46 protein-coding genes, 1 tRNA gene and 1 pseudogene (1 of these 48 running past the window's edge) are annotated in these 57,671 nt (G+C 33.3%); 34 read left to right on the top strand and 14 right to left on the bottom strand.

Going from position 1 to position 57,671, the window contains the following annotated elements; genetic code table 11:
• From B5X55_RS08845 to B5X55_RS08860, 4 genes are all read left to right on the top strand, one after another.
• Nucleotides 1-5,151, top strand: a 5,151-nt coding sequence (locus B5X55_RS08845; protein WP_143814450.1) for a T9SS type B sorting domain-containing protein, incomplete at its 5' end; no start/stop codon positions are given.
• A 16-nt stretch (nt 5,152-5,167) separates the two neighbouring features.
• Nucleotides 5,168-6,115, top strand: a complete 948-nt coding sequence (locus B5X55_RS08850) for a PorP/SprF family type IX secretion system membrane protein (protein ID WP_449405329.1) — start codon at nt 5,168-5,170, stop codon at nt 6,113-6,115.
• 44 nt (nt 6,116-6,159) lie between these two features.
• On the top strand, nt 6,160-6,519 hold the full coding sequence (gene folB / locus B5X55_RS08855) for a dihydroneopterin aldolase (protein WP_079512269.1): 360 nt from the start codon (nt 6,160-6,162) through the stop codon (nt 6,517-6,519).
• 101 nt (nt 6,520-6,620) lie between these two features.
• Nucleotides 6,621-6,691: transfer RNA gene (locus B5X55_RS08860), tRNA-Cys, on the top strand.
• 104 nt (nt 6,692-6,795) lie between these two features.
• Here B5X55_RS08860 and B5X55_RS08865 read toward each other — a convergent pair.
• Both B5X55_RS08865 and B5X55_RS08870 read right to left on the bottom strand, forming a co-directional pair.
• A complete protein-coding gene (locus B5X55_RS08865; RefSeq protein ID WP_079512270.1) occupies nt 6,796-7,194 on the bottom strand; it encodes a DoxX family membrane protein in 399 nt (132 codons plus the stop codon).
• Nucleotides 7,195-7,200: 6 nt separating this feature from the next.
• Nucleotides 7,201-8,361, bottom strand: coding sequence for a DNA polymerase III subunit (locus tag B5X55_RS08870; protein WP_079512271.1), 1,161 nt, complete (start codon nt 8,359-8,361; stop codon nt 7,201-7,203).
• Between the two features lie 125 nt (nt 8,362-8,486).
• On the opposite strand from B5X55_RS08870, the gene B5X55_RS08875 reads away from it, so the two are divergent.
• The 3 genes from B5X55_RS08875 to B5X55_RS08885 all read left to right on the top strand — a co-directional run bounded on the left by B5X55_RS08875 (nt 8,487) and on the right by B5X55_RS08885 (nt 12,450).
• On the top strand, nt 8,487-9,677 hold the full coding sequence (locus B5X55_RS08875) for a phosphoglycerate kinase (protein WP_079512272.1): 1,191 nt from the start codon (nt 8,487-8,489) through the stop codon (nt 9,675-9,677).
• 118 nt (nt 9,678-9,795) lie between these two features.
• Nucleotides 9,796-11,436 carry a LysM peptidoglycan-binding domain-containing protein gene (locus tag B5X55_RS08880; RefSeq protein ID WP_079512273.1) on the top strand — a complete coding sequence of 547 codons (1,641 nt, stop codon included), beginning with the start codon at nt 9,796-9,798 and terminating at the stop codon, nt 11,434-11,436.
• A gap of 12 nt (nt 11,437-11,448) precedes the next feature.
• Nucleotides 11,449-12,450 carry a DUF4837 family protein gene (locus tag B5X55_RS08885; RefSeq protein WP_079512274.1) on the top strand — a complete coding sequence of 334 codons (1,002 nt, stop codon included), beginning with the start codon at nt 11,449-11,451 and terminating at the stop codon, nt 12,448-12,450.
• A gap of 128 nt (nt 12,451-12,578) precedes the next feature.
• On the opposite strand, the gene B5X55_RS19210 is transcribed toward B5X55_RS08885, so the two are convergent.
• The 3 genes from B5X55_RS19210 to tatA form a co-directional block, all read right to left on the bottom strand.
• Nucleotides 12,579-12,755 carry a DUF6747 family protein gene (locus B5X55_RS19210; RefSeq protein ID WP_317042700.1) on the bottom strand — a complete coding sequence of 59 codons (177 nt, stop codon included), beginning with the start codon at nt 12,753-12,755 and terminating at the stop codon, nt 12,579-12,581.
• A 330-nt stretch (nt 12,756-13,085) separates the two neighbouring features.
• A complete protein-coding gene (locus B5X55_RS08890; RefSeq protein WP_079512275.1) occupies nt 13,086-16,004 on the bottom strand; it encodes an OmpA family protein in 2,919 nt (972 codons plus the stop codon).
• A 316-nt stretch (nt 16,005-16,320) separates the two neighbouring features.
• Nucleotides 16,321-16,506, bottom strand: a complete 186-nt coding sequence (tatA, locus tag B5X55_RS08895) for a twin-arginine translocase TatA/TatE family subunit (protein WP_079512276.1) — start codon at nt 16,504-16,506, stop codon at nt 16,321-16,323.
• Nucleotides 16,507-17,144: 638 nt separating this feature from the next.
• Between tatA and B5X55_RS08900 the strand changes: the two genes are divergently transcribed.
• The 24 genes from B5X55_RS08900 to purD all read left to right on the top strand — a co-directional run bounded on the left by B5X55_RS08900 (nt 17,145) and on the right by purD (nt 45,184).
• A complete protein-coding gene (locus B5X55_RS08900; RefSeq protein ID WP_079512277.1) occupies nt 17,145-18,014 on the top strand; it encodes a M23 family metallopeptidase in 870 nt (289 codons plus the stop codon).
• A 6-nt stretch (nt 18,015-18,020) separates the two neighbouring features.
• Entirely contained in the window at nt 18,021-19,526 is a 1,506-nt protein-coding gene (locus B5X55_RS08905) for a GH3 auxin-responsive promoter family protein (RefSeq protein WP_079512278.1), read from the top strand.
• 46 nt (nt 19,527-19,572) lie between these two features.
• Nucleotides 19,573-21,255, top strand: coding sequence for a DUF6909 family protein (locus B5X55_RS08910; protein ID WP_079512279.1), 1,683 nt, complete (start codon nt 19,573-19,575; stop codon nt 21,253-21,255).
• Nucleotide 21,256: 1 nt separating this feature from the next.
• On the top strand, nt 21,257-22,252 hold the full coding sequence (locus tag B5X55_RS08915) for a hypothetical protein (RefSeq protein WP_079512280.1): 996 nt from the start codon (nt 21,257-21,259) through the stop codon (nt 22,250-22,252).
• A gap of 8 nt (nt 22,253-22,260) precedes the next feature.
• Nucleotides 22,261-23,304 carry a dTDP-glucose 4,6-dehydratase gene (gene rfbB / locus B5X55_RS08920; protein ID WP_079512281.1) on the top strand — a complete coding sequence of 348 codons (1,044 nt, stop codon included), beginning with the start codon at nt 22,261-22,263 and terminating at the stop codon, nt 23,302-23,304.
• A 24-nt stretch (nt 23,305-23,328) separates the two neighbouring features.
• Nucleotides 23,329-24,198 (top strand): glucose-1-phosphate thymidylyltransferase RfbA, encoded by an 870-nt coding sequence (gene rfbA / locus B5X55_RS08925; RefSeq protein WP_079512282.1) that lies wholly within the window; start codon nt 23,329-23,331, stop codon nt 24,196-24,198.
• Nucleotides 24,195-24,743 (top strand): dTDP-4-dehydrorhamnose 3,5-epimerase, encoded by a 549-nt coding sequence (gene rfbC / locus B5X55_RS08930; protein ID WP_079512283.1) that lies wholly within the window; start codon nt 24,195-24,197, stop codon nt 24,741-24,743. The genes rfbA and rfbC overlap by 4 nt, the downstream gene beginning before the upstream one ends.
• The gene (rfbD, locus tag B5X55_RS08935; protein WP_079512284.1) at nt 24,737-25,594 is read left to right on the top strand and encodes a dTDP-4-dehydrorhamnose reductase; all 858 of its coding nucleotides are present in this window, start codon (nt 24,737-24,739) and stop codon (nt 25,592-25,594) included. Before rfbC ends, rfbD begins: the two co-directional genes overlap by 7 nt.
• Nucleotides 25,573-26,085 carry a hypothetical protein gene (locus B5X55_RS08940; RefSeq protein ID WP_079512285.1) on the top strand — a complete coding sequence of 171 codons (513 nt, stop codon included), beginning with the start codon at nt 25,573-25,575 and terminating at the stop codon, nt 26,083-26,085. The genes rfbD and B5X55_RS08940 overlap by 22 nt, the downstream gene beginning before the upstream one ends.
• A 45-nt stretch (nt 26,086-26,130) precedes the next feature.
• Entirely contained in the window at nt 26,131-27,282 is a 1,152-nt protein-coding gene (locus B5X55_RS08945; RefSeq protein ID WP_079512286.1) for a TDP-N-acetylfucosamine:lipid II N-acetylfucosaminyltransferase family protein, read from the top strand.
• A gap of 24 nt (nt 27,283-27,306) precedes the next feature.
• On the top strand, nt 27,307-28,542 hold the full coding sequence (locus B5X55_RS08950) for a hypothetical protein (protein WP_079512287.1): 1,236 nt from the start codon (nt 27,307-27,309) through the stop codon (nt 28,540-28,542).
• Nucleotides 28,543-28,726: 184 nt separating this feature from the next.
• Nucleotides 28,727-29,992, top strand: a complete 1,266-nt coding sequence (locus B5X55_RS08955; protein ID WP_234999700.1) for an MBOAT family O-acyltransferase — start codon at nt 28,727-28,729, stop codon at nt 29,990-29,992.
• Nucleotides 29,993-29,994: 2 nt separating this feature from the next.
• On the top strand, nt 29,995-31,677 hold the full coding sequence (locus B5X55_RS08960) for an alginate O-acetyltransferase AlgX-related protein (protein ID WP_079512289.1): 1,683 nt from the start codon (nt 29,995-29,997) through the stop codon (nt 31,675-31,677).
• 38 nt (nt 31,678-31,715) lie between these two features.
• Nucleotides 31,716-32,894, top strand: a complete 1,179-nt coding sequence (locus B5X55_RS08965; protein ID WP_079512290.1) for a glycosyltransferase family protein — start codon at nt 31,716-31,718, stop codon at nt 32,892-32,894.
• The gene (locus B5X55_RS08970) at nt 32,887-34,173 is read left to right on the top strand and encodes an O-antigen ligase family protein (protein ID WP_079512291.1); all 1,287 of its coding nucleotides are present in this window, start codon (nt 32,887-32,889) and stop codon (nt 34,171-34,173) included. The genes B5X55_RS08965 and B5X55_RS08970 overlap by 8 nt, the downstream gene beginning before the upstream one ends.
• Nucleotides 34,148-35,239, top strand: coding sequence for a DUF1972 domain-containing protein (locus tag B5X55_RS08975; RefSeq protein ID WP_079512292.1), 1,092 nt, complete (start codon nt 34,148-34,150; stop codon nt 35,237-35,239). The genes B5X55_RS08970 and B5X55_RS08975 overlap by 26 nt, the downstream gene beginning before the upstream one ends.
• A gap of 76 nt (nt 35,240-35,315) precedes the next feature.
• Nucleotides 35,316-37,202, top strand: a complete 1,887-nt coding sequence (locus tag B5X55_RS08980) for a DCC1-like thiol-disulfide oxidoreductase family protein (protein ID WP_079512293.1) — start codon at nt 35,316-35,318, stop codon at nt 37,200-37,202.
• On the top strand, nt 37,203-38,318 hold the full coding sequence (locus tag B5X55_RS08985) for an ATP-grasp domain-containing protein (RefSeq protein WP_079512294.1): 1,116 nt from the start codon (nt 37,203-37,205) through the stop codon (nt 38,316-38,318).
• Between the two features lie 28 nt (nt 38,319-38,346).
• Nucleotides 38,347-38,991: an acetyltransferase gene (locus B5X55_RS08990; protein WP_079512295.1), complete on the top strand. Its 645-nt coding sequence runs from the start codon at nt 38,347-38,349 to the stop codon at nt 38,989-38,991.
• Nucleotides 38,978-40,105: a dTDP-4-amino-4,6-dideoxygalactose transaminase gene (rffA, locus tag B5X55_RS08995; RefSeq protein WP_079512296.1), complete on the top strand. Its 1,128-nt coding sequence runs from the start codon at nt 38,978-38,980 to the stop codon at nt 40,103-40,105. The genes B5X55_RS08990 and rffA overlap by 14 nt, the downstream gene beginning before the upstream one ends.
• Before the next feature lie 62 nt (nt 40,106-40,167).
• Nucleotides 40,168-41,472, top strand: a complete 1,305-nt coding sequence (locus B5X55_RS09000) for an MOP flippase family protein (RefSeq protein WP_079512297.1) — start codon at nt 40,168-40,170, stop codon at nt 41,470-41,472.
• 62 nt (nt 41,473-41,534) lie between these two features.
• On the top strand, nt 41,535-42,887 hold the full coding sequence (locus tag B5X55_RS09005) for an exopolysaccharide biosynthesis polyprenyl glycosylphosphotransferase (RefSeq protein WP_079512298.1): 1,353 nt from the start codon (nt 41,535-41,537) through the stop codon (nt 42,885-42,887).
• Between the two features lie 5 nt (nt 42,888-42,892).
• A complete protein-coding gene (locus B5X55_RS09010) occupies nt 42,893-43,870 on the top strand; it encodes a UDP-glucuronic acid decarboxylase family protein (RefSeq protein ID WP_079512299.1) in 978 nt (325 codons plus the stop codon).
• A gap of 42 nt (nt 43,871-43,912) precedes the next feature.
• Nucleotides 43,913-45,184 (top strand): phosphoribosylamine--glycine ligase, encoded by a 1,272-nt coding sequence (gene purD / locus B5X55_RS09015; RefSeq protein WP_079512300.1) that lies wholly within the window; start codon nt 43,913-43,915, stop codon nt 45,182-45,184.
• Nucleotides 45,185-45,243: 59 nt separating this feature from the next.
• Here purD and B5X55_RS09020 read toward each other — a convergent pair whose 3' ends face one another.
• A complete protein-coding gene (locus tag B5X55_RS09020; protein WP_079512301.1) occupies nt 45,244-45,468 on the bottom strand; it encodes a DUF6341 family protein in 225 nt (74 codons plus the stop codon).
• 40 nt (nt 45,469-45,508) lie between these two features.
• Between B5X55_RS09020 and B5X55_RS09025 the strand changes: the two genes are divergently transcribed.
• Genes B5X55_RS09025 through B5X55_RS09035 form a run of 3 tightly spaced genes read left to right on the top strand, consistent with a single transcriptional unit; the run spans nt 45,509 to nt 48,118 of the window.
• Nucleotides 45,509-46,438 (top strand): DUF6427 family protein, encoded by a 930-nt coding sequence (locus B5X55_RS09025; RefSeq protein ID WP_079512302.1) that lies wholly within the window; start codon nt 45,509-45,511, stop codon nt 46,436-46,438.
• 38 nt (nt 46,439-46,476) lie between these two features.
• Nucleotides 46,477-47,076 (top strand): DUF4254 domain-containing protein, encoded by a 600-nt coding sequence (locus B5X55_RS09030; protein WP_079512303.1) that lies wholly within the window; start codon nt 46,477-46,479, stop codon nt 47,074-47,076.
• Nucleotides 47,066-48,118 (top strand): glycosyltransferase family 9 protein, encoded by a 1,053-nt coding sequence (locus B5X55_RS09035; protein WP_317042701.1) that lies wholly within the window; start codon nt 47,066-47,068, stop codon nt 48,116-48,118. The genes B5X55_RS09030 and B5X55_RS09035 overlap by 11 nt, the downstream gene beginning before the upstream one ends.
• A gap of 11 nt (nt 48,119-48,129) precedes the next feature.
• On the opposite strand, the gene B5X55_RS09040 is transcribed toward B5X55_RS09035, so the two are convergent.
• The 8 genes and pseudogenes from B5X55_RS09040 to B5X55_RS09075 form a co-directional block, all read right to left on the bottom strand.
• Nucleotides 48,130-48,747 carry a TetR/AcrR family transcriptional regulator gene (locus B5X55_RS09040; protein ID WP_079512305.1) on the bottom strand — a complete coding sequence of 206 codons (618 nt, stop codon included), beginning with the start codon at nt 48,745-48,747 and terminating at the stop codon, nt 48,130-48,132.
• A 282-nt stretch (nt 48,748-49,029) separates the two neighbouring features.
• Nucleotides 49,030-49,998: an arsenosugar biosynthesis arsenite methyltransferase ArsM gene (arsM, locus tag B5X55_RS09045; RefSeq protein WP_079512306.1), complete on the bottom strand. Its 969-nt coding sequence runs from the start codon at nt 49,996-49,998 to the stop codon at nt 49,030-49,032.
• 12 nt (nt 49,999-50,010) lie between these two features.
• Nucleotides 50,011-51,066: an arsenosugar biosynthesis radical SAM (seleno)protein ArsS gene (gene arsS / locus B5X55_RS09050; protein WP_079512307.1), complete on the bottom strand. Its 1,056-nt coding sequence runs from the start codon at nt 51,064-51,066 to the stop codon at nt 50,011-50,013.
• An 80-nt stretch (nt 51,067-51,146) separates the two neighbouring features.
• On the bottom strand, nt 51,147-51,482 hold the full coding sequence (locus B5X55_RS09055) for an arsenosugar biosynthesis-associated peroxidase-like protein (protein ID WP_079512516.1): 336 nt from the start codon (nt 51,480-51,482) through the stop codon (nt 51,147-51,149).
• Between the two features lie 237 nt (nt 51,483-51,719).
• Nucleotides 51,720-52,352, bottom strand: a pseudogene (locus B5X55_RS09060) (metallophosphoesterase family protein); the annotation flags it as partial.
• Nucleotides 52,337-53,677: an SLC5/6 family protein gene (locus B5X55_RS09065; RefSeq protein ID WP_079512308.1), complete on the bottom strand. Its 1,341-nt coding sequence runs from the start codon at nt 53,675-53,677 to the stop codon at nt 52,337-52,339. The gene B5X55_RS09065 and the pseudogene B5X55_RS09060, both read right to left, overlap by 16 nt.
• 44 nt (nt 53,678-53,721) lie before the next feature.
• Entirely contained in the window at nt 53,722-55,146 is a 1,425-nt protein-coding gene (locus B5X55_RS09070) for a SusD/RagB family nutrient-binding outer membrane lipoprotein (protein ID WP_079512309.1), read from the bottom strand.
• 10 nt (nt 55,147-55,156) lie between these two features.
• Nucleotides 55,157-57,671: the 3' portion of a SusC/RagA family TonB-linked outer membrane protein gene (locus B5X55_RS09075; RefSeq protein WP_079512310.1), read on the bottom strand. It continues 689 nt past the right edge of the window; 2,515 of the gene's 3,204 nt are visible here — the last part of the coding sequence; the start codon falls outside the window, past its right edge; it ends in the stop codon at nt 55,157-55,159.

Consider the following 57,671-nt stretch of genomic DNA (forward strand, 5'->3'; position numbering starts at 1 on the left):
ATAGTACCAGATTTTGATGAAACGCATATAGATATTACATGTTTTGGATCTAACGATGGTTCTATTACATTGACACAGACTGAAAATGGTGTTAATCCATTAACGTTTACGATATCTCCTGCAGCAGGAACGTTCAATGCTAGTAGCAATACGTTTGAGAATTTGCCACCTAACACATATAGTATTACTGCAACGGGAACGAATGGTTGTCCAACAACCATTACAGGTATAATCATCGTTGAGCCATTGGAGATATTGAACCTTACTGCTTCAGTTGTGGAGTTTGGTTGTAGTGTAGGCAACAATCCTAATAATGCGACGATAACTATTGACGGTTCTGCCATCACTGGCGGTAGTGGTAATTATGTAATCTATGAGTTTGTAGATGGCGGTGCTACGGTTGTTCAGTCAGGTGCGTCGAACGTACTTACTGTTTCCGACAGAACTGGCGATACGTATACAATTAACGTATATGATGATAAAGGCTGTTCAGGTAGCACCACGGCAACGGTACTTCCTTTTGATGAGATGACAGGTGCTACGGCAGCAGTGACCACTACGGTTACCTGTACACCAGGAAGTGATGGTGTAATTACGGTTACGGCGACATCTACGGCTAGCGACAATACTAAATATGAGTACAGTATCGATAATGGTACAACGTATGTACCAACCAATGTGTTTAGTGGCTTGTCTGCTGGAAATTATAATTTCTTGGTAAGACATACCGATACAGGTTGTATCGTTACGACTTCGGCGAGAATAGAAGAGCCGAACACCTTTACCATCGATGTTGTTAAGACGAGCGATGTGGTATGTTTCGGAACGGCTACGGGCGAAGTGACCTTCGAACTTGTAGACGCAACGTATACTACCGGTTTCGATTGGGAAGTTTTCTTAACAGATGGTACTTCGGTTACTAGTGGTTCAGAAGCTGCCAACGGTCCTACGCCAATTGTTAACTTGGGCGTAGGTGAATACTATGTTTCTATATCACAAGCAAATAATCCTTTCTGTACAAATGTTGAATATTTCAATATTGCAGGACCTGATGCTGACATTAGTGGAGCAACTGCGGTTACTGATATTACTTGTGTACCAGGCAATGATGGAAGCATAACAATCATCGATGTTGTTGGTGGATGGGGCGGATACACGTATTTTGTTGATACCGTAGCACCTACCTTACCAACGGATTATGTAGCGGGCGCTTCGTTCACGGGGCTTGTAGCAGGTACGTACCAAGCATGGGCACGTGATGCACAGGGTTGTGAAAGATTAATTCAGGACAACATTGTACTTGATGTACCAACTGCAATAGCGGCAACGATACAAGTGAACCAAGAAAACTGTACCAACCTACAGGGTGAAATAGAAGTGTCTTTACCAACTGGCGGACAGGGAAGCAACTATACCTACCAATTGATTATGGACGGAACCAATTTCCGCGCACCTCAGAACACAAGAGTATTCTCTGGACTAGGAGCTGGTAGTTATGAAGTACTTATTACAGATCAATGGGGTTGTAATTTCACAACGCTTACAGAAGTATTATACCAACAGATGGATGTATCTACTACAGTCGTAAAATCTATTGATTGTACAGTTACACCAGGTGGTGAGATTACCGTAAATGTAAATGGAGGTTCAACGAACCTAGAGTTTATAATGACTACTCCTTTAGGAAGTGTTATTACACAAATAACGGGTGTATTTACAAATTTAACAGAGGTAGGTACATATTCTATTCTTGTTAGAGATAATGATACGACAAATCCTGTTTGCGAAAGAACGGTAACACAAGTGCTAGACGCTCCTGTAGACCCAGTTTTATTAGATGCCACAATTGTAAACGTGAGTTGTTTTGGGGGTAACGATGGTAGTATTAGGGCGAATATTGACCCAGCTACGAATGTGAATCCTGCATACCAATATGAATTATATGAAATTGCTGATTTGGTTACTCCGATTGCTGGGCCACAGAACAATGCTTTGTTCACAGGTTTAAGTATTGGAGATTATCAAGTAAAAATAATTTCAAGTAGAGGTTGTGAGGGCATTAAGAATGAAACCATTACTCAACCAATCGAATTAACGGTTAGTGCGGTTGCAACAGAATTCAGTTGTTCACCAAGTAACAGTGTTAACACCGCAAGAGTTACGGCAACTGCTGGTGTAGGTACTGGAACAGCACCATATTTATATAGTATTGATAATGTAATTTTCCAAGCATCTAATACATTCAACATTACAGATAACGGTAGTGCGCAAACTATTGATGTATATGTGAAAGACGCTAAAGGATGTACAACGTTTGATACCGTAATAGTTCAGCCTTTAAATACATTCACAGCAACTGTAGCACAGGATGTTGAAATAACATGTGTTAATGATGAAACTGTAATTATTTCAGTGGTAGATAATGGCTTAGTGCATAATTATGGGTATGAACTGTTACCATTAGGAAATGGTACTGGTACGCTAGTTAGTACCACGGCTACATCTGCTACATTCGAACTTAGTGCTGTTGGTTCTTATGTATTTAGAGTTACCGATTTAGATACAGGTTGTTATGTAAATACAGCTAGTTATACCATTGCACCGTTTGATTTTATAACGGCATCAGCTACTGCAACCTCAGCGGTTACTTGTTTCGGTGAAGTAAACGGAAGTCTAACTATTAATATAGATGGGTATAGTGGTGATTATAATTACGAAGTTTTTGATACAGCAGGAAACATAGTTGTAGCGTCAACTGCATCAAATACTAGTGTAAACCCAAGACCGATAAATGGTCTTTCTGGAGGCAATTACTTTGTTCGTATTACAGAGACTGCAGTTTCCTTATGTTCAGAAGACACAAATATTGTTACTATTTCATCTCCAGACAGACCTTTAAGTGGAGCGGTTACAATAGTAGCGGAAGCAACTTGTTCAGATGATAAAGGTGAAATTCGAGTAGCTCCGCAAGGGGGTTACAAGCCATATGATATTGTGTTAACTAATACCACAACTGGAGATAGTTATTCTATGGATGATGTTCAAGAAGGGTTATTTACCAATCTTTCAGCGGGTGATTATTCAATTAGCATTACCGACAACTCAGGTTGTATCGTTAATTATACAGAAACAATGACTCCAGCAACGCCAATTGTAGCTAATGCTACACCATTGGTTACTGACTTAGTTTGTTTCGGTGATACAGGTGCTACAGTATCTGCAATTGTAACAGGTGGTGGTAGTGGCACTTATAGATATCAGTTAAATTATTACGACGCAACTGGGTCAACGATAACATCAACTACAGGAGCACAAAACAACCCTAATTTTAATGATTTAGGAGTTGGTATTTACAGCATTACAGTTGTTGATGGTTGGGATTGTGATACGGTTACAAATACTGTTGAAATTACACAACCTACAGAAGTACAGGCTAGCTTGTTAAGAACGGATCCTTTAACCTGTTCAACAGGTGCTGAATTTGAACTTACGGCAACTGGCGGAAGCGGCACATATGAATATAGTGTTGATAATATAAACTTCTTGCCAATGACAAGTAATCCATTAGGATTGCCTGAAACAGGAATATTCCAAGAAGGCACATATCAATATTATGTTCGTGATGCAATTAATGGTTGTGAGTCAGTAATTTCAAATGCTATTACTGAAACAGAAATAGCCCCATTGATTTTAACTGTTGATAAAACTGCCGCTTCAGTGAACTGTACCGGTGAAAACACAGCAATTATCTTTGCAACGGCTCAGGGTGGTTTAGGAAACTATCAATATGAATTGTTTACAAATAGTTCTTTAGCTGTGGGATCACGTATTGCAGGTCCTCAGTCACAAGGCGTATTTAGAGACTTGGGAGCAGGAACATATTACGTAACTGTAATAAGTCAAGATTGTACAACAGCATCTGAAGAAGTAGTTATTGTCGAGCCTACACCTCTTTCTTATACTGAAAGTGTAATAGATGTAACATGTGCAGGTGAAAATGATGGTGAGATTACAGTAACATTATCTGGTGGAGCTGGAGGTTTCCAGTATGCGATTTCTCCTAACTTGAACCAGTTCTTTGATAATAATACATTCACAGATCTAGAACCTGGTGAGTATACGATAATCGCACAAGACCAAAATGGTTGTTTCGAATATCTAACATACACTATTTCAGAACCGGCAAGTTTAGTGGTGTCTGCAGAAACTACACCAGAAATTTGTGTAGATAGTCAAGATGGCACGATAGTTCTTGAAATTAGTGGCGGAACAGCTCCTTATAGTACAGCGTTGAATTCTAGTGATGATGCAGATTTTGTATTAAATAGAACTGAGTTCCTTGACATGGCTTCTGGTGAATATATTATCATTATTAAAGACGCAAATGGTTGCGACACCAACGTAGTTGTTGAAATAGAAAGAGGTGTAAACCTTAATGCGACTATTGAACCGATTTATGAATGTTCAGGTGATACTCCAAGTAATTATGTGAATATCACGCTAGAAGATGATAGTGTTATAGGTGACATATTATATGCTATAGATTCTGTTGATCCGTCCGACTTACAATTGAATCCTGATTTCAGAAATACAGCGCCTGGTAGCCACTATATTACAATCGCTCATGAAAATGGTTGTATACAGACTATTGACTTTGTAATAGAGGCATTTGACCCGTTAACGCTAAGTTTAGAACAACGTAACATGAATGAGATAACGGCTATCGCAGAAGGCGGAAGAGAAGAATATACCTACTACTTCGACGATATCGATAATGGTGATAAGAATACCTTTTACATTACTAGAACAGATACATATGAAGTTCGTGTTGTAGATCAAAATGGTTGTGAGTCAATTGCAAATATTTTTATGGAATTCATTGACATTGAATTGCCTAATTTCTTTACCCCTGACGGCGATGGACAGAACGATTTTTGGATACCAAGAAACATGGAACAATTTCCAGAAATACTAATAAAAATATTTGATCGTTATGGTAGAGTAGTTTCAGAACAATCGACAGATTCAGAAGGTTGGGATGGTTTATACTCTGGCAAAGAATTACCTACAGGAGACTACTGGTATGTAATCAAATTGAATGGAGAAAGAGATGAAAGAGAATTTGTTGGTCACTTTACCTTATATCGTTAATAATTTACCTAAAAAGATGATGCGAAACAGTCTATTGACCTTGGCATTTTTTATTAGTGCCTTTGCCGTAAAAGGGCAGGAGCTAACCATACCCCAGTTATCGCAATACCTTGCAGATAATCCGTTTGTGATGTCGCCGACATATGCTGGTATTGGTGACCATGTGAAAATACGTCTTAATGGCCTTACACAATGGGTAGGTATTAAAGATGCGCCAGATACCCAGTCACTTGCTGCAGATATGCGAATTGGTGAAAAATCGGGTATAGGAACTTTATTATATAACGATAGTAACGGTGAAACAAAGCAACGGGGTGCAAGACTATCTTTTGCGCACCACCTTACCTTAGATCGTTATGATGACGAGTTTTTATCTTTCGGACTTTCCTATAATTTTAATCAGTTTCGAATTGATATTCAGAATTTTGATGCCTTAGATCCATCGGTAACAGATGATAGGGCAACCACGAATCATAACTTTGATGTTGGTATGCTTTATCGGTTCGACAAGTTTTACTTTAGTGTAAATGCGTCGAATATATTAGATAAGGATTTAAGTAATTTTAACCCTATTTATGAGCCGAATAGACTTAGAAACTACTATGTTTATACAGGGTATAGGTACATGAAGAAAAGAACGAGTAAGGTAGAAGTAGAACCTTCTATTTTCTTTCAGTTATTTGAAAGTGATGGTCGTTCCGTAACCGATTTGAATTTGAAATTTAGGTTTTACGAATTTGAAGATTATTATTATGCGGGGATTAATTATCGTTTTTTAAATGACCAAATTGGTAACCCACTTTATATTGCTCCTATAGCAGGTTTAAAGAAGAGTAATTTTTACTTCGGATATTCTTATCAAGTTATTCTAAACGAACTTTTAGGCTATAGTTCAGGAACTCATGTAGTTACTTTAGGGGTAGATTTATTTCAAGGCATTAGTAATTGTCGTTGTACTTATTAAACCTTTCTTGAGATTGATTAAGTTTGTTCTCCAGAACATGAATTATGGGTAAAGTACAATTAGAAAATATAAAGGCATACGCGCATCATGGTTGTTTGCCGCAAGAAACCAATATTGGTAGTGATTATTTGGTGAATGTGTCTGTTGAAACGAGTTTATTGAAAGCTTCGATATCGGATCAGTTAAAAGACACGGTCGATTATGTTCACATTAACAAAATTGTCAAACAAGAAATGGCAATACCTTCTAAACTTTTAGAACACGTTGCCAAAAGAATTATTGATCGAATATTTTTAGAACTTCCATCTGTAGAAAAATCAATGGTTTCCGTTTCAAAAATAAATCCGCCTATAAACGGTGATGTTGAAAAAGTAACGGTATCATTAAATTTGAACAGAGAGTAAATATTTTCTAAATTTCAAATTAACAATATTCCTTTATTTTATTGGGTTTCTATGACCATTGGAAAAGGATAATTGTTTATTTTTGCTATCGCTTAAAAAAGGGCATCGTGGCCGAGTGGCTAGGCGCAGCTCTGCAAAAGCTTGTACAGCGGTTCGAATCCGCTCGATGCCTCTAAAAAAAACCCTCCTAATTAGGAGGGTTTTTTATTTAGAATCAATTTGTATCGTCAGTCTTCAACACGCTTAGCGACCATTAAATTCTAATAGCCCTAATTACTATGACTGCAATAGAAATACCAATATAATAGAGGGTATAAAATACACCGCAATGGTTTTTGCGCCTTCGTAATCTTTTGCTACACGTTGCCCAAAGAGTAACATGAGTAACGTTATACAAGATAGTATTGCACCATAAAAAGCGAACGAAGTATCACCGTTACAGATAAGTTGATACATACCCGCTAAACAAAGTATCCCAGCAACAACTTCTGCAACTAAAATTATACCGACCATTAAGGGCACTATGTTTCTAAATGGTGTTTTAGAAAAATGTTCTTTTAGCCATGAGACATTTCCATTCCAATCAGAAATTTTGTCAAAACCACTTTGAAGAAAAGTAATGATTAAAAACAATAAAAGTAAAATCTCGGTTGCGTGATCTAAAATGTTTTTCATGATAGTTTATTTAAGTTCGGCTTTTTTTCTGTGCAATAATCGTGTTAGCTTGATAGAGAGGTCGGTGAAAATAATCTTTGAATTTCCATTTCGCTCTATATGATATATAGCATCTTCAAGCTCCTTAGTTATGTCTAGTATATTATTTTCATGTACAAATGGCGCAAATTTTTTCAACTGAAATCCTTCTGCATGTATTTTTAAATAAGCGAGTTCCTCTGCACCGTAATTTATCATTAAAGCTTGGCGCATTACGGTAATGCAATAAAGTAGAAAATTCTTCTGCGTTTCTCTACCTGTCTTGGCAACTTCTTCGCTCCAAAGTAATAATTCATGAATTGCGGCTTTATTACCTTTTACCTTAAAGGCACTACGAACCCATTGTACAAACCAATTCTCAAAGACTAAATCTTCAGAGTCATTGTTCAACAAGTCTAAAGCTTTGTTGAAATTACCGTTCGCTTCATGTGCTAATTTCATAGCTTCTGGCTTCGCGGCTCCTTTTTCTATTAAAGCATTTGCAATAGCTTCTTCAGCCAATGGTGGAAAATGAACCACTTGGCATCTCGATTTTATGGTTTGTATTATTTGTTCTTCATCTTCACATAAAAGAAGAAAAATAGTTTTATCGGGCGGTTCTTCAATTAGCTTCAATAGTTTGTTCGAAGCGGCTGTATTCATTTTTTCAGCCATCCAAATCAACATCACCTTATAGCCACCTTCGTAAGATTTTAAATAGAGTTTTTTTACAATTTCTTGTGCTTCATCAACACCAATTTGTCCTTGCTTTTTTTCAATTTCAATATGTCGATACCAGTCAAATAGATTTCCATAAGGCTGTTCTATAATAAACTCTCGCCATTCTTTCATGTAATGGTTACTAACTGCATGAGATTTTACTTTATCAGAATTAGCAACAGGAAAAGCAAAATGAACGTCTGGGTGGGCAAAAGAATTAAACTTAAGGTTACAGGCTTCGTTTTTTCCAACATTTTCTCCATTACTATTTTGGCAGATGATATATTGTGCATACGCCAATGCTATAGGCAAAAGGCCACAACCTTCTGGTCCAACAAAAAGTTGCGCATGTGGTATACGACCTGCATCAGCACTAGAAGCTAAGTGATTCTTAATATGGGAAAGTCCTAAAATATCTTTGAATAACATGGTTTCAAATATAGTTGTTTTAAAGCATAACAAAATTAAAGGAAATGAGCATAAATTAAGTCGGTAAGCACTTTAACCCAAGATTATTAATCTTTACATTTGTTGATTAATAAAAGGATAATCACATGAAAGTATTGAATGACTTTAATTTTGAAAATAAGAAAGCGTTAATAAGAGTGGACTTTAATGTTCCCTTAAATGATAAATTTGAAGTAACGGATACAAATAGGATTGAAGCTGCAAAGCCTACAATCATCAAGATTTTAGAAGATGGTGGTAGTGCTGTTTTATTGAGTCATTTAGGAAGACCGAAAGGAGAACGTAATCCAGATTTATCATTAAAGCATATTTGTGCTGCTGTTTCTGATATCATTGGCGTTTCTGTAAAATTTGTAGATGATTGTGTTGGTGAAAAAGCAGAACAAGCTGTAGCGGAACTGAAAAATGGTGAGGTGCTTTTATTAGAAAACCTAAGATATTATGACGAAGAGGAAAATGGAGATGAGGGTTTTGCAGAAAAACTTTCAAAATTAGGCGATATATACGTTAATGATGCCTTTGGGACAGCACACCGTGCGCACGCATCAACTACTATAGTAGCTAAGTTTTTTCCAGAAGCTAAATGTTTTGGATTGTTAATGGCTAAAGAAATAGAGGCCATAGAAAAAGTAATGGCGACCGGTGAAAAACCCGTTTTAGCTATTCTTGGTGGAGCAAAGGTTTCTTCAAAAATCACTATTATAGAAAATATTCTTGATAAGGTTGATGACTTGATTATTGGTGGTGGAATGACTTATACCTTTATTAAAGCACAAGGAGGTAAAGTAGGTGATTCTATTTGTGAAGATGATAAGATGGACTTGGCTTTAGAAATTCTTGAAAAGGCTAAACAGAAAGGAGTAAATATTCATATACCTGTAGACGTAATTGCAGCAGATGATTTTGATGCTAATGCAAATACCCAAGTGGTAGATGTAGATAAAATTCCTGATGGATGGCAAGGATTGGATGCTGGTCCTGATACATTGCAAAATTTTAAGAAGGTGATTTTAGCTTCTAAAACTATTCTATGGAATGGTCCTATTGGTGTTTTTGAAATGGAAAAATTTGCAAAGGGAACTATAGAAGTTGGCAACTATATTGATGAAGCAACGAAAAAGGGAGCTTTTTCATTAGTAGGTGGTGGCGATTCTGTTGCTGCAGTGAAACAATTTGGTTTTGAAGACAAAGTAAGTTATGTATCAACAGGCGGAGGTGCAATGTTAGAAAGTTTAGAAGGCAAAACCTTACCTGGTATCGCTGCAATATTAGCGTAGCAAAGGCGTTATCGATAAACGGGGTATAACGAAAAATTGTGCATTTTAAGAGAATTTATTTTATTCTCATTAAAAAATGTACGATTTTCGTTAGTTCCGTTAACAAATCTCGTCTCTTATGAACAAATTAGCCTGCAAATGTTTTTATTTCTTGGGATTAACCTTAGTTCCAATTTTGGGATCTGCCCAAAATAAAGACTCGAACACTACGGTAAAAGATTCGATAAGTGATAATTTAATCATTGTCAATGATTCTTTAGACAATCAAATATCTACTGCAGCACCTATTAATAGAATAGGGAATTTAGCGAATACACCAAAAGAAAAGTTAGTGCTGTTTAAGCCTACTGAATCTTCATCCTACAATCTTGAGGACAATGAATTGGCCGCCAAGTTTGATAGCCTATGGATGAAAGAACTTGTAGAAGCAGCACCTCTTTTTCATGAAATGTATCAAGAAGTGATGGAGTTAGATACAATCTCTGATTTCGTTTTAGATTTACCTACCGACACCTTAAAAATGCGTTTGGCAAGGTTAAATGAAAAGACACCTTTTAATATAGAATATAATGCATCTTTAGAGAGCGTAATCAAATCATTTCTTACAAGAAAAAGAGATTTAATGGAGCGTATGCTTACCATTAGCCAATTTTATTTTCCTTTATTCGAACAGCAATTGGATAATCATGACATTCCTTTAGAAATGAAATATTTATCTATAGTAGAATCGGCTTTGAATCCTAAAGCTAGATCTCGCGTAGGTGCAACAGGACTTTGGCAATTTATGTATGGTACTGGTAGAGAAATGAAATTGAACATCAACAGTTATGTTGATGAGCGTAGTGACCCAATAAAATCAACTGAGGCAGCTTGTAATTATTTGAATAGATTATATAGAATTTATAATGATTGGGATTTGGCACTTGCTGCGTATAACTCTGGTCCAGGAAATGTAAACAAAGCAATACGTAGAAGCGGAGGTCAGAGAAACTATTGGAATATTAGACGAAACCTACCAAGAGAAACGGCAGGATACGTTCCAGCTTTTCAAGCTACCATGTACATTTTTGAATATGCCGAGGAACACGGATTAAAAACGAAAAGAGCAGAACGTGCTTTTTTCGAAACAGATACAATACATGTAAAAAGCCTAATTACATTTGACCAAATTTCAGAATTAACCGGTATAGATAAAGAGGAATTAAAAATCTTAAACCCTTCCTATAAGTTAGATGTAATTCCTTTCGTTAAAGGTAAAACTCACGCGTTGAGGTTGCCTGTGCATAAAATGGGAAAATTTGTGGCAAATGAAGAGGCAATTTATGCACATGTAGAAGAAGAATTAAAAAGCAAGGAAAGTCCGCTTTCAGAAATCACAAAACAAGCTGAACAAAATAGTATTCGATATAGAGTAAGAGACGGTGATTTTCTTGGAAAGATAGCTGAACGTTACGGAGTTGGGGTAAGCCAACTTAAACAATGGAATGGTTTACGAAGTAATAATTTACGTATTGGACAACGATTAACGATTTACCCAAGAAAAAATGGCGCTATTGCTGTTAAGCCTCGGGAAACACCAGCCAGGTCTAGTGTAGCCAGTAGTTCAAAAACGCATGAAGTTAGAAGTGGAGACTCACTATGGACCATTTCTAGAAAATATCCTGGAGTTAGTATAGAAAATTTACGAAAGTGGAACGGTATTAGCGGTAATAATTTAAAACTAGGCACAAAACTTAAATTGTGCGACTGTTCTTCGTAAATTAAAACACCAATGAAAAAAAGAATTTTACTTTGTTTTATGGCAATTCTAGGGTTGTCAATTGCCTGTAAGGAAGAGGGCAAAGCTGATTATTTACCAGAATCAGTAGGCGCAATGAATACGCTAACGGTAGTAATTGATAATGAGTTATGGAAAAGTAGTGTTGGCGACGCAATACGCGAAAATTATACTGCTGCGGCACAAGGTCTAACTTGGGACGAAGCACTATTTAGTGTTACCCAAGTTCCGCAACAAATTTTTTCAGGATCTATTAGAAACACGAGCTCCGTTCTATATGTTATGGAAGATTCGTTAAATGTGGCCCACATGAAATCTAATATGTATTCTAAACCACAAAATATCGGAGTTATAAAAGGGCGGAACAAACAAGAGCTTATTGATAACATCAATAAGACTTCAGCCGAATTTATTAAGGATTTCAAAACACTTGAAATTTCAAAGGCGCAAAAACGATTTGAAAAATCATTAAATAAAGAAAAAGCGTTAGTAGATAAGTTTAAAATTTCGATGAAGATTCCTTCTATTTATAGAGTAGGTCGAGAAGAAGATAATTTTGTTTGGATTTCGCGTGAAATTCAAAAAGGAAACATGAATATTATTGCCTATACAATGCCAGAGAATGGTTTTCATAACGATTCTACTTTTGCGCGAGACATCATTAGAATGCGCGATTCTATAGGTAATCTTTATATTAAAGGAAGTGATGTTGCGGGTAAAAATAATCACATGATTACAGAAAAGGCATTTACACCATATGTCTTTCCTGCCGAGGTTTCGGGCAAAAAAGCAGCAGAAGTAAGGGGAATATGGGAAATGTCTGCATACCCAATGGCAGGCCCATTTTTAACGTATATTATAAACGATAAAGAAAACAATCGTAAACTAATATTAGAGGGCTTTGTATTTGCACCAGCGACTAAGAAGAGAGACTATATGTTCGAATTGGAAGCGATACTTAAGTCTGTTCAATTTAACGTTGAAGAGAAGAAATAATTAATTCAATTGACTGAAAAAATAAAGGCTCAGGAAACTCCTGGGCCTTTTTATATTTTAATCTTTAAGTGTTGCAAAGTTGTTTTAGGAACTTAGCATAGTAAAGTAAATATGCTACTCTAAATAATCTATATGTTACTAAAAGTAAACCCAGTAGATATTCTAAAAACTATAGCATAAATCGCCAATCCAATTAACACAAAGCATAACCATGAGAAGATCTTAAAATAATTTTCAAGAATATAACTTCTCCAATTTTTAAACGCTTCTGTGTATATTTCTTTAACTAAAGTAATTTTTTCCATATCCTATATTTTAGGGGTTCCTGAAATATAAAGTTGCCTTTTAATTCTTCCTTTATTGAAAAGATTAGTTAAAAGGGGAATTAATACTACGAAAAGTATCTACATTAAAACTATTTCTATGAACGGTAAAATATGACGGATTAAATACATTGGAAGTGAAAGTGTCATAATCGGTAAAAGGTGTATAAGTATAGGCTAAATGCTAATTAAAAAGATATTTAAGTATCATTTTAGGAGATAATAAGAGTTTATGCATAACACCATGGTTCCATTTAGGGTGGCATAATACAATTGAAAAAAAAACACCGCCTTTGGCGGTGTTTTTAAAGTTTACATATCTACGATAATAAATTCTGATCTACGGTTAAGGTAGTGCTGTTCTTCCGTGCAGCGGACAGAACCATCACAACCATTAAGTAATTGTTCTTCGCCAAAACCAATTGCACTTTCTATTCTTGAAGGGTCTATCCCTCGAGCTATAATATACTCTCTTGTCGATTTGGCACGTTTGTCCGAAAGGTATTTGTTGTATACGGCATCACCTCGTGAATCGGTATGTGATTCAATTTTAATTACCATGTTTGGAGAATCATTCATGACAGCAACCAGTTTATCAAGTTCTAAAGAAGCATCTTTACGAATAAATGATTTGTCGAAATTAAAGTGAATCATCTCTGTCTTTAGTTTTCTAATTCCGTCTTCAACTGCTATCATATCATTTAGTTTCTGCATTGAAACATCAACATTTACAATTTCGTTATTTTTTGTTGCTGCGTCTCTGGTGTCATCAAAGTAAGAGTCCTTTGTAGTTTTTAGAACGTACCTTTTATCTGATTCTAAATCTTCAAAAACGAAACTTCCATTTTCGTCCGTCTCCATTTCTTTAAGTTTGATGTTGTTCTCATCTAATAATTGTACTAATGCATTTGGCATTATATCACCACTTACCAATTCTGTAACTATGCCAGAAATAGCGTTTGTATTTGTTGGAATTTCCTCAATTTGTAGTGTTTTAAAGGAATAAATATCATCATCACCTTTACCACCCCCACGATTAGACGCAAAGTATCCTTCTTGTGTATCCTCATTTACTATAAATGAAAAATCATCCTTCTTACTATTAATAGGTTTCCCCACATTTCTAACTTCTAGAAAGCCAACTTCATCATCGAAGGCAACTTCAAAAACATCTAAACCCCCTAAACCAACATGACCGTCTGAAGAAAAGTAAAGTTTGTTTTCATTTATAAAAGGAAACATTTCTTTATGTTCTGTATTGATTTCAGGACCTAGGTTTCTTGGTGAAGAGAAAGAACCATCTCCTAAAACATCTACCACGAAAATATCTGTCTCACCTATACTACCTGGCATATCTGAAACGAAATAAAGTTGCTTGCCGTCATTGCTTAATGCTGGGTGACCTGTAGAGTAGTCGTCACTATTAAAAGAAACTTCATCTGCTTTTGTCCACTCTCCGTTTATTTTTTTAGAGCGGTATATTTTAAGATTGTTGATACCATTCTTATCTCTCTTCAATTTTTTACCATAATTATTTCGCGTAAAATACATGGTTTTATTATCAGGTGAGAAGGTAACTGACGCTTCATGATATTTAGTATTAATCTCATTAGAGAACTTTATGGCATTCTTAAGATCTTGAGATTCTTCATTTATCTTGGCTACATATAAATCTAAGTACGGTTGATTATTCCATTTATACCTTCTGGTATTAAATATAGATGAATCTTTTGCCGAGGCGTAAACTATTTCGTTGCCATTATAGTACATTGGTGAGAATTCAGAATATTTTGAATTAATAGCAATATTTTTAACATCAAACCTATCATCCATTCGTAAAAGACCGTCCAATACAATTTCATTTAATTCACTATTCTTTTCTATCTTTTCCCCTGCTAATTTTCTATTGTATAATTTCATAAGACGTTTTGACCTTTTGTAATTTCCAATACCTTTAAGGGAATGTGCGTATTTAAAAAGATAATCAGAACTCATTTCTGATTCATATTTTTCATACAAGATATTATACCACTTATATGCTTTTTCCATATCCGTATTAAAATAATGTGCATCACCTGCTTTTTTTAATACTTCATAAGTATAATCTTCATTGCTCTTGTTTAGAGCAAGTTCGTAGAGTTTTGCAGCCTCTGCGTACCACATTTTATTAAAGTACTCATCAGCTCTTTGTACTATTTTACTTTTAGACTCCTTTTGAACTGATTTAGGAGCAACATTATTATTTAAAGTTGATGCGCTTTGTTCAGAATATTCTAAATCATCATATGTTACTTCATCTAAAGGAATTAATTCTGAATTTAGCTTACTATTACCCATTTTTAGTATCCAAAATTCTTTAGCATATCGATTGTCGAATTTTGTACTACAATCCTTTAAAGCTGTTTCCCAAGATTCGTAGTAATTTAAATATAGGTAGTATAAATTGTTTTCGGGGTTTTGAAAATAACCTGAGTCAAAACCTTTTTTATTTAATTTTCTAACTTGTGATTTTAGATTTCCACTATTACTAAAAATACCTGCAATCACATAATAACCATTCTGAACATCTTTGATGTTTTCAAATGTATTATGTGAAATAGCATAGGATTTTGCAGTTCTTTCAAACGCCTCTGAGTCTGTTTTCTCAACTTCAGGTATAGATTCAGAGTCAAATGATTGTTTTGAGGCTAGAGTGGCTTGAAAATCTTTTTCAACCGATTTAGAAGTGACATTTTTATTTAAAGTTGATGTGCCTTGCTTAGAATATTCTGTATTTAGCTTACTATTAGCCACTTTCAGAACCCAGAATTCTTTAGTATAACGATTGTCGAATTTCGTACTACAATCCTCTAAAGCTGTTTTCCAAGATTCGTAGTGATTTAAATATAGATAGTATAAATTGTTTTCAGGATTTTGAAAATAACCTGAGTCAAAACCTTTTTCATTTAATAGTCTAACTTGGGATTTTAAATTTCTGCTATTGCTAAAAATACCTGTAATTACATAATAACCATTTTGAACATCGTCAATGTTTTCAAATGTCTTATGTAAAATAGCATAGGATTCGGCGGTTCTTTCAAATGCCTCTGAGTCTGTTTCCTCAACTTCAACTTCAGAGATAGATTTAGTGTCAAAGGATTGTGCCGAGGCTAGGTTAGCTTGAAAATCTTGAGCATTAATAAAAATGACAAAGATTAAAAAATACAGATTTATAAAAGGTCTTATATTCATAATTATAATTTGAGCCGAAGGATTCGCCAAGGTGTAAATCTGTAGTATTTGGGGGGTTATTATATTTTTGATAATACTACAACATAGACGAAATTAGTTTTAATGCTATGGTTCGTATAGTATTTGTTGTGAAAGAAGTGTTTTTTGTCGTGTATTCAGCTTTATCAGTAGCTTTGATAATCATTTCAGCAGATTATTTAAGCATTTCAACGGCATTATATTTTGGCTAAAGAAAACATCTATATGAGTTTTGAGCACAAAAAAAGCCCTGTAGTACAGGGCTTGATAAAGCTATTTAAAAAGGATTTAAAATAAATTAATCCTTTTTCTTTTCTTCTAATTGTTCGTCCTCTTTAGAGGCGTCTTTAAATTCTTTTATACCACTACCTAAACCTCTCATTAGTTCAGGAATCTTTTTTCCTCCGAATAATAGTAGAACAACCACTACCACTAGAATTATTTGCGGTGCACCTATAGCCAAAAAAGTAGATAAGATTGTCATAAGACTTTAATTTTAAATGGATTTCAAAGATACTAAAAACTTCTTAGTTTGCTGTTAATATTAACTTCAAGTGTTTATTTATTTGATATAATGCAAAATTTAGAAATGAACTTGATACATGCTCAACAATAGACTGATTGGTTTATTTTTTGTTTGTATGGTGATTATTGGCTTCTAAACATTACAAGTTGGGCTATTTTATTTGGTAGCCTGTTCAATTAGCGTAATCCAATTCTTTTTTATAATAACAAAGAATATCTAAATTGGTTAAAGATTGTATTATATAGCAAGTAAACTATTATCTTATTAATTGTTTTGGACAAGCAATACATAACTGCCGAATTACTTTAATTTAAATATTGAACGTAATTTATTTAGAAATGAATATAATATAAAACAAATGGAAGCATAACTTTATTTAAGTATGCTTCTTGCTGAATATATGAAAACCAATTGTTTAAGTTTTTAAAAAAATGGAATGTAGTAATTAAAGTTTTTTTCTTTTTGAACGGAAATGTTAGAGTTGATGTAAACCATAAATATATAAGAATCGTAACTAAAGTATATTTAGACTTGTCTTGTAGAATTAATTATTTTAAAGACCGTCTTAATTAAATTCTAAGTTTATCTTTGTTAGGATGGCCAAGAAAGTTAAAAAAAGGAAAGAAATAAAACGAAAGTTGCTTCATAAGTACCGTTTGGTCATTTTGAACGAAAGTACTTTTGAGGAGAAAATATCTTTCAAGCTTAGCAGGCTCAATGTTTTTGTAACAGGGTCTTTTTTTATGATTACCCTTATAGGGTTAACTACTTTATTAATTGCCTTTACGCCCTTACGCGAGTATATACCTGGGTATTCTTCTACGAGGCTTAAAAAAGAAGCTACAGAGCTTACGTATAAAACTGACTCCTTAGTTAGAACCTTAAATTATACTAATAAGTATTTAGATAACATTAGAATGGTTTTAAAGGGTGATATTGAGAATACCGTTGTCAATAGAGATTCTCTTTTTCAACAATTTAAATTAGATCCTGAATCTGTAGATTTAAACCCAATAAGGGAAGATTCATTATTACGGGCTGAAGTTGCCCTTGAGGATAAATACAATTTATTTGAACGCGTAATTGACAAAAAAAACCTTTTATTGTTCACGCCAGTATCTGGTTCAATAACTATGGGTTATAATCCGAATGAAAAACACTATGCGGTTGATATTACAGCTGTTACTGATAGTCCGGTAAAAGCTGTTGCCAATGGTACGGTTATTTTTTCTGAATGGACAGCTGATACGGGTTATGTGATTATTATTGAACACGAAGGCGGATTGTTGAGTGTTTATAAACATAATGGCTCATTATCAAAGTTTCAAGGGAATATTGTAAGGGGAGGTGAGGTTATTGCATCCGTAGGTAACACAGGTGAATTTACTACGGGACCACATTTGCATTTTGAACTTTGGGATAATGGAACACCAATAGACCCGGTTAATTATATTGATTTTAATTAGAATTAGATGTCCTTAAAGACCATAGCTGCTAAAATATTTGCCCATCGGATTGCTAAAAGGACCAACAAGTGGGTGAACAAACCTATTGAAACGCAAGAAGAGGTTTTCAAAAGCCTTTTAGAAAGCGCTAAAAACACCAAATTCGGAAAGGACCACAACCTAAGCACTATTCAATCACATGTTGATTTTGTTCGAAATGTACCCATAAGAGATTACGAGGAATTAAAAGAATATGTAAATTTAGTTGTGTCTGGTGAGAGTGATATTCTTTGGCCAGGAAAGCCTATTTACTTTGCAAAAACATCAGGAACTACATCAGGAGCAAAGTATATACCTATAACCGAGGATTCTATTAAAGAACAGGTTAAGGCATCTAGAAACGCAATTCTAAATTATATACATGAAACGGGTAAAGCTGATTTTGTTTCTGGTAAAATGATTTTCTTACAAGGGAGTCCTGTTTTAGAAGAAAAAAACGGGGTTAAATTAGGAAGGCTTTCTGGTATTTCAGCACATTATGTTCCTAATTACCTGCAGAAAAATAGAATGCCTAGTTGGGAGACGAATTGCATTGAAGACTGGGAAGCCAAGGTGTCTGCTATTGTAAAGGAAACCAAAGATGAGGACATGACCGTTATTGCTGGCATTCCCTCTTGGGTTCAAATGTACTTCGAAAAACTCAAAGAAAATACCAATCAGAATGTTGGAGATTTGTTTAAGAATTTTGAACTGTTTATTTATGGAGGAGTCAATTATGAACCCTATAGAAAGAAGTTTGAAAACCTGATTGGAAGAAAGGTTGCGAGCATTGAACTTTTTCCTGCAAGTGAAGGCTTTTTTGCATATCAAAATTCCCAAAAGGAAAATGGTATGTTGTTGCTCTTAGATGCTGGTATATTCTATGAGTTCGTAAAATCAGATGAATTTTTTGAGGAGAATCCACAACGACTTACTTTAAAAGATGTTGAGATAGGTGTAGATTATGTAATGATTATAACTACAAATGCCGGTTTATGGGCATACAATTTAGGAGATACTGTTCGGTTTGTTTCTGTTTATCCATTTAAAATTGTGGTTTCCGGAAGAATTAAGCACTTTATTTCAGCTTTTGGGGAACATGTAATCGCAAAGGAAGTAGAAGAAGCGATGTTGGTAGCAACTAGCGCAACCGACGCCAGTGTAAGCGAGTTTACAGTTGCACCGCAGATAACCCCAGAAAGAAATGAATTACCATATCATGAGTGGTTTATTGAGTTTGAAAAGCCACCGAGTGATATGAATTTGTTTATTCAACAGTTAGATGGGGCTTTACAAAAGCAGAATAGTTATTATTATGATCTTATTATTGGTAAGGTTCTGCAAACTTTAAAGATTACTCCGATTGAAAATGGCGGATTCTTATCTTACATGAAATCTATAGGAAAACTAGGCGGACAGAATAAAGTTCAAAGATTATCAAATGACCGAAAAGTGGCCGATAGTTTGTCGAAATACAGCAAGACTAAAATCTAGCTTTTTAATAACAAATATTAAATTGTAATTTTGTTTGAAATCTTCCATGGGAAAAGCAATCACTACAACTAGAGCTCAAGAATCTACAAATGCTATTGAACGCATGTATATTACCATGCGCCATCTTTTTAATAGGGGGTTTTATAAGCCAAATGGAGTTTCTGGAGAAGCACTAAAAAATGCACTATTACAATTAAGACCTGAAATATACGGCTCGGTCGGTGAAGAAAAGGCTGAATTAAATGGTCTTATTTATGTGTTAGAGCGTTTGCCAGAAGGTATTGAGCAATGTACGTTTATCAATTTAACCTCAGATGAAGGTTATGGTATTTCCCACATCAATCCAATAATTCCACCGAAGCGAAGAAGAAATTGTTATCGTATAGATGATGAACAGATGAATATTGAGATAACACGAGGTCGCTCTGACATCTATGATATTTTAACTCACCTAACTTTTTTGTTTATTGAATCTGAAAAAATCTGTAATCGAGTTTTAATACCCGAAACGGAAAAAACAATAAGAGATTGGGCAAAGCTTGAAAGCGCAGTTAATAAAGAAGAATTAACTCAAGAAGAACGCGAAATAGCCTTAATTCATACCGCTAATATTTTAGGAAGATCTTTTGAGGAAATATTAGAAGTATATAAAAAATTCAGCACTAAAACTAACCCAGAAAGATTTCTAAAAGTAATTTACTGGCTTGGAAAACTAGCACTGGAGGAAGAAATTTCTGGTGAAAAAAGAGCTATAACGTTTAGTGCTTTATTGAGAGAACGATTGGGGCATCATATTCATGGCGAAATTTGGGCCAACAATATAAAAAGTGTTTTAGTAAAAAATAACCTATTACACAGGCCTATTCATATTATTTCTGCAAACATGCATAGTGTTATGAATTCACTTTTTGCAAAAGCAGCATTGACAAGTGAATTTCCTAAAGTAGATTCATTAGAAATATTCGAGGCATTAAGTAGTGCTGGTAATGCTGAGCTAAGAAAGAAAGTAACTGAATTGGCGGAAATCAATGGAATGATTTCAATCGATGATACCTCGGGCACTAATATCGATGTTCAAATTTTTGATACAGCGAAGATAAAAGTGAACAACTGTTCGTACGATTTTTCAACAGAAGAGATTGATAAAAAACCTGTTATATTTGTTATGGATTACGCTTTTGGTGAGCAGGCTTATGAAACTATTGACGAGTTGTTAAAACCATATAGTACAAAAAAGAACAATGGGTCTTTAATTAATGTGGATTCAGTTTCGATAATGGGTAAAGCTGGTATTTTAGAAGGAGGAAAAGGAGACTTGATGATACCATCAGCACATATTTTTGAAGGAACAGCAGATAATTATCCATTTAAGAATGAATTGTGTGCCAAAGATTTTGAAGGATATGGTTTAAAAGTTTTTGAAGGGACTATGGTAACTGTTTTAGGAACATCACTTCAGAACAAGGATATTTTAAAGTTCTTTCACAAATCTACCTGGAATGTTATAGGACTGGAGATGGAAGGAGTACATTATCAAAAGGCAATACAATCTGCATCGAAAATAAGAAAGAGTATAGGTGAAAATGTTAAGGTGAGATATGCATATTATGCATCAGACAATCCTTTAGAAACGGGAAGCACATTAGCCTCTGGAGGATTGGGTACAACAGGAGTAAAACCTACATATCTAATTACCGATAAAATTTTAAAACAAATTTTTAATTCATAACATGGCGGATAATCAATCACCAACCACCCAAAATAGTTCTGATGAAATTGACTTGGGGCAATTATTTAAATTAATAGGAAGCGCATTAAATGCAGTGTTAAGATTCTTTCTTAGAGTCTTCCTATACCTGAAAAAAAATATTTTTATACTGATTGGTTTAGTATTGTTCGGCTTCGCTTTAGGGTATGGGCTTAGCAAAATAATATCCAAAAGAATGAAGTCTGAGGTCATTGTGAAACCTCAAATGGAGAGTAAAAATTATTTGTATGATGTTATAGATGAAATTCAATCAAAAATTGGTGCTAAGGACACATTATTTTTTAAGTCAATTGGTATAGAAGAAATCGATTTTGCGGGATTAGAAATTACTATTAACCGAGTTATTGAAGCAGGGACATCTGAAACGGATTTACAATATTTGGAGCTTCTTCAAAGTTTTGAAAATACAGATGCTATCGCTGATATAGTTAGGGCGGAACTTCAGAGTAAAAGCTCTTTTAACCAAAGGATTACATTTTTCTATAATAATCCAGAAATGGGAAAAGATTTTGTTGACAAGGTCTTAAAATATATCAATACAAATCAATATTTTGATGGACTTATAGTAATTTATAGGGCTAATGCAACGAGTCGTATCTTAGAAAATCAAAAATTGTTAAAGCAGTTGGATGAAATTATTGCCAACTATGCAAATAAAATGGCAAAGCAAAATACACCAATTGGGAATGACCGAATTTTGTTGGATAATCAAGAATCTGTGAATATTACAGGCTTATTTAATTTGAAAAATGAATTAATTAAGGATATTGAATCGAAAAAGCTTGAATTAGAAACCCGCAGGGAGCCATTGAGTGTAATTTATTCTGGACAGGCCCAGGTAGTGCAAAAATCGTTTTTCGGAAAAAAGATTGTTTTAATTCCCATACTATTTTTGACAATCTTCTTTCTTGTATCTTTTATAGGATACCTTAATAAGAAAGCAAAAGAATTATATTAAAAAAATCTATGAATTTATTGATTACAGGTGGAGCAGGTTTTATTGGTTCTCATGTGGTGAGAAGATTTGTGCAGAATTATCCAAATTATCAAATCTATAATTTAGATGCACTTACCTATGCCGGCAACCTAGAAAACTTAAAGGATATTGAAGACTTTCCTAATTATCACTTTATAAAAGGTGATATTGTTGATGAACCATTTATTAATGATTTATTCGTTAAAGTTAATTTTGATGGAGTAATTCATTTAGCTGCGGAGTCACATGTAGACCGGTCAATTGAAGACCCTTTAGCATTTGTGAGAACGAATGTTATTGGAACCGTTAACCTTTTAAATGCTGCTAAGAACTCATGGAAAGATAGTACTTTGGGAAAAAGATTTTATCATGTAAGTACTGATGAGGTTTATGGAGCATTGGGCCAAGAGGGTCTTTTTACAGAGTCTACACCTTATGACCCTAATTCTCCATACTCTGCATCTAAAGCAAGCTCGGATCATTTTGTTCGTTCTTATGGGGAAACTTATAATTTTCCTTATGTCATTACAAATTGCTCTAATAATTATGGGCCATACCATTTCCCAGAAAAATTAATACCTCTTTTTATTAATAACATAATTGAAGGGAAATCGCTTCCAGTTTATGGAGATGGAAAATATACAAGAGATTGGCTTTTTGTAGAGGATCACGCTAGAGCAATAGATTTGGTGTTTCATAAAGGTGATAATCATGAAACTTACAATATTGGAGGTTTCAATGAGTGGCAAAATATAGATTTGGTTAAACTTCTTTGCCAGGTTATGGATAAAAAGTTAAATAGACCAAACGGTAAATCAGAGGAGCTAATTACCTATGTCAAGGATAGGCCAGGACATGATTTACGGTATGCGATTGATGCCACGAAAATAAATAAAGAATTAGGTTGGGAACCTTCAGTTACATTCGAAGAAGGTCTAGAATTGACTGTAGATTGGTATCTTTCTAATTCTGATTGGTTGAACCATGTTACTTCAGGAGATTACAAAGAATATTATAAAAAAATGTATTCATAATATAATTGTATTAAAGTAAAAAGTATGAAAGGAATAATATTAGCTGGTGGTTCAGGTACCAGGCTTCACCCACTTACATTATCTGTTAGTAAACAATTGATGCCTATCTATGATAAACCAATGATTTATTATCCTTTGTCTACTTTAATGTACGCAGGCATTCGCGAAATATTGATTATTTCTACCCCAAAAGATTTACCATTATTTGAAGAGTTATTAGGGAATGGCGAAAAATATGGTTGTTCTTTTACATATGCTGTGCAAGATGCACCTAACGGTCTTGCAGAGGCTTTTATTATTGGGGCAGATTTTATAGGAAAAGATAAGGTAGCGCTTATATTAGGGGATAATATTTTTTATGGCTCAGGTTTAGCCAAATTATTGCAATCTAATAATGATCCAGATGGAGGAATAATATATGCCTATCGAGTTCATGACCCAGAACGATATGGTGTGGTGGAATTTGATGATGAAGGAATAGCTATTAGTATCGAAGAAAAACCACTAGAACCTAAATCCAATTTTGCAGTTCCTGGAATATATTTTTACGATAATGATGTCGTAGATATTGCTGCAAAAATTCCTCCTAGCCCAAGAGGTGAACTTGAGATTACTGATGTTAACAAAGAATATTTAAAGCGTGGTAAGTTGAGTGTAAGTATTTTGGATAGAGGTACAGCTTGGCTAGATACGGGCACATTTCAATCATTAATGCAAGCATCTCAGTTTGTTGAGGTCATAGAAGAAAGACAGGGTCTTAAAATTGGCGCCATTGAGAGTGCGGCCTATGAAATGGGATATATCAATAAAAAAGAATTTAAAGAATTGGCTGAACCTTTAATGAAAAGTGGATACGGTAAAAATTTGCTAGGCATTTTAAATAAGAATAAATGATATTTAACGAAACTAAACTCAAAGGATGTTTTGTTTTAGAACCGACTATTTTCAATGATGAAAGAGGTTATTTTTATGAATCCTATAATAAAAATAAATTTAATGATGGAATTAGAGCAGATGTAGACTTTGTGCAAGATAACCAGTCTTTTTCAACCAAGGGAGTTTTAAGGGGACTTCACTTTCAAAGTGGAGAGTTTGCCCAGGCAAAATTAGTAAGGGTATTAAATGGATCTGTTTTGGACGTAGCTGTAGATTTAAGAAAAAGCTCCCAAACTTTTGGCCAGTATTTCTCTATAGTATTAAGTAGTGAAAACAAAAAACAACTTTTTATACCAAGAGGCTTTGCGCATGGTTTTGCGGTTTTATCTAATACTGCAGATTTTTTTTATAAGTGTGATAATTATTACAACAGTTCTTCTGAGGGTGGAATCATATATAATGATCAACAACTTAATATAGATTGGAAAATCTCAAAAGATGACATGAAATTATCATCGAAAGATTTGGAATTGCCTACTTTTAAAGATGCCCTTTTATGTTAAGTATATTGGTGACAGGCTCTAACGGTCAATTAGGCATGTCCATTCAAGAAATAAAAGGACAATTTACCGAAAATATTGTATTTCATTTTACTGATGCAAATGAGTTGGATATATCAAATGAAAAGGCAGTTCGAAATTTTTTCAAGAATAAAAATTATGATTATTGCATAAATTGTGCGGCGTATACAGCAGTAGATAATGCCGAAGATAATAAAGATTTGGCATATGCAATTAACGCTGACGGAAGTAAATACCTAGCGAAAGTATGTGACGAATATAGTTGTATTTTCATTCACGTTTCTACTGATTTTGTTTTTGATGGAACAAAAGAGGAGCCATACACCACATTAGATCAACCACGGCCTTTAAATATTTATGGCGCTAGTAAATTAGAGGGCGAAAGATTGATTCAAAAAGTAGCGAAGAAGTATTTTATAATAAGAACATCTTGGGTTTATTCAGAATTTGGAAATAATTTCGTCAAAACCATGATTAAATTGGGCAAGGAAAAAGATAGATTAGATGTGGTATCAGATCAAATAGGCTCGCCTACCTATGCAAGAGATTTAGCTCATTTTCTATTAAAAATTATATTAGATAAAAACAATAAATATGGTATCTATCATTTTTCTAATGAAGGGGTTTTAAGTTGGTATGATTTTGCCCAGGCTATAATTAAGCTCAGTAATTCAGACACCAAAGTATTTCCCGTAACTTCTTCTGATTATATAACAAAGGCATCAAGGCCTAAGTATAGTGTTATGAACAAGGAAAAAACTATTAAAACTTTTGGCATTAAACTTGAACCTTGGCAAACTAGTTTAAAGACATGTGTGCAAAATTTAAATTAATTAGCAATATTTTTCTTATACTCATCTTTTTTGTTTCGTGCGGTAGTAAAGAAAAGAAACTTCAAGAGAATAGTTCTAGAATAATATTGACGGCAAAAGTAATTGAGGATGATAAATTCCAATTGTTTTATATCGACTCTGCCAACGGTAAATATAATGAAAGAGATGTTGTAAGTGTTAATGTAGAAGGAAGCCAAGACTTTCAATCAATTGTATTTAAACTACCATTGAAAGCCCTCCCTAAACAATTTAGAATTGATATAGGTGAAAATAAAATTGAGTCTCCTGTAGAGATTGATACTTTAAAAATTGTGTTTGGCAGTAAAAAATTAGTCATGAACAATATGACTTTTAATCGATTTTTTAAGCATAATGTATATATAGAAGAAAATGAGCATGGGATTTATTCAAGGAGGATAATTAATAAAAAATATGACCCGTTTTTCAGCTCAACCAAATTTTTAAAAAAACACCTAGAATTGAAATTTTAAGATTTTTAATTGGGTTTGTGTTTAAATTAGAGATATTTATAAAGTATGATTTTACATTTTCTTTTAGATGAAAAAATTGCAGAACAAATAATATCTAATTTTGAAGGCATCTCATCAGACAATAAATATTTAGTATTTGTTAAAGATAAGGAGAAGTTTAAACACATAAAAAACTCTCATCAAAACATTCTGATATTTAAGTATGAGAAAGAAGATATCAATGGTATTGTTGAGGAATTAAAACCTACAGGAATTGTTTTACACGCTTATCATTTAGAATTTGCTAAAATTCTATTAGAACTAAAGTATGAGTTAAAAATAGCTTGGGTTGCTTGGGGTTTTGATATTTATGGTTTACCTAAAATAAAACAGAACATTTATGCACCACTTACCGATAAATTTTTAAGTAGAAAAGAGGCATTTTTATTTTTTAAGAGAAAGTTGTTGGCTAATAATTTATTGAGAACTATTTTCTTTCTATTTACTAAAGAGCAAGACCGATACTCAATTGTTTTTAAAAGTCTAAAAAAAGTAAATTATTTTTCAACTTATTTGGAGGAAGATTATATCTATTTCAGTAAATATTATCCAAATAATTTACGTTTTGTAAATTGTACGTTTACAAGTATCGATCAATACCTTGCAGGAAATGAAGATGTATATAACCAAGTAGAAGCAACAAATATAATTATTGGAAATTCTAATACACCTGAGTCTAATCATTTAGATGTAATAGATAAATTGAAACACAAAAAACTTGCTTCATCTAAAGTTTTTGTACCGCTGAGTTATGGTCAAAATGATGCTTATAGAAAGACTGTTATTAAGGAAGGTGAGAGTTGTTTTGGTGATAGATTTGAACCACTACTAATTTTTATGGAAAGACAGCAATACCTGAATATTCTTATGTCTTGTTCTGTTGGTATATTTTATCATTATAGACAACAAGCTATGGGAAATATTATTGCGATGCTTTATTTAGGCGCAAGAGTATATATGTATGCTAAAAGTCCGGTATATCTATACTTAAAAAGAAATCAGATAAATGTTTTTGATTTTGATATAGACTTTGATATTTATACTATTAAAAAATTACCTCAGACTGAAGTTGTAGCGAATAGAAAAATTTTAGAAACTCTTTTCAACAAAGACAAAGTAAACAACGATCTTAGCAACTTAATAAAATTACTTTCATGATTTTAAAAAAGGCTACATAAATTCATGACTTCTTTCAAATCAATATATATATTCAGCTTTTATATTATCACCTTTTTAATTTTTGTTTTAGGTGGTAGTATTCAGTTTTTACTGGGTTTTTCTAATACTGTTCTTACTTTTTTTCTAACAGGTTTTATATTTTGTGTTTATGGAATGTATAGTATACATAAGCGTAAATTAGTTCTAAATAAAATAGTTTTATTTGCTGCACTTTATTCATGTACAATAATAATTACTGCTTTAGTCAGAAAAAGTGATATTATATCAACTGTCGCTTATCTCATTTTCCCTCTATTACCTTTAGGAGTTTATCTGTTTACCTTTATAAATTATAAAGAAAATTATATTACTAAAGTAACAGTTTTTAAAGCCTTTTTTTATATTTCATTAATTCAATTACCAGTATTAATCGCACAAATATTTTTTTATGATTTTTTAATACTATTTAATAATAGTGGACAAAGAATTGCTTGGTATGATTTTATGTTCGGTACATTTTTTATAAAATCAGATCATTCATTAGGAATCTTTATACTAATTATTGTTTCAATCATTTTATTTTCAGATAAGAAAATTCAGGACGCAATAAAATATCCTAAAATTTCAATTATTTATTTAGGAACAACACTTTTTTTAACTCAGTCCAATATTTCAAAAGTTTTATTTATCCTTTTAATTTTAGGTTCAGTTTTAGGTCCGGTTTATAAAAAATATAAAGGTGATTTTAGATTTAAGGCGTTGGGAGTAATTTTAGTTGTATTACTAGTGTCAATCGGGTACAGCCTTAAAGAAGAAAAATTTGTTCAGAGAAAATTAGGAGGCTCTTTTGAAAAACAATTTTCACTCCAAAGTGCTGAAAAGTTTTATGAGGATACTACAGCGAAGCGATTTCAAATAATAATGGTTGCGGCAAAAGTGTTAAAAACGAAATGGATTGGTAATGGGCCATATAGCTATTTTGATGTCCGTACAGGAAAATTTAAACAAACTAGACATTTTACCCAATTGATTTGGACCTATTTTGATTTAGGAATAATTGGGCTCATTATAGTATTTTTTTATATGTTTTATTTAATTTCATACTTAGATATTGATAAAGGAATACCATTTTTAATTTTTATAGCAATTTTTTTATTGTACGCCTTATACACTACGATACTTTCTGATATCGCTATTTTGTTTGCATTATTTACTGTTTTTAACAAAAGAATAAAGCAAGCCAAAATTTCAAGTAGTTAAATATCGGGTAATTCATCTAATAGTAATTTTATAAATGGTTTTCAGTTCTACGGTTTTTTTGTTTTTATTTTTGCCTTTTGTTTTAGGGTTACATTTTTTACTTAAAAAATCATTAAGAAATCCATTTATCCTAATATGCAGTTTGTTTTTCTACGCATGGGGTGAAAATATATTGGTATTATTAATGATTATCTCAATATGTATAAACTATATATTTGGAATTTTAATTTCTATTTCACAAGCAAACTCAAGAGAATCAATGCCAAAATGGGCATTGACAATTGGTGTTACTTTAAATCTTTTAATCTTAATTTATTATAAGTACATCCATTTCATTCTTGAAAATTTAATGGACATTGGAATCAAAATAGATATTGATGTAAGTACTGTTGCGCTGCCAATTGGAGTATCGTTTTTTACCTTTCAAAACATATCATATTTGGTAGATGTATATAGAAAGGAAGTGGATAGCCAGAAGAATTTAGTTCATTTAGGTTTATATGTATCATTATTTCCGCAGCTGATAGCTGGTCCTATAGTACGATACATAGATATATTTCAAGAAATTAAGAATAGAACGATAACCAAAGAATTGTTTTCTTCAGGTGTAACTAAATTTATCGGAGGACTGGCTAAAAAAGTATTAATAGCAAACACGGCAGGGCTAATAGCAGATAAGGCATTCGATATAAGTCCAACTGAATTATCAACTCCGGTGGCTTGGTTGGCAATATTATGTTATACCATGCAGATTTATTTTGATTTTTCTGGATATTCAGATATGGCTATAGGTTTAGGTAGAATGTTAGGGTTTAGATTCAAAGAAAATTTTAATTACCCTTATATTTCGCAATCAATACAGGAGTTTTGGCGTAGATGGCATATATCATTATCTACATGGTTTAGAGATTATTTATATATTCCTTTAGGAGGCAATCGAAAAGGTAAATATTGGACTTATATCAACTTAGTAATTGTATTCTTTATTACTGGGTTATGGCATGGTGCAAGTTGGAACTATGTGATTTGGGGCCTTTATCATGGACTATTTATTATTCTAGAAAGAACTGGTATAATTTCCTTCCCTGGCAAATTATGGTTCTTAAAAAGGTTCTATTTACTTTTAGTGGTAATCATTGGTTGGGTTTTCTTTAGAATTGAAGATTTAAACTTGGCCCTTCTATTTATTAAAAAATTATTTTCATTTTCAAGTGGCTCTAATAACTATCCTTTAATGTATTTAGATCGATATACCTATTTTGTATTACTTGCGGGTATATTGTTCTCGACACCTATTAAACAATTTGTTTCAAATAAAGTGACATTATTGATTCATAATGATATTTTAAGAGCTACTGTAAAGTACAGTGTTTACTTAATATTATTTGTTTTCACAATTTTAGAACTGGCACAAACGACATTTAATCCATTTATATATTTTAGATTTTAGAAATGGGAAAACAATTATTAGCGGTAATAGGTGGCTTATTAATATTTTGGTTTATGTTTTCTATTCTTTCGAATAAAAAATTAAAGCCCACAGGAATTACTATTGATTTGGAGACGATAACCCTAGAAAATGATATTTTTTATATTTATTATTTACAAGAAGGAGTAAAAAAATGGAGTGATGAAAATAGTGTTCACCAAAGAATTCAAGGAAGTGAAGCTTTTCAGAATTTACAATTTGAACTTCCAATTGATAAAACCATCAATAGAATAAGAGTTGATATTGGAGCAAACAAAAACCAAAAACCAATTGTATTAAAATCTATTACTATTAGTTCTGAAACAGGTTCAATAGCAATAAGCAATGATTTATTAAATAGTTTTGATTTAAATGCATATGCGACATTAAAAGACAATCTTTTTTCTCCCAAAATCGTAAATGGTCGATATGATCCATTTTTAATTTCGAAACCTGTTATTTCTGAAGCAATTGAAAATTTAAGAAAGCCTAAACAACAATTCAATAGCACACTCATCTATTTTATATCAATACTGTTTTCACTTTCTTTCTATGTTTTTTTAATAAATAAAAAAATAGAGTTTCAACTGAACCATGTGTACATATTTTTGTTTGTTTTGATTATTGTTTCACCATTTTTATTCCAAATTTTTTCTAACCAAAATGAGAAAGTATCTCTTGAAAAAAGAGAGCTTGCTAAAATGCCCGAGTTTACTTCAGTAGAAAAATTCCCGCAAGAATTTGAAAACTATTTCAACGACAACTTTGGCTTAAGAAATGAAATGATAGATCTGTTTGGTAGAATCAAAGTGAATGTCTTTAAATCATCACCTAAGCCAGAAAGAGTTCAGTTTGGATCAAATAAATTTCTTTTTTATAATAATATAGATGATGAAGTCTTTGGTAGTTATACGAATACCGCGCCTATCTCTATAGAGGATTTAAATAAAATGTATACCAAGTTTGCGTCACGAAGAGATTTGTTGAGTAAAACAGGTATTACTTACGTGGTTGGGTTTTGGCCCAATAAGCATTCAATTTATCCTGAATTTTTGCCGGCTTCAATGCGCCTTCAGATAAAAGAAGAAAATTCACAAGCTGATCAAATAATTAATTATTTCAAGAAAAAAGATTTTGATTTTTTTGATGTACGAAAGCCTGTTGTGGCTGCTAAAGACAATAAAAATCTTTATCGCACATTAGATACGCATTGGAACGCAAATGGCGCCTATGAGGCTTATAGAGGCTTCTGTCAAGTTACTTATGCAACCTTAGGGCTTACTCCTTTTAATATTTCAGATTTTCAAATTAAATATAATGATTCTTATGAAGGAGATTTAACAAATCAACTAGGGGTTAAGTCCATATACGGATACAAAGATAATCTACCGACATACGATTTAATAGATAAAACTAAATTGTACAAAACATTAGTAAGAGAGGGTTTTCCAAAGGGAACAATTATTACTCAAAATGATAATAGTCCAAAAAAACAAAAAGTACTGATCTTTAGAGATTCATTTACTACTGCCTTAGTTCAATTTATATCATTACATTATAAAGAAGTCATTTACATCAATGGTATATACGATCAAAGCATAGTTGATAAGGTTAAACCAGACGTGGTTATTTCATGTAGAGTTGAAAGATATATGCTTTCAATGTAATGGGTAAAATTCACAAGTAAATTTTAAAAGATTACCAAATGAAGAAAGTGGATGTAATTGTTATACCATTTCATGATTGGAGAAAAAGCGAGCATGAGGGTTTTAGAACTAGAGACGTTCATTTTATTCAAGCTCTTTCCAAAAGTGAGCATGTTGGTAATATTTTAGTAGTCAATAGGCCATTAACATGGTTAGAACTTTTTTACAAGAAGCACAAGTTAAAATTGGAGGGTAAAGAATTAATCAGCACAAAAAAGTTTAGCCTTACCAAAGTTCAAGAGAATATCTATGTTGCAGACTATAAGTCAAGAGATGTTATAGGGCAGTTCTTTAAAAAGTATTTGTGGTTTATAAAGAAATATAGCGATCCAAAATATGCAGATTTTATTTCGCATTGTAGTGACAAAATAGAACTGAAATCACCTTATCTAATCAACCAAAATATTTTTGCCCACAAGTTAGCCGTTAATGTTAAAGCACAAAATAAATTATTCGATGCATGGGATAATTTTTTAAAATTCCCACTTTATCAAAGCTTCGTGTCTGAACTAGAGAGCGGATACAAAGATTTAGCGGAGAACATACCTAATTGGATAACTAATTCAAATGAAAACGTTGCTTTTTACACGCAGAGGTTTAATGTAAAAAACATTCAATTAATAAAGAATGGGGTAAAGTCAAATTTCGCCTCAGGCGAATTTATTCTCCCGAAAGATATCGAGAATATACCAAGACCAATAATTGGTTTTGGCGGTAAACTATCTTATTTGATAGATTGGGAACTAGTAAATTATATAACACTAAAAAACCCAGAGGCTTCGTTTGTTTTTGTGGGTCAGATATTAGACCAGAAAGTTTATAATCAAATTGTAAAAAGAGAAAACGTTTATTTTTTGGGAGATAAAAAGTATGATATATATCCTAATTATGTCAAGAGTTTCGACACCTGCATTGTACCTTATAATATTAAAGAAGGGCAGCATGGCGGAGACTCTATGAAAGCCTATGAATATCTATTATTAAACAAAAAAGTAGTCGGAACCAACGGTAATGGCCTAGAAGACCTAGAAGAGTATCTTTACATCGCTAAAACCAAGGAAGATTTTGCACAAGAGGTCGGTTCGATGAATAATACTAAAAAGAAGCTTTTAGTTAAGGATTATTCTTGGGAGACAAAAGCCAAACAAATTCTTGGTATTTTAGGGGTAAATGAATAAAACAATCATTTTTGGGCAAAGTATTAGTTGGAATCTATTGCTTTTATCTTTGATAGTAGCCTGTATTCCATTTCCAATTAAAATGGGTAATGCCGCTATGATTTTAGGAATTTTATTTGTTGTATATCAATTAATAGTCAAGCAGATAAAATTAGACAGAAAAAAAATTTGGTCTTTTGCAATAATCTCCCCAATTCTATTTTTTATCCTTATTTTAATTAGTGCTTTGTTTAGTCAAGATATAAGTGCGGGCCTTAAACAGGTAGAGAAAAATTTATTGCTAATTCTCATGCCATTTATTTTAATAGGTATTTACCCACCCACAAAAGTAGATAGGGAATTTGTAATACGCGTGTTTTCATTTGCGAGCATAATCTCATTTTTCATATTATTTATAGTTGCGATATTCAGGATAATTGGGGGAGCTAATTTTGATGTTCTATTTTTTCATGAGTTGGGAGCCTTTTTTGACCTCCATCCGGTATACATTGCCATCAACTTATGTATAGCCATTTATTTTTTATCCTTTTATTATAAGAAACAAGTTCCTATGAGTCGTGGCGCTCTTATATTCTTAATTTTAATAATATCATTTGGTCTTTTTGGGCTGTTTCTTTGTGCTTCAAAAGTTGTTATCCTAGTTTTCATTCCATTGTATTTTATAAAATTGCTACAAGGTGCGTTGAAGAAAAATACCTTGTCGATTATATTGTTACTTATACTTCTAAGCAATGTGTTTGTTTTTAAATCTTCTATAGTTTCCGATAGATTTTCTGATGGTTTAACCTTTGATATTGAAACATTTCAACCTACCAGTGAAATAGCATTGTCAAAGGTATTTAGCAACGAGGAAAAAGAAAAAATAAGTGATTTAGAATTAAGATACCTGATGCTTAAAATTGGCACTTTTCATTTACAGAATGATGGTAAATTACTCTTTGGTTATGGTATTGGTGACGTTCAAGAATATATCGATTACTATTATATGCAATATGGCTTAGCGCCCGGTTGGTTTGAAGGTTATAATTTGCACAATCAATACTTACAGTATTTGGTTACTTATGGAGCGTTAGGATTTACTTTATTTATAATATATCTGATATACAGTTTGTATTTTGCCATAAAAAACAAAGAATCGTTACATTTATTTTTTTTGATTTTAATTTTAACGATTTTTCTTTTCGAATGTGTTCTTTCAAGAAACAAAGGGATTGTTATCTTTATTTTTATGAACACTTTTTTTATGATGAAATATGAAAATAGCTTTATTAGGAACTAGAGGTGTTCCAAACCACCATGGTGGTTTTGAACAATTCGCCGAATATTTTTCTGTTTATTTAGCCAATAAGGGACATGAGGTTTATGTTTATAATTCACATGATCACCCATATAAAGAAAAGACGTATAAGGGGGTCAATATTGTACATTGTTTTGATGCTGAATCAAGGATTGGAACAGCAGGCCAATTTATATATGATTTCAATTGCATTATAGATTCAAGAAGTAGAAATTTTGATATAATACTGCAACTTGGCTATACTAGCAGTTCTTTGTGGTATTGGCTCTTACCAAAAAAACCATTGATTATCACTAATATGGATGGTCTTGAATGGAAAAGAACAAAATACTCTAAAAAAACCAGGGACTTTCTGAAAAAAGCTGAAAAATGGGCTGCAATGAACAGCGATTATTTAATATCAGATTCTATTGGTATTAAATCTTACCTCAAAGAGACTTATAATATGTATTCTAAATACATAGCATATGGATCAAATGTATTTAATGACCCAAATGTCAGTGAATTGGAGCTCTATGGTGTAAAGCCGAAAGAGTATAATATGCTGATTGCAAGATTAGAGCCTGAGAACAACATAGAAACTATATTAAACGGGGTTGTAATGTCAACAACAACGCTACCTTTTTTAGTAATTGGTAAGCTTAGCACAAAGTTTGGCGGGTATTTAAAGAATAAATTTAAAGATGAAAAACGTATAATTTTTTTAGGCGGGGTTTATAATCAAAACCATTTAAATAATTTAAGATATTTCTCTAACCTTTATTTTCATGGTCATTCAGTAGGGGGTACCAACCCTTCTTTATTAGAAGCAATGGCCTCTTGTGCATTAATTATAGCACATGACAATGTGTTCAATAAATCGGTATTAGAAGAAAACGCCTTTTATTTTACTAAGAAAGAAGAAATAGCTACTTTTTTAAATACGTTTACAAAAGAAAAGCATCAGAATATGATTAATGGAAACATAAATAAAATTAACAATGATTTTAATTGGGATAAGATAAATCAAGAGTACTTGAATTTTTTTATAGAATGTTTCCCTGCCTAAAAGCATTGCTTTATTTTTGATGGGGATGAGGTTTATTGGCGATATAGTGTAATATTTGACGAGTAAATAGTAATAAATGAAATTCTACAACCGATTAAAACGTTCTTATGATAAGCAGATTAATGGTAGGGGGTTAGCTATTTTTAGAATGTTCTATTGCTTAATTCTGCTTTGTGAAATATCTCAAATCTTCTATTTTCGACATCTTATTTTTGATAAAATACCATACATAGAACTATCTGAAATTGAGTTTGGCATTCCGATTGGCATCTGGCTAATTTCTGTTTTGTTTTTATTTTTTGGCCTGTTCACAAGGTTTTTTTCAGTTCTGAACTATATTATGGGCCTTATTTTGATTGGGTCAATCAATACCTATGAATACCATGTGTTTTATGCATATATGGGTATTAATTTTCTGTTCATGTTTATGCCTATTAGTCAATGTTTATCGTTGGATAGATTAATAAACAAGTTGAAATATTCGAATACAACTTTTCAATACAACCCTCCACAAAATATTTCTCAGCTTTATTATTTTATACCAGTATTGTCAGGTTTGGCACTAGTTTATTTTGATTCTGTTTTTTGGAAATTAGGTTCTCCAATGTGGTATAATGGTTTAGGTGTTTGGGAGCCATCATCTCTACCGATGATAGTACATACGAATACTTCTTGGTTGTTGAACAATGAAATTTTAGTTAAATTTTTAGGGTATTTAACACTGGTGTTTGAAGCTGTTTTCCTTTTTGTGTTTTTTAGGAAAAAGTGGAGAGTACCACTTTTGATTATTGGATTAGGTTTGCATTTAGGTATTTTGGTGACCTTTCCAATACCATGGTTTGCTTTGATAGCTTGTTCAATTTACATATTAATGATTCCAGTTACTTTTTGGGATAAGATATTTAATAGAAAAAGTAAAACTTCAAAGCTGGACGTCTTTTATGATACTGAGTGTCCTTTATGTGTTAGAACGAAAATAACCGTAAATCATTTAAGTAATAGTGGTAGAATTAAATTCTTAACGGTACAGTATGATGCTGCTGAAAATAAATATCTAAAGGATAAAATAGAAGAACAGTTATTGACCGATATACATAGTGTCGATATAAATGGCAATGTATATGCGGGTGTAAATACCTATATACAAATAATGAGATACATTTGGTATTTGTACCCTATTTCGCTTGTTTTAAGGGTTCCTGGAATATTTCATTTTGCAAACGCAGTTTATGGTTATGTTGCAAAGAATCGAACTAAAGAACGTTGTACAGACGAAAATTGTGGTTATGACCCTCCTTCCATACCAGATGATTCTAAATTTAAATTATTACACAACCTTACGCTAAAAGATTTAAAATTTAAATTACTACATCTTTATATAGTAATGGCGATAGTTTTGCAAGGCATTCTAATATATCATAGTTATCTCTCTGAGAATATACAGCAGGCACTAGGTTTTAATGACAGCAAGGTAGATGTTGTATTAGAAAAGTCTGTCTCATTGGTCGATAAGGTTAGTAAAACATTATTGGGTGTTACTCATCATGTGGTTTTTACTGATAAAATTCACTTTGATGGTTATGATCATGTTATTGCAGTAGCTTATATGGAGAAAGATGGTTCAGAAACTTTACTGCCTATTATTGATGAAAATGGGTCACCTTCAAATTACCTTTATTCTTTTAATTGGGTGAAATGGACTTTTCGTGTAAATGGCCCAAATATCGATCAGAATAAATTGGAAAAAGGAGTAAGAGATTTTACTGCGTTCTGGGCACATAAAAAGGGAGTGTCTTTAAATGATGCTAAATTTATTATTAAGGTCAAAAAGATTGAAAGTTCTTCGGTTTGGAAAGATAATCATCTAGAGATTCAAATGAAAAAACCATGGATTGATGGTGGTTTTATAATGTGGGAGAATAATATATGTGATGCAAATATAAAAAATATAGAAAAATTATAAATGTCGTTTAAACTTGCAATAATTGGCGCCAGTTACTTACAACTACCACTGGTGGAAAAAGCAAAATCAATGGGTTTGGAAACTCATTGTTTTGCATGGAAAGAAGGTGCCATATGTTCAGATATTGCAGATTTTTTCTACCCAATTTCTGTTTTGGATAAAGAAAAAATATTGAAAATTTGTACTTCTCTGGAAATTGATGGGATTACTACTATTGCTACTGACATTGCTATTCCTACTGTGTCATATGTTGGTGAAAAATTGAACTTATGTGTTAATTCATACTATTCTTCAATTATATCTACCAATAAAATATTGATGAGGAGAAAATTTAAAGATTTCAATGTTAAATCACCACAATTTTGGGAATTAGAAACAGAAGATAGTGAAAAAGTTACATCTGATTTTCCTGTTATTGTTAAACCGGTTGATCGATCTGGAAGTAGAGGTGTTTCAAAAGTTAACAAAAAAGAGGATTTGTTGGAAGCTATAGATGAGGCCTGCAAAGAATCGCTAACAAATAGCTGTATTGTAGAAGATTACATTGAAGGTGCTGAGGTAAGTGTCGAAAGTATTTCATGGAAAGGAAATCACTATATTTTGGCTATAACAGATAAAATAACTACTGGAGAACCAAATTTCGTAGAACTTTCGCATCATCAGCCATCAAATTGTAATAACTACATCAAAGAAACATTGAAATCAGAAACTTTTAAAGCACTTAAATCTCTTGGTGTGGAAAATGGTGCTGGACATACTGAGTTTAAAATTACCGAAAATGGGGAAGTTTATATAATTGAAGTTGGTGCAAGAATGGGGGGAGATTTTATTGGTTCACACTTGGTAAAATTATCTACAGGGTACGACTTTTTAGAGGGTGTTATAAATGTAGCATTAAATAGATTCGACCCTAATTCAATTAGGGTTATAGACAATAGTTTTTCTGGGGTGTATTTTTTAAGTAAGGAAACAGAACAAATTTTACCTTTTTTCAAGAAAAAGAATTTTTTTGATGTTGAAAAACAAGTTATGAGCAAAAAGATGATTACCATAAAAAATAGTAACGATCGTTCAGGATATTTGATTTACAACTCCAATCAAAGAATTATACTTTAGAAAAAGTAATTAATTTTAATATATAAAAGTGAAGACTCTTGGAATCATTGGAGCTGGGCAATTAGGACAGCAAATTGCACATTTTGCTATTAGCGATAACCACTATGGCACAATTGTTTTTTTTGACGATTTTACCAATGAGAATATTATCAATGGATTCACTGTTCTGGGAAAAACCAAAGATGTAGAGAATGAATATAAAAGAAATAATTTTGATGAATTAATTATTGCAATAGGTTACAAACATATGAGCGTTAGAAAGAATTTCTTTGAACGTTTTAAAAATATAATACCTTTTGGTAAGATAATTCATTCGACTACATTTATCGATTCAACTTCTCAAATAGGTAAAGGAGTCATTATATATCCAGGCTGTATCATTGATGCTAATGTAATGGTAGAAGATAATATTTTAGTAAATATAGGTGTAGTTATTTCTCATGATTCTATTGTTGGTGCCCATTCTTTTTTGTCACCAAGGGTGGCAATTGCGGGTTTTTCTACAATTGGTCAATGCTGTATTTTAGGTATAAATAGCACTATAATCGATAATATTGAGATTAAAGAAAATATTAAATTAGGAGCAGGCGCTGTGGTTATTAAAAACCTAAATGAAAGTGGCTTGTATGTAGGTAACCCTGTAAGATTTATAAGAGCACATGATTCCATTTAACAAACCTCATTTAACGGGTAAAGAAACACATTATATATACGATGCTGTCAATTCTGGTAAATTATCGGGTAACGGTAAATACACAAAAAAGGCGCAAGCTTTTTTTGAAGAGAAATTTCGTTTCAAAAAGACTTTATTAACTACATCTTGTACAGATGCCTTAGAAATGGCTGCAATTTTATTGAATATAGTCGAAGGTGATGAGGTCATAGTACCTTCATATACCTTTGTTTCAACAGCTCTCGCTTTCGTTAGACAAGGTGCACAAATAGTTTTTGCAGATAGCAGGTCTGATCATCCTGGTATTGATGAAACCTTGATTGAGAATTTAATAACCCCAAAAACTAAAGCAATTGTAGTTGTTCATTATGCTGGTGTAGCCTGTGATATGGATTTAATCATGCAAATAGCAAAAAAACATAATATTTTTGTTGTAGAAGATGCAGCGCAAGCAATTGATTCATATTACAAAGGCAATCCTTTGGGGGGCATTGGGCATTTAGGTGTTTTTTCCTTTCATGAAACAAAAAATATTATTTCAGGTGAAGGAGGATTGTTAGCAATAAACGATGCAAGTTTTGAAGAAAGAGCTGAAATTATTTGGGAAAAAGGCACAAATAGGTCGGCTTTTTTTAAGGGTGAGATAGATAAGTACGGTTGGGTAGACACAGGTTCTTCTTTTTTGCCTTCAGAGCTTATTTCAGCTTTTTTATATGCCCAGTTAGAGCATCTAAAAGATATTCAAGATAAACGTATTAGACTATGGAATATTTATTTTGAAAATCTAAAGGATTTACAAAACGAAAACTTATTAAAACTACCCAAGATTCCTGAATATGCAACTAATAATGCACATATGTTTTATGTTGTCACTAAGAACCTTGAAGAAAGAGATAATTTTATTAGACATTTAAGGGAGAATGATATGCATGCCGTGTTTCATTATTTGTCATTGCATACGAGTAAATACTATCTAAAAAACCATCCACTTAAGAGTCTACCTTGGTCAGACGAATACTCGAATTGTCTAGTTAGACTGCCTTTATTTTATGAGCTTGAAGAAAAACAAGTAAATTCTATTTGTAAGGTGATAAATGAATTTTTTAATAAGTAAAAACAGAGTTCTAGGTTAAGAAAGAATTTCAAAACCATTTATAATAAGTTCAATGCTCTTCAGTGGATACTCCAAATAATAAAAGCAAAATTGTTTCTGGAATAAAGTGGACCACAATAGGTACTATTGTTATTGCGTTAACGGCATTACTTAAAATATCTATATTAACTAGATTTTTAGACAAGTCCGATTTTGGGTTAATGGCTTTGATAATGTTTGTACTAGGTTTTACAGACCTTTTTACAGATATGGGGCTTACATCTGCGATTTTACATAAGCAAAACATTAGCAAAAAGGAATATGCAAGCCTTTATTGGTTTAATATTGGTTTCAGTTTGTTATTATATGTGATGTTATTTTTTATAAGCCCTTTTATAGCTGGTTTTTATGAAGAACCAAGACTAGTTACCCTTATACCCTTATTAGGGTTAAATATCTTAGCATCTGCAGTAGGTCGTATTTTCAAAACTATGGAAGCTAAAGACTTACAATTTAAATATATATCTATTTTCGAAATATTTTCTGCTGCACTTTCACTCATTCTTGCTGTGATATTAGCTATTAATAACTTCGGTATTCTGTCATTAGTTTATTCAGCATTGTTGCAATATGCTTTACAAAATCTCCTATATTTTATCTATGGATTTAAAAAATATGGTCTTTTGTTTCATTATAGATTTAATGAAACAAAAGCATTTTTAAAAATCGGGATTTATCAAGTTGGCGGTCAGGTAATAAATTACTTTAACAGAGATCTCGATATTCTTATTATTGGAAAAGCTTTTGGCCAAGATGTTTTAGGAGGATATAGCTTAGCCAAGCAATTGGTTTATCGACCTACTCAAATATTAAATCCAATTTTCACAAAGGTTGCCGGTCCTGTTTTGGCTAAGTTGCAATTTGACCTGGTTGAATTAAAAAGAAATTACTTAAAATTTTTAAACTATGTTATGAGCGTAAACATACCTGTTTACCTTATTTTGATAATATTTGCACCACTTATTGTTGAAGTATTTTATGGTTCAGGATATGAGAATATAGTTTTATTAGTCCGTATACTTTCTGTTTATATGTTATTTAGAGCGATTGGCAATCCTATCGGTAGTCTGGTAATTGCAACAGGAAGAACCGACATTGAGTTTTATTGGAATTTAATATCTCTATTCGTATTACCAGGGGCAATTATAATTGGCTCTTTGTATTCCATTGAAGCAGTTGCTATTGCAATGACCATATCGATGTTGATACTTTTAGTGCCTAGTTGGTATTTTTTGGTTTATAAACTTACTGGGGCCACGTTGAAAGAGTACCTTAATAGTTTCTTGCCTAAATTTAATTTTAAGGAAGTTTATAAAAACTTAAAATAAAAATTAATGTGTCTTGGTTAAATGGATAAGTTAATATATTTGAAAATTAGTTAATATTATAAATGCTCTTTAAACAAGGTAGATATTCTGGTTTTATAACTCCCATTTCTTATGGGCTGGATTTATTGACTGTAAATTTATTTACCACTTTTCTGCCTATTAATTTTCAAAACCTATATTTATTTCATTTTTATATTTCTATAACGTGGGTTATACTGTCATTCAAGAATGAATTTTATGTGATTCACCGATATTCCAAGGCCGTAGTTCTACTTAGAAAACTATTCACGCAATTTGTTTTCTTTTTTTTAATTCTCTATGCATACATTGGGTTTTTTAAACAACCGTTAATGAGTAGATTGGCATTGGGCCAGTATTTTATCCTTGTTTTTGTAGGAATAAGCTTTTTAAAATTGTTGAATTTCTCTCTTCTCAACAAGTACAGAGAGCGTATTAAAGGGAATATTAGGAATGTAGTGGTTATAGGTAAAAGTAAAAAAGCCAACCAACTTATAGAAGTTTTTAATACAAGGCGTGAATTTGGGTATCATTTTTCTTCTCAATTTTCGCCCAGAGATAAAGATTTTGAGTTGTTAAATTGTTTCAGATACATTGTGAACAATAATATTGACGAAATATACTGTTCGGTTTCTGAATTGAAAAATGATGAGCTTTCAGCATTTATTAATTTTGCTGACAATAATCTAAAAACACTTAAATTTCTTCCAGACAATAAGAATATTTTTTCTAAAAAATTAAAATTTGAATATTATGATTACCTCCCTATCTTATCATTACGAGATATACCATTGCATAATTCCCTCAATGCTTTTTTAAAGCGATTGTTTGATATAGTTTTTTCACTTGTAGTAATTTTCGGAATATTAATTTGGCTAGGGCCGTTATTGGCATTTTTAATTTCGGTGGAATCTAGAGGTCCTGTTTTCTTTATTCAGAAAAGAACAGGATTTGATAATGATGAATTTCAGTGTTTTAAATTTCGTTCTATGGCAATGAACGATTCATCTGAGTATCAGCAAGCAGGTAAAAATGATATGAGGGTCACTAAAATAGGCCGATTTATACGAAAAACTAGTATAGATGAGCTGCCACAGTTTTATAATGTACTGTTTGGTAATATGTCTGTAGTAGGGCCAAGACCACACATGTTAAAACATACTGATGAATATGCAGGGCGTGTGGATAAATATATGTTACGTCACTTTGTGAAACCCGGGATAACAGGATTGGCTCAAATAAGAGGGTATAGGGGAGAAATTGAACGTGATAGCGATATTCAAAATCGAATTAAGTTTGATATATTTTATGTGGAAAACTGGTCTTTCTTTTTAGATTTAAAAATTATTGTACAAACTATTGTTAATGCCTTAAAAGGTGAGGAAAAGGCTTATTAAAAAATATGAAAAAAATTTTAATTACAGGAGCCGCTGGCTTTTTAGGATCACACTTATGTGATCGTTTTATTGCAGAGGGTTTTCATGTAATAGGAATGGATAATCTTATTACAGGTGATTTAAAGAATATTGCACATCTTTTTCCATTAGAACGTTTTGAATTCCATCATCATGATGTATCTACATTTGTACATTTAGAAGGTAAGCTTGATTATATACTGCATTTTGCATCACCTGCAAGTCCAATAGACTATTTAAAGATTCCAATAGAAACATTAAAGGTTGGTTCGTTAGGTACACTTAACCTACTAGGTCTTGCAAAGGAAAAGAATGCTAGAATTTTGGTTGCGTCTACTTCAGAAGTTTATGGAGACCCTTTGGTACATCCGCAAAACGAAGAGTATTATGGTAATGTTAGCCCAATTGGTCCTCGCGGTGTTTACGATGAAGCTAAACGCTTCATGGAGTCGATTACAATGGCATATCACAGGCATCATGGGTTAGATACACGAATCGTACGCATATTTAACACCTATGGTCCTAGAATGCGCTTAAACGATGGCAGAGTAGTTCCTGCATTTATGGGACAAGCTTTACGAGGAGAAGATTTAACGGTTTTTGGTGATGGTTCCCAAACAAGATCTTTCTGTTATATAGATGATCAGGTCGAAGGAATATATCGTTTGTTATTTAGCGACTACACCGACCCTGTGAATATTGGAAATCCACATGAAACAACTATTAAGCAATTTGCGGATGAGATAATTGCACTTACTGGCACAAAGCAGAAAGTAATATATGTGCCTCTACCCAAGGATGATCCTACCCAACGCCAACCAGACATTACCAAAGCCAAAGAAATTTTAGGATGGGAGCCAAAAGTTAGTCGCTCAGAGGGATTGAAAATCGTATACGATTATTTCAAATCCTTGTCCAAAGAGGATTTACAGAAAAAAGAACATAGAGACTTCTCCAGTAAATAGTTTTATTCTAATGCAAAGTTTATTTTTGCAAAAACCACAAGTATGAATATTTTAATCCTTGGATCAGGCGGTCGTGAACATACTTTTGCCTGGAAATTATCTCAAAGTAATAAACTCTCAAAGCTTTTCGTTGCTCCTGGAAATGCAGGTACAGCAGAAATAGCAATAAATGTACCAATTGGTGTAAATGATTTTGAGGCCATTAAAAAATTAGTCTTAAAAGAGAGTATTGAGTTAGTGCTTGTTGGACCTGAAGATCCCTTAGTAAACGGTATTCATGATTTTTTCCTTAATGATAAAGAATTGAATAATGTTGCAGTTATTGGACCTGAAAAATTAGCCGCTACCCTAGAGGGAAGTAAGGAATTTGCAAAGGAGTTTATGATGCGACATCAAATACCTACTGCTCAATATAAAAGCTTTACTTCTGATACAGTTAATCAAGGTTTTAAATTTTTAGAAGAATTAAATCCGCCTTATGTTTTAAAGGCTGATGGACTTGCTGCTGGTAAAGGCGTAATTATTCTTAATGACTTGAATGAAGCCAAGATAGAATTAAAAGCTATGCTGGTTGATAAGAAATTTGGTTCTGCAAGCGCGACCGTAGTCATTGAAGAATTTTTAGACGGTATAGAATTAAGCGTTTTTGTTCTTACCGATGGTGATAGTTATAAGGTTTTACCAACAGCGAAAGATTACAAAAGAATAGGCGAAGGTGATACCGGCCTTAATACTGGCGGTATGGGGGCCATTTCCCCCGTTCCATTCGCGAGTAAAGAGTTTATGGATAAGATTGAGCATCGAATTGTGAAACCGACGGTAGAGGGGCTTAAAAAGGATAAGATGCCATATAAGGGTTTTATCTTTATCGGGTTAATTAAAGTTGGTGAAGACCCAAAGGTTATTGAATACAACGTTCGTATGGGTGATCCAGAAACTGAGGTTGTTCTACCTCGAATTAAAAATGATTTAGTAGAACTTTTACAAGCTGTGGCTAACGAAAAGCTTTCTGAAGTCGAGTTGCAATTAGATGACCGTACCGCAACTACTGTAATGACGGTGTCAGGGGGATATCCTGGCTCTTATGAAAAAGAGAAAGAGATAAAAGGGATTGAATCTATCGAAGATTCATTGGTCTTTCATGCCGGTACAACTATAAAAAATGGTAAAGTAGTCACCAATGGAGGTAGAGTTTTGGCAATTACTTCTTTTGGATCAGATTTTAAATCTGCTCTTTCAAAATCTTACCACAATGTAGAGAAGCTTTCTTTTGAAGGAATGAATTATAGAAAAGACTTAGGCTTCGACTTATAAAGTTTTTAAAATACTTATCGGATTTCTTTTAGAAATCCGATAAGATTATAGTTTTGAATTTATAGGTAAGAGTGAGATGTACTAGAAGTATCCTCTTCACCACTATCATTATATTTCTTTAATTGAAGCATCCAATATATAAAAGCAGCTGAACCAATTAACATAAACATCCAGTTAAGAATATTGGAAATAGCCCAACTTTCTGCAAATCTAAATGGATCCATTGTGTATTTAAATATCACATTTACAAATAAATCCGCAATACCTTCAAAAAATGATTTCATCTTATTACTATATTTACTGACAAAAATATAAAAAGCTTAGATGATTTCAAGCATTTTTGAGAAAACAAAACCGATCAATTTCATTATTGTACTCGTTTTTTTGTTTCTTTTTTATTGGTCTGTCCAGTTTTACCTTTTAGACTATACCTTTTCTGACATTGAAATTGCGCCATCCGTTATGGTAGTTAGTATTCTTTTGTTCAGTGTTTTTGTGGTAGATTTTATAGTGAAAAGAAATAAATTGACCGGCTCAAATTCTTTTGCAATCCTCTTCTTTACGTTACTTTTTGTGGTTTTCCCTGAAACGTTAGGAGATAGTAATGCTGTTTTCACAAGTTTTTTTCTTTTGCTTTCTATGAGGCGATTATTGAGTATAAAATCTCTAAAAAATATTAAGCTAAAAATTTTCGATGCAGGTCTTTGGATATGTATATCAAGCATTTTTTATGAATGGGCCATATTGTATCTTCTATTGGTATTCGCTGCAATTTATATTTATGACCCTAAAAACATAAGAAATTGGCTGGTATTACTCTCAGTAGGATTTGTTTTTTATATGATTTTATACGGTGTTTTGGTTTTATTAGATGAAACTTCATTTATGAAAACCCATTATGATTTTGCTATTAATTATGATGCTATTTTTCCGATTAAGTGGTGGTCTAGTCTTAAACTATCATTATATGCACTTTTTAATTTGGTGCTTGCCTTGACTACATTTATACATTTAGGCAAAGCCGGTATGGGTAAAGTGATAGTTATGCGATTAATCGCACTGTCGTTTATAATTGGCATAGTTGTTAATTTTTTGGTTACATCAGAAAATACAAATGCTATTATGATTACTTTTTTCCCATCAGTAATTTTCATTATCAATTATTTGGAATCCATTAAAAAGCCGAAATTTTTAGAAATAATATTAATTGCTAGTATTTTGGTTCCCATTTTAGTTCTTGCAACCAAATTATAGTTTAAAACTATAAATTATATCTTTGTAAAAAAGTTCATATGTTTAGCGAATTTGCGTTTTCAATTTTTAATAATAGTATCGAAAAATATCACATTAAAGATGATGTGTATCAGATTTTTGAGAACCCATATTCTAAAGATCAAATTGAACATCTTCTTTATCGAAAGAACTGGATAGATACTGTTCAATGGCATTACGAGGATATTATTCGAAACCCTGAGATTGATCCACAAGATGCTCTTGTCTTAAAACGTAGAATTGATGTGAGCAACCAAGACAGAACTGATTTGGTTGAATTTATAGATGGTTACTTTTTAAATAAATACCAATCGGTAGATGTTACGCCTACGGCAACTATAAATACCGAAAGCCCTGCTTGGGCTATAGATCGCTTGTCAATTTTGGCATTAAAAATATATCATATGAACGAAGAAACTCACCGTTCAGATGCTTCTAATGAACATAAGCAAAAGTGTCAAACTAAGTTGAATATACTTTTAGAACAAAAGAAGGATTTATCCTTAGCTATTGACCAATTATTGGTAGATATTGAGAATGGCAATAAATACATGAAGGTATATAAGCAGATGAAAATGTATAATGATGAGGAACTAAACCCCATCTTACGTGGCAAATAATAACCCTGTACATATTTTGGTCATACGCCTTTCTGCTATGGGAGATGTTGCTATGACTGTCCCTGTTATTTTAGGTATATGTAAAAAATATCCATCGGTTAAGATTACCGTTCTAACCAAAACTTTTATGGGGCCTATTTTTTCTGATATACCCAATGTATCAGTTTTTAATGCTGACGTAAAAGGAAAGCATAAGGGAATATTGGGACTTTGGAAATTATACAAAGAGTTGGCAAATCTTCAAATTCATATGGTCGCTGATCTTCACCATGTATTACGTAGTAGCATATTAAAAAAGTTTTTTAAACTTAGGGCGATTCCATTTATTCAAATAGATAAAGGGAGGGATGAAAAGAAAAAGCTAATAGACCCTAAAAGAGTAAAATTAGAACCATTAAAATCCACTTTCAAGCGTTATTCAGAAGTTTTTGAGAAGCTTGGGTATACAATTTCTGTTAATGAAATGGTTGTATTGTCTAAAAAATCATTACCAAAAGACTTCGTTCATTTAAAAGATAATCAAGAACAGTTACTTGTGGGAATCGCCCCATTTGCAGCGTTTAAGGGAAAAATGTATCCTTTAAATTTAATGAAAGAAGTTGTTAATGAATTAAATAATACTAATAAATATAAGATTATATTATTTGGAGGTGGCCAGCAAGAAGTCGAAATTCTTAGTACTTGGGATAATCAGTTCAATAATGTATTTAGTGCAGCTGGTAAACTTTCGTTTTCAGCCGAATTAAGTTTAATTTCAAACCTTAGACTTATGTTGGCAATGGATAGTGGAAACGCTCATCTAGCAGCAATGTTTGGTGTGCCAACAGTTACATTATGGGGAGTAACCCATCCTTATGCCGGATTTTCCCCTTTCGGACAGTCAAAGGACAATGCGTTATTAGCGGATAGAGTTCAATATCCGTTGATTCCTACTTCTATCTACGGGAACAAGTTCCCAGCGGGTTATGAAAATGTGATGAGTACCATTCAACCTACTAAGGTTGTTCAAAAAATCATCGAGGTAATTAACAATAATGTTTAACATAAATTATTTTAAACTGTTATTGGTTTTGCCTCAATACTTTTGAAATATTGACGTAATTGTGTCATGAATCTATATTTTTTTGCACTTGGTGATAATCCCGTCATTAAAATTCGTACTCCGAAATAAGAACTCATTAAAAATGTTGCCACTGCTTCACAATCTACATGACGGTCTAAGTAACCATTAAATTTTCCTTTTTGTAATGCAGAAATCAGATTAACTTCCCAAACGGTAACAATTTCATTTAAGTGGTACATGATTACCTCGTTCTTACCATTGAATTCGGTAAGAAAGTTACTCAGAATACAACCAAAATCCATTTCATTATGAACGGCAGTTTCCATAGCTTCATCAAAACAGTTAGTTATTAAGGTTAATGGATTTTCGTGCCCTTCAATAGGTTCTATTAAACTACTATATACTTTACGAGCAAGTAGGTTTTGAATTATTTGCACAAAAAAATCTTCTTTAGAATCAAAATGGTAATAGAATGCTCCTTTTGACAATTCTAATTTTTTAAGAATATCATCTACACTTGTATTATAATATCCTTTAGCATAGAATAATTCTAGCCCTGTTGTTTGCATTCGTTGCATGGTGGCCATGCGTTTTAGACTTTTGTTCATAATATATAGATTTGGGTAAATCAGACCAACTGGTCTATATAAAGAACTTCCTTATTGTAAAAAGCTTTAGTTTTTATAGATGAAGGTGTCTTAATTTTCGTTGAACGTACAATTTACCGTCATAAGGCAAGCTTTAAACAAGAGTCAACAGACTAGGCGGTCTGTTTAAGTGTGCTGAAAAAGAGGTGATTAGCGCGTAAAAGCGTAAATTTTGTAATACTAAAAACCGCTCGAGGTCGTACAGCGAACGGTTTATAATATATTCAAATTAGGATATTGAATTTAACAGCACCCACCTCCATCATAATGGAAAGTAGATTCACTTATAAACACATCTTCTCTATCTAAGGAAGCAAGTGCTCCTGCGGTTTTATCACAAATAGCCAAAGGCTGGTTTTTTAATAATATATGACCTTTCTTATCGTCAAAATAATCTTCAGTACCATAATAAATGGCTGCTTTACCCGTAAACACACATGGTCCGTCTTCTGGCATAGGGTCTTTTATAGCGGCAACTTCAATAGATTCAATGTAGATTAATTCATCTGTTGGATACGCATTTGGAGCTAGTATTCTGTAAGGTTTTCTAGCTCTAATTTCTATGGTTCCAAAACCTACATCGGTTAATGCCTTTATATAATCTTTTATAGGAATACTTCCGCTTAAACAAAGAGCTCTTAACCTATCATCACTTCGTAATGCCTCGTTCATTTGTTGTTCACAAGTTGGATCGCTCATGACTAATTTTCCATGAGGCTTCAAAACCCTATACATCTCTTCAATAGCGCGTTTTAAATCTTTGGCCTTGAATATATTGAATAGACAGTTTTGAGCTGCTACATCGATTGTATTGTCCTTTACAGGCAGATTAAGGGCGTCACCTTTCTTTAAATCGACATAATCTGATTTGAACCAGTCGTTTTCTTCTTCAGCAACTTTAAAGTTTTTTCTACTAGCCTCAAGCATTTCATCTACCACATCAACGCCAACTACACCACCTTTTTGACGATTAAAATAGGAGAATTGTAATAATTCCATTCCTCCACCAACACCTACATATAACATTTTCGGGTTGTTAGAAAGATCTCTTGCATGAACCGTGCTTCCACAGCCATAGTTCATTTCTTGCATTATTTTAGGAATCTTTAAACCGGGTAATTCCCAAATAGGATTTGTGGTACAACACAAACCTACATCTGGTGTAAGAGCTGCTTCTTTGTAAAGATTATTTGTAGCGTCTAAATAACTCATATGTCTATATTTTTATGCTACAGTTCCTTGACAGCTGCTACCAGCGCCTGCCGTACAACCATAACAATGTTGTGATATTATTATATTTCTATCGTTCAATAAATCTTCGTTGTAATCTTTAATATGTTTAACCTTGCTAGCAACTTTTAAATCTAACATTTGATTAAAGTCGCAGTCATATAGCCAGCCATCCCAACTTATTGAAATGGTATTGGTACACATTACATTTGCTACTGCTGCCGGATTGTAAGCTTCCACTAAAGCATACATATAATCCTCATAATTTTCTGAGGCTATCAAATAATCTAGAAAACGGGCTATAGGCAGGTTTGTAATAGCGAATAGGCTATGAAATTGAATATCAAAATCTTCTTTAAGCGCTTTTTTGAAATCTTTTTCCATTGCTACTTGATCTCCTGGTAAATAAGCACCAGAAGGATTATACACCAAGTCTAGTTTTAATTCACTGCCGGGCATACCGTAACCTCTTTCATTTAGTTCTTGAAGTGCCTTTATCGATTTATCAAAAACTCCATCACCTCGTTGCTTATCCGTTTTGCCTCGTGTATAATGAGGCATAGAAGAAATTACATGTACATTGTGTTTCTTAAAGAAATCTGGCAAGTCGTAGTACTTTTTATTTGCGCGGATGATGGTCAAATTCGAACGGACAATAAAATCCTTTATTCCTGCTTTTGCCGCCTCTTCAACAAACCATCTAAAATCAGGATTCATTTCTGGCGCACCACCAGTTAAATCTAAGGTATGGGCTCCTGTATTTTTAATGACTTCCAAACACTGGATCATGGTCTCGCGAGTCATTATTTCTTTACGATCTGGACCTGCATCTACATGGCAATGCTCACAAACTTGATTGCACATATAGCCTACATTAATTTGTAGAATTTCCAATTTTTTAGGTCGCAGTGGAAAATGCCCTATTTGAGCAATCTTATCCTTGAAATAAGGCAACTCGCCATCAGCAAAAATTCCGCCGTTCAGTATTTCAAGTTGCTTGTTGGAAATTGCTAAATCGTTTCCTTTTGCTTTTAATGATTTTGTAGCCATTTTATTCAGTATTCAGTATTCAGTATTCAGTATTCAGTGCCAGAATTTTATAACTGCCAACTGTTACCCAACGCTGTATACTACATTGATAATTTATCGTATTTATTCATCATCTGTACGCCATGTACCAAGGTTGCACCGCTTTCAATTGCAGCACCAACATGAACTGCTTCCATCATTTCTTCCTTCGTAATTCCTTTTTGTAATCCGTCTTTGGTATAGGAATCAATACAATAAGGACATTTAACAACATGGGATACTGCTAAAGCAATTAGAGACTTCTCTCTTACACTTAGTGCGCCTTCTTCGAAAACCTTACTATAATAGTCGAAAAATTTAGTTCCTAGTTCTTCACTCCATTCTGTTATTTTTCCAAATTTTCTTAAATCTGCTGGATCGTAATATGTATCTGCCATTTTTTTCTGAGTTTTAGTTTGTGTTGTATTTTTTTGCTTTTGATTAAAATATATCGGGATTCCTTGCCCCATTTTTTCCACTTCGGGGAGTATTTCCATGTTGTCCCAAATGCCTGAAGTAAGTGTGTCTCCGTATGCTTCGGGCAAATGGTTCTTGTACATTAATTTTTGTGCGGTTTCTGCGTCATATTCAAAGGATTGATGAGTATAGGTTACTTCACCATCAACAATGTCCAGAATCATATACCAAACTCTGGTTGTGCCATCATTTGCCGGCATACCTATAACACCAGGATTCAGCCATAGATTACCTTTAATGGACTGATGAAAGGGTAAGCCGCAATGACCCGCAACAATAATATCGCTATTGGTCTCTATAAATGCATTTTGCTTACTAGCATCTGCATTTGAGGCAAACACGAACTCAGAGGTATTACCGTAGTTACCGTGAACTACCGTAATTTTTTTGTTCCCATAATCAAAACTGATATACTCTGGTATTTTATTCATCCAGTCTAAAGACTGTTGAGATAGATGACCTTTAGTGTACGGAAACCACATTTTCGAAAAATCATCACAGCGGCTTCCACTCTTAAAATCGCAACCACAATCTTCACTATCATTTGCCAATTGTAACTCAACATTACCTGCAATACTCAGCGCACCCCATTTTTGGAATAATTGAACTGTTTCTTCTGGTTGGGCACAATAGCCTGTAATATCGCCAGTGCAAATACAATTCTCTGCAGCAACACCATCTTCATTAGCGATAGAAATCAATTTTTCTAACGCCTGTAGATTGCTATATACACCGCCAAAAAGCAACAGCTTTCCAGTTTTAGTGCCAATATGTTTTATTTCTTTATCCATGTTGGTATTATATATACAAGTAGGCAACAAATAATGCCCCAAAAATTAATCCAAAGTAAATCGGCATACTTTCCAGTTGTAAAAATAAGTGCTTCAGGAAACCAATTGAAAATCAAAAGAAAACCAAAGAATATTCCACTAAACACACTTAAATGAAAACTTATTTTAGGAGCTTTTCCTCTCCAAAAAAGAAAAACGGGAGTCAAGCCAATAACCATAGTGCCACTAATAGTTGTGGCCGACAGTATTTCTGCATTTAAGAATACAGGTATAGTACCTAAAATTGCAATCACCACCATTGACGATCTGCCAAACTTAAGTGACGTTCCGAATTTTAAGTCAATAGCCACTAGTTTTGAAAAGGATGAAAAGGTAGAATCTAGTGTAGATGCCGCCGAGGTTATCATTATGAAATTGATAACCAATAAAATTACAACACCGAATGCTTTACCCACTTCTACAGCAGCCTGACCTTGCATACCTTGCGATTGCGCATAGACACCAATGACGCTAAACAGGATAATACATATCGCTCCTAGAATACTAGCCCATAGAAAACTTTTCAATGTTACTTTCGGGCTGCTAATAAATCCACGATCAGTTAAAACCGGATCATGAAATGGATAACTGAAGGATTGTAATAATGCGGCAAGCAATAAATTTAATCCTGTTTCGAACGACCAGACTCCGGAATTAGCTATTTCTGTAACAGTTGTTGATGTTGTTTTTCCGAAAATAGTGAACAATATTACCGCCAAAAGAATAGTGAAAAGCCCCATTTGGATAACATCGGTAAAAATAGAACTACTCATGCCTCCTTTTAATACATAAGCAAGGGTCAGCCCTGTAAACACTAAAATGGACCAATAATATGACGATGTACCTGCTGGACCAAAATAGGAACCAATGACCATAGTGTTACTCCATACTTCATTAAATAAACGAATGGCAATCAAAATAGAAAATACGGTGACAGCAGATTTTCCGAATTTACTGGATAGAAAATGGTGTATGCTTGTGTACTTTCCGTGTAATCGCATTCTATAAATAACCAAGCCAGCTACAGCGAAGGATAGGTAATAACCCGCATAAGCAACTCCGCCAACAATACCAAAATCTAAACCTAAATTAGCGGCGTTCGTAATACTCTTGGCGAATATCCATGAGATTATTAAACTACCCATGAGCATAAACGTATTGGGTAGTTTCTTTTTTTGAACTGCCTTAAAAAACTGATTCGTGTCTTTTGCCCATGGGGAAAGTAAGAACAGCACCAAACTTGATGCTATAATTAAACTCCATTGCCAAATTTTTACTTCAGTCATTTAATATTTTGTTTTTCTCCAAACTCCAAACTCCAAACTCCAAACTATTCATCCCACCAAACATTAACATTAATACTGTTTCCATCAGTTTTGCTTGCCGCAGCTGCATAATTGATACTATTCAGCGCTTCTTCTTCCGCCGGATAAGGCATGCGAACAGGAATTAAATTATCATTTAAACTAGCCGAGATTGTTTTCAGTTGTGGAAAGCCGGTTCTTCTATATTCCACCCAACCTTCATAACCATTAATCGTATTGGCAATCCATTTTTGAGTAATAATATTTTCTAATGGATTACCGTTGGCTAAAGCTCCTTCAGTATTTAAATAATCCACAGGTAATTCTACTTGCCAATAGGCGAATGCCTGTGTTACACCGGTGTTATATAACATTTCAGTATCAGCTGTAATAAACCCTTTTTGAGCTGCTTCAGCCAATAAAAAATGAGTTTCCATACTGGTCATGAAATTAGCGTCTAAAAGTCCCGTATTTTCCCTGAAAATTGTACCGAGCAATGAATAGTCTGCTAAAGAAACTCCTGCAGATGCATCTATACCATTTAATAAACCATTAAAACCAGCATCTGTACTATTACCGAAAGAGCGGTAAAGTCTGCCAATACGTGGGTCATTTAATCCTGTTAGTATTTCATCCATCGTTTCAGACAAAACATAATTATTAAAATCTCCTATTCGAAGTCTGGCAAGCCTAAAGTTATTGGGTTCTCCATCCGTAAAATTGAAAATGGCATTTTCCGAATTTTCATTTATAAAATTTCCTTCGGATACAATAGCCTGTAATTGAGCAGTAACATCGACTTTTGTTGAAATACGCATGAGGTATTTTATTTTCAGTGAATTTGCAAAACGTATCCAACCTGCTAAATCTCCATTAAATAAAATATCGCCTTTTAACGAAATAGTACCTGAGTAATTTTCCATTGCGGCAATTCCTTGGTCAAGATTATCTAGTATTCCACCAGCATCCATATAAATGGATTCTTGGGTATCATAAACAGGTGTTACGGTAGCAATATCTCCTTTAAAGGCTTCTGAATAGGGTACATCTCCGAATAAATCAGTTAAACCTGCAGCCATATAGGCTTTCATTATTCGTGCGGGACCTTCATACACCGTAAACGCTGTATTCTCTTGAGAGAGATTTAATATAATTTCATTGTCCCGAAGATTTTGATAGAAAATTGGCCATGGATTTCCCCCTAATTGCGGAGATTTCAAGTTATGTCTATCGAATAGGTTAAAATCTAGCGCGGTACTGTATTGTCCTAATAAATTACCAGCGGTAAAACCTTCATATGACATTTGTTCGCCATAGTCGTAAATGACCTGTCTAAGCAATAGGCTAGGTTGCACGTTAACAGGTGCATTTGAGTTTGTATTTATTTCTTCGAAATCATTCGTACAGCTAATGAAGAACAATACGATTAATATGCTATATATATGTTTCATGGTGTTCTTCTTAAAAATTAAATCCGGCTTTAAACCCTATATTTCTTGTCGTAGCATACGACATGTCTTCAACTCCGCTAATAAAGCCATTACCTTGAACTGCTAATTGCTCTGGGTCGAAATGCGGATTTTCAGTAATAGCAAATAGATTTTTACCTATTAAGGATAAATTTAACGTAGCATCTTGTTTGAATATGCTGAGGTTATCGAATGTATAGCCAATAGATAATTGACGCAGTTTTAGAAAAGAAGCATCATATGTATTGTTTTCTTCGTGGTTTCTATCATAAAACTGACGGTAATAACTTTCTGCCGAAACAGCAACTGTATTGGGAGTGTACACAGGATTTGCTTCTGTACCTGTATTTACAACACCTTCGGGTACAATACCAGTTTCTGGTCTAAAAGCGGTTTCTGCCAATTGACCACCAACATTACCTAATGCTTTAGTTCTCGAAACAATTATACCACCTTGTCGCCAATCGAAAAGGAAGCCTAAATTCCAATTTTTGTAATTGAATTGGTTATTGAAACCCAGCATAAAATCTGGATTGTAATTACCCAATTTCTGAAGGTCATTGTCGGGAATATAACTACCCGTATCCGTTAAGATAAAATCGCCATTTTCGTTTTTAAGATAGCCAGTGCCATATAAATCACCAACGCGGCCACCTTCTTCAACTTGAAAAAATACCGTTTGGTTTTGACTGTCGTAAATTCTCGAATATGCCAATGTTAATCGGCCATCTTCTTGTGGTAAGCTTTCTACTGTAGAGCGATTAGTGCTAAAATTCAAAGTGCTGTTCCATTTTAGATTTTGACTAATAACAGGTGAAACGCCTAATATCACTTCTAAACCTTTAGAGCGAACTTCCCCACCATTTACTACTTGTTGTATGTAACCAGATGAGATACCTATCGGTAATGAAATTATCTGGTCTTTGGTCAACGCATTATAATACGATACATCAAAACGTAATTGATCACCGAATAACCGAATATCTGCACCTACTTCAAATGATGAGGTACGTTCTGGCTGTAAATCAGGATTTGCTATTATGTCTGAATTACTAAATGTAGGTTGACCGTTAAATGGTGTTTGTGCTATAAAAGCACTTGTAGTTTGATACGAATTTGTATCATTACCAACCTGCGCCCAACTTGCTCTTAGTTTTGCAAAGGATATGGTCTTTGGTAAATCAATAACTTCCGATAGGATAAAACTGCTGGATACCGATGGATAAAAGAATGAGGTATTGTCCACTGAAAAAGGAGTAGCAAGAGCACTAGACCAATCATTACGACCGGTTACATCTAAGAAAAGAAAATCTTTATAACCAAACTTCGCCAATCCATAAAAACTATTGATTCGCTTGTTCGATTCAAATTCAAATACTTCAATTGGTGATGCTGCATTGGACAATCTAAAAATACCTGGCTGTGCCAAACTTGTAGTTTGTGATTGTGAGGTAGATGCTTTTTGGTCCAATCTATTTCCGCCAAGAGAAACGTCAACACTAATATCATTAAATTGATTGGTATAACTTAATAAAAAGTCGGTGTTCACTTCTCTAAAGAAAACATCATGTTCTGCGTAGCCGCCATTTCTAAAACGATTAGAGCTATAGGCTCTGCGTAATTGACGTTGTTCATTTGAATAGTCCATACCAGTCCTTATAGAGGCTGTAATATGGTCGGTAATTTCATAACTGGCCGATATATTACCAAACACTCTATCTCGATTAAACGAGTTTCTGTTCTCAAGTAGAATGAAATATGGATTGTCGAAAAAGGTATAGTTATAAGAATACTGTTGTACACCTTCTAAACCAGGCTGCCAATAGTTTTTTAGATTATGAATATTTAACGAACGAGGACCCCATGCAACTAAGGAGTAGTTTGCGTTTTCAGAACCATATCCATTTGATGGGCGGTTATCACTTTTTGAATTTACGTAACTGATAGATGAGTTGATGCGTAGTTTCTCAATGGGCTGAAAATTTAATCTAGTTCCAATGGTCTGTCGGTCTAAATTCACACCAGGAATTATAGACTCGCTTCGTAAATCGGTAAATGAAAGTCGGTAGTTTCCCTTATCAAATCCCGATGCAATCGAAATATTGTTGATTAGCGTAGTTCCGGTTTCATAGAAATCCTTCAGGTTATCAGGATTTGACCTAAACGCTGTCGGAGAAATTGGAATTCCGCTGTAAAGAGCAGTATCTCCACCACGAACGGTGGTGCCATCCGCTAATGTTACCGGACTATCATACTGCGGCACTAAATTGTTAACATCTAAACGTGGGCCCCAACTATAGGTAATCAAATCATTTGTTCCTCCGCCTAATCCATCGACAAAAGCGAACGCCCCAGCATTACCTTGTCCGTATTCATTTTGAAATTCGGGAAGTTTAAAAGCTGAATCGACAAAGAAACTGGTATGGTAACTAATTCCTAATCCTTTGGTGTTTTTACCGCTTTTCGTTTCAATTATAATAACACCGTTAGATGCCCTGGTACCGTAT

The sequence above is a fragment of the Maribacter arcticus genome, assembly GCF_900167935.1.
Lineage (GTDB): Bacteria > Bacteroidota > Bacteroidia > Flavobacteriales > Flavobacteriaceae > Maribacter > Maribacter arcticus.

Coding starts and splice junctions, on each gene's coding strand:
- B5X55_RS08850 (WP_449405329.1), top strand. CDS start 5,168: ATGATGCGAAACAGTCTATTGACCTTGGCATTTTTTATTAGTGCCTTT.
- folB (WP_079512269.1), top strand. CDS start 6,160: ATGGGTAAAGTACAATTAGAAAATATAAAGGCATACGCGCATCATGGT.
- B5X55_RS08865 (WP_079512270.1), bottom strand. CDS start 7,194: ATGAAAAACATTTTAGATCACGCAACCGAGATTTTACTTTTATTGTTT.
- B5X55_RS08870 (WP_079512271.1), bottom strand. CDS start 8,361: ATGTTATTCAAAGATATTTTAGGACTTTCCCATATTAAGAATCACTTA.
- B5X55_RS08875 (WP_079512272.1), top strand. CDS start 8,487: ATGAAAGTATTGAATGACTTTAATTTTGAAAATAAGAAAGCGTTAATA.
- B5X55_RS08880 (WP_079512273.1), top strand. CDS start 9,796: ATGAACAAATTAGCCTGCAAATGTTTTTATTTCTTGGGATTAACCTTA.
- B5X55_RS08885 (WP_079512274.1), top strand. CDS start 11,449: ATGAAAAAAAGAATTTTACTTTGTTTTATGGCAATTCTAGGGTTGTCA.
- B5X55_RS19210 (WP_317042700.1), bottom strand. CDS start 12,755: ATGGAAAAAATTACTTTAGTTAAAGAAATATACACAGAAGCGTTTAAA.
- B5X55_RS08890 (WP_079512275.1), bottom strand. CDS start 16,004: ATGAATATAAGACCTTTTATAAATCTGTATTTTTTAATCTTTGTCATT.
- tatA (WP_079512276.1), bottom strand. CDS start 16,506: ATGACAATCTTATCTACTTTTTTGGCTATAGGTGCACCGCAAATAATT.
- B5X55_RS08900 (WP_079512277.1), top strand. CDS start 17,145: ATGGCCAAGAAAGTTAAAAAAAGGAAAGAAATAAAACGAAAGTTGCTT.
- B5X55_RS08905 (WP_079512278.1), top strand. CDS start 18,021: ATGTCCTTAAAGACCATAGCTGCTAAAATATTTGCCCATCGGATTGCT.
- B5X55_RS08910 (WP_079512279.1), top strand. CDS start 19,573: ATGGGAAAAGCAATCACTACAACTAGAGCTCAAGAATCTACAAATGCT.
- B5X55_RS08915 (WP_079512280.1), top strand. CDS start 21,257: ATGGCGGATAATCAATCACCAACCACCCAAAATAGTTCTGATGAAATT.
- rfbB (WP_079512281.1), top strand. CDS start 22,261: ATGAATTTATTGATTACAGGTGGAGCAGGTTTTATTGGTTCTCATGTG.
- rfbA (WP_079512282.1), top strand. CDS start 23,329: ATGAAAGGAATAATATTAGCTGGTGGTTCAGGTACCAGGCTTCACCCA.
- rfbC (WP_079512283.1), top strand. CDS start 24,195: ATGATATTTAACGAAACTAAACTCAAAGGATGTTTTGTTTTAGAACCG.
- rfbD (WP_079512284.1), top strand. CDS start 24,737: ATGTTAAGTATATTGGTGACAGGCTCTAACGGTCAATTAGGCATGTCC.
- B5X55_RS08940 (WP_079512285.1), top strand. CDS start 25,573: ATGTGTGCAAAATTTAAATTAATTAGCAATATTTTTCTTATACTCATC.
- B5X55_RS08945 (WP_079512286.1), top strand. CDS start 26,131: ATGATTTTACATTTTCTTTTAGATGAAAAAATTGCAGAACAAATAATA.
- B5X55_RS08950 (WP_079512287.1), top strand. CDS start 27,307: ATGACTTCTTTCAAATCAATATATATATTCAGCTTTTATATTATCACC.
- B5X55_RS08955 (WP_234999700.1), top strand. CDS start 28,727: ATGATTATCTCAATATGTATAAACTATATATTTGGAATTTTAATTTCT.
- B5X55_RS08960 (WP_079512289.1), top strand. CDS start 29,995: ATGGGAAAACAATTATTAGCGGTAATAGGTGGCTTATTAATATTTTGG.
- B5X55_RS08965 (WP_079512290.1), top strand. CDS start 31,716: ATGAAGAAAGTGGATGTAATTGTTATACCATTTCATGATTGGAGAAAA.
- B5X55_RS08970 (WP_079512291.1), top strand. CDS start 32,887: ATGAATAAAACAATCATTTTTGGGCAAAGTATTAGTTGGAATCTATTG.
- B5X55_RS08975 (WP_079512292.1), top strand. CDS start 34,148: ATGAAAATAGCTTTATTAGGAACTAGAGGTGTTCCAAACCACCATGGT.
- B5X55_RS08980 (WP_079512293.1), top strand. CDS start 35,316: ATGAAATTCTACAACCGATTAAAACGTTCTTATGATAAGCAGATTAAT.
- B5X55_RS08985 (WP_079512294.1), top strand. CDS start 37,203: ATGTCGTTTAAACTTGCAATAATTGGCGCCAGTTACTTACAACTACCA.
- rffA (WP_079512296.1), top strand. CDS start 38,978: ATGATTCCATTTAACAAACCTCATTTAACGGGTAAAGAAACACATTAT.
- B5X55_RS09005 (WP_079512298.1), top strand. CDS start 41,535: ATGCTCTTTAAACAAGGTAGATATTCTGGTTTTATAACTCCCATTTCT.
- B5X55_RS09010 (WP_079512299.1), top strand. CDS start 42,893: ATGAAAAAAATTTTAATTACAGGAGCCGCTGGCTTTTTAGGATCACAC.
- purD (WP_079512300.1), top strand. CDS start 43,913: ATGAATATTTTAATCCTTGGATCAGGCGGTCGTGAACATACTTTTGCC.
- B5X55_RS09020 (WP_079512301.1), bottom strand. CDS start 45,468: ATGAAATCATTTTTTGAAGGTATTGCGGATTTATTTGTAAATGTGATA.
- B5X55_RS09025 (WP_079512302.1), top strand. CDS start 45,509: ATGATTTCAAGCATTTTTGAGAAAACAAAACCGATCAATTTCATTATT.
- B5X55_RS09030 (WP_079512303.1), top strand. CDS start 46,477: ATGTTTAGCGAATTTGCGTTTTCAATTTTTAATAATAGTATCGAAAAA.
- B5X55_RS09040 (WP_079512305.1), bottom strand. CDS start 48,747: ATGAACAAAAGTCTAAAACGCATGGCCACCATGCAACGAATGCAAACA.
- arsM (WP_079512306.1), bottom strand. CDS start 49,998: ATGAGTTATTTAGACGCTACAAATAATCTTTACAAAGAAGCAGCTCTT.
- arsS (WP_079512307.1), bottom strand. CDS start 51,066: ATGGCTACAAAATCATTAAAAGCAAAAGGAAACGATTTAGCAATTTCC.
- B5X55_RS09055 (WP_079512516.1), bottom strand. CDS start 51,482: ATGGCAGATACATATTACGATCCAGCAGATTTAAGAAAATTTGGAAAA.
- B5X55_RS09065 (WP_079512308.1), bottom strand. CDS start 53,677: ATGACTGAAGTAAAAATTTGGCAATGGAGTTTAATTATAGCATCAAGT.
- B5X55_RS09070 (WP_079512309.1), bottom strand. CDS start 55,146: ATGAAACATATATATAGCATATTAATCGTATTGTTCTTCATTAGCTGT.